A 42384-nucleotide genomic window follows, 5' to 3' on the forward strand; every position below is an offset into this window, starting at 1 on the left:
CGGTGGCGGGGATGGTCTGCTGCCCGGTCTGCTCGGCCTGCTGCCGGCGCAGGAGGTCGATCGCCTCCTCGAAGTCCCGCAGGCCGTCGAAGGCCTGGTAGACGCTGGCGAAGCGCAGGTACGCCACGACGTCCAGCCGGCGGAGCGGGGCCAGGATCGCGAGCCCCACCTCGTGCGCCTCGATCTCCGCGGCGCCCAGCGCCCGGATCGTCTCCTCGACCTCCTGGGCGAGCATCGCGAGGTCGTCCTCGCTCACCGGCCGCCCCTGGCAGGCCTTGCGCACCCCGTTGACGATCTTCTGCCGGTCGAAGGGCTCGGTGACGCCCGAGCGCTTGATGACCGAGATGGTCGTGGTCTCGAGCGTGGTGAAGCGCCGGCCGCACTCGGAGCACTGGCGGCGGCGGCGGATCGCCGTCCCGTCGTCCGTGGTGCGGCTGTCGACGACGCGGGAGTCGGTGTGACGGCAGAACGGGCAGTGCACGGTCGGATCAGCTCCCGGTGCGGATCGTGATGGCCCGGCCGTGCGCGGGCAGGTCCTCGGAGCGCGCGACGGCCACGATGTCCTCCCCGATCACGGCGAGCGCGTCCTGGGTGTACTCGACGATCTGCACCGCCTTCATGAAGGCGGTGGTGGACAGGCCCTGGGCGTGCACCGCCGTCCCGCCCGTGGGCAGCACGTGGTTCGAGCCCGCCGCGTAGTCGCCGAGCGGGACGGGGCTGTAGGGCCCCAGGAAGATCGCCCCCGCGTTGCGCACCCGGGCGGCCACCTCCTGCGGGTCGGCGGTGTGGATCTCGAGGTGCTCGGCGGCGTAGGCGTCGGCCACGGCGATCGAGGAGTCGAGGTCGTCGGTGAGCACGATCCCGGACTGCGGCCCGGACAGGGCGGTGGTGATCCGCTCCCGGTGCTTCGCCTCGGGGACCTGGACGGCGAGCTCCGCGGCGACCCGCTCGGCGAGCTCGGGCGAGTGGGTGATCAGCACCGCGCCGGCGGCGGGGTCGTGCTCGGCCTGGGAGATGAGGTCGGCGGCCACGTAGGCCGGCACGGCGGTGTCGTCGGCCAGCACGGCGATCTCGGTGGTCCCCGCCTCGGCGTCCACGCCGACCACGGAGCGGAGCAGGCGCTTGGCGGTGGCGACGTAGACGTTGCCCGGACCGGTCACGGTGTCGACCGGCTCGAGGACGTCGTCGCCGTCCGTGACCCCGTGGGCCATGGCGGCCAGCGACTGGGCGCCGCCGATGGCCCAGACCTCGTCCACCCCGAGCAGCCCCGCGGCCGCGAGGATCGTGGGGTGCGGCAGGCCCCCGAACTCCTTCTGCGGCGGGCTGCACAGCACCACGGAGCCGACCCCGGCCGCCTGGGCCGGGACGACGTTCATGACCACGGACGAGGGGTAGACGGCCAGCCCGCCGGGCACGTAGAGCCCCGCCCGGCGCAGGGGCGTCCACCGGTGCACGAGCACGGCGCCGGGCGCGACCTCGACGCGGGCGTCGGCCGGGCGCTGCGCCTGCGCGAAGGCCCGGGTGCGCTCGATGGCGGTCTCCAGGCCCCGGCGCACGGCCGGGTCCAGCTCGTCGACCGCCCGCCGGATCTCCGCCGGGTCGACGCGCAGCCGGTCCTGGGCCACGCCGTCGAAGCGCTGCGCGTAGCGGCGCAGGGCGACGGCGCCCTCGGTGCGGACCGCGGCGATGATCTCCTCCACGGCCTGCTGCGCCGAGGCGAGCGACGTGGAGCTCTGCCGGGGCACTGCCGCCCGCAGCTCGGACCAGGACAGGTGCCGGCCGCGCAGGTCGATCGTTCGCAGGACGGGAGTCGTGGTCGTCTCAGCAGTAGTCACGCTCTCCATGGTATTCCACCGCGGCGCCCGGCCGGGTGCCGGGCCTTGCGCTCAGCCGCCCGGTGGGCTACACCTCCAGGCAGGTCGGGCCGAGCAGCACCTTGAGGTCCCCGAACAGCGCCGGTGAGGGGTTCACCCGCAGATCGGGGCCCAGACGCAGGACCTGCACCTTCTGGCGGGTCTCGAGGTGGATGCGCACCTCGGAGTCCCCGCGGTGGTTGCGCAGCACCGCGCCGATCTCCTTGACCGTCTCCTCCGTGGCGCGGAACTCGGGCAGGGCGATCAGCACGGGGCCGCTGTGCCCGTCCGCCGAGAGCTCCGGCACGGTGAGCTCCTGCGCGGAGATCGTCACCGACCCGTCGTCCCGGCGCTGCAGCCGGCCCTTGATCACGCAGATGAGGTCCTCCGCGAGCACGCCCGCGATAGGGGCGTAGGCCTTGCCGAAGAACATGATCTCGATCGAACCCGTCCGGTCCTCCAGCTCCACCCGCGCGTAGGCGTTGCCCGAGGTCTTGGCGATCCGCCGGGACAGGGAGGTGATCATGCCCGCCACGGTCACCACGGCGCCGTCGGGCCGGCCGTCCTCGCCGAGCAGCGGCTGGATCGAGGTGTCGGCGTACTGCCCGAGCGCCTCGTCGAGGCCGCGCAGCGGGTGGTCGGAGACGTACAGGCCGAGCATCTCGCGCTCGAAGGCCAGCAGGTCCTTGCGCTCCCACTCGGGCACGTCCGGCACCGCGACGGTCAGCGACGTCGAGGGGTCCTCGTCGTCCAGCCCCATGCCCCCGAAGAGGTCGAACTGCCCGGCCGCCTCCTGGCGCTTGACGGCGACCGTGGCGTCCACGGCCTCCTCGTGGCAGAGCACGAGTCCGCGCCGGGTGTGGCCCAGCCGGTCGAAGGCGCCCGCCTTGACCAGGGACTCGATAGTGCGCTTGTTGCACACCACGGCGGGGACCTTCGCGAGGAAGTCGTTGAAGGAGGTGAAGGCGCCGTGCTCCTCCCGGGCCTCGACCATCGCGCTGACCACGTTGGCGCCCACGTTGCGCACCGCGCCCATCCCGAAGCGGATGTCGGTGCCCACCGGGGTGAAGTTCAGCGCGGACTCGTTGACGTCCGGGGGCAGCACGGTGATGCCCATCCGGCGGCACTCGGTGAGGTACAGGGCGAGCTTGTCCTTGTCGTCGCCCACCGAGGTGAGCAGCGCGGCCATGTACTCGGCCGGGTAGTGCGCCTTGAGATAGGCCGTCCAGTAGGAGACGAGGCCGTAGGCGGCGGAGTGGGCCTTGTTGAACGCGTAGTCCGAGAAGGGCAGGAGGATGTCCCACAGGGCCTTGATCGCGGCCTCGGAGTAGCCGCGCTCCACCATGCCGCCGTGGAAGCCCTCGTACTGCTTGTCCAGCTCCGACTTCTTCTTCTTGCCCATGGCGCGGCGGAGGATGTCCGCCTGGCCGAGCGTGAACCCCGCGACCTTCTGGGCGATCGCCATGACCTGCTCCTGGTAGACGATCAGGCCGTAGGTCGTGTTGAGGATCTCCGCGAGCGGCTCCTCGAGCTCGGGGTGGATCGGGGTGATCTCCTGCTGGCCGGTCTTGCGCAGCGCGTAGTTCGTGTGCGAGTTCGCGCCCATGGGACCCGGGCGGTACAGGGCGATGACCGCGGAGATGTCCTCGAAGTTGTCGGGGCGCATGAGCTTGAGCAGCTGGCGCATGGGCCCGCCGTCGAGCTGGAACACCCCGAGGGTGTCGCCGCGGGCCAGCAGCTCGTAGGACTCGGCGTCGTCGAGCAGGAGGTTCTCCAGGTCGAGGACGAACCCGTCCTGGTTCAGCGTGATGTTCTCGATCGCGTCGGAGATGATCGTGAGGTTGCGCAGCCCCAGGAAGTCCATCTTGATCAGCCCGAGCCCCTCGGAGGTGGGGTAGTCGAACTGGGTGATGACCTGCCCGTCCTGCTCGCGGCGCATGATCGGGATGATGTCGATCAGCGGGTCCGAGGACATGATGACGCCCGCCGCGTGCACCCCCCACTGCCGCTTGAGCCCCTCGAGGCCCTCGGCGGTGTCGAAGATCTTCTTCGCCTCCGGGTCCTGGGCGAGGATCTCGCGCAGCTCGTCGGCCTCCCCGTAGCGCTTGGCGCTCTCGTCGTAGACGTCCTTGAGGGAGATGCCCTTGCCCATGACGTCCGGCGGCATGGCCTTGGTGAGCTTCTCCCCCATCGAGAAGGGATAGCCGAGCACGCGCGAGGAGTCCTTGAGCGCCTGCTTGGCCTTGATGGTGCCGTAGGTGACGATCATGGCCACGCGCTCGTCGCCGTACTTCTCGGTGACGTAGTGGATCACCTCGGAGCGGCGGCGGTCGTCGAAGTCGACGTCGAAGTCGGGCATGGAGACGCGGTCCGGGTTGAGGAAGCGCTCGAAGATCAGGCCGTGCTCCAGCGGGTTCAGCTCGGTGATGCGCATGGCGTACGCGACCATCGAGCCGGCCCCGGAGCCGCGGCCCGGGCCCACCCGGATCCCGTTGTTCTTGGCCCAGTTGATGAAGTCGGCCACCACCAGGAAGTACCCGGGGAAGCCCATCTGCAGGATGATGCCCTTCTCGTAGTCCGCCTGCCGCTGCACGTCCTCGGGGATCCCGCCGGGGAAGCGGTGGTGCAGGCCCCGCTGCACCTCCTCGACGAACCAGGACTCCTCGTCGTGGCCCTCGGGGGTCGGGAAGCGGGGCATGTAGTTCGCGGAGGTGTCGAACTCGACGTTGCACCGCTCCGCGATCTCCAGGGTGTTGTCGCACGCCTCGGGGAAGTCCCGGAACAGCTCCCGCATCTCCGCCGGGGACTTCAGGTAGAACTCGTCGGCGTCGAACTTGAACCGCTTCGGGTCCGCCAGCGTCGAGCCGGACTGCACGCACAGCAGGGCGGCGTGGGACTTCGCGTCCTCGGCGTGGGTGTAGTGCAGGTCGTTGGTGGCCACGAGCGGCAGCTGCAGGTCCTTGGCGAGCTTGAGCAGGTCGCCGGTGACCCGCTTCTCGATCCCCAGGCCGTGGTCCATGAGCTCGCAGTAGTAGTTCTCGGCGCCGAAGATGTCGCGGAACTCCGCCGCGGCCTGCCGCGCCTCCTGGTACTGGCCCAGGCGCAGGCGGGTCTGCACCTCGCCGGAGGGGCAGCCGGTGGTGGCGATGAGGCCCTTGCCGTAGGTGTTCAGCAGCTCGCGGTCCATGCGCGGCTTGTACAGCTGGCCCTCCAGGGACGCCAGGGACGAGGCGCGGAACAGGTTCTGCATGCCCTGGGTGGTCTCCGCGAGCAGCGTCATGTGCGTGTAGGCGCCGCCGCCCGAGACGTCGTCCCGGCCGCCGTCGGCGAACTTCACGCGGGTGCGGTCGGAGCGGGCGGTGCCCGGCGTCAGGTAGGCCTCCACGCCGATGATGGGCTTGATCCCCGCGTTGCGGGCCTTGTTCCAGAAGTCGAAGGCCCCGAAGACGAAGCCGTGGTCGGTCGTCGCCAGGGAGGACATCCCCAGTTCGTGGCAGGCCTCGAAGAGGTCGTCGAGGCGTGCCGCACCGTCGAGCATCGAGTACTCGGTGTGCACGTGGAGGTGGGTGAAGCTGTTCTTGCCGGTCGCCGTCGTCACCCGACCAGTGTAGTGGTCCGCACCGACCGCTCCGCCCCGCCGGGGCCGTCCCGCGGCGGCCGGCTCCCCCGGCCGGGGCCGCTCCGCCGGGTCAGGCGGGACCGCCGTCGCGCAGCGTCTCGAGGGCGAAGGAGAGGTCCGGCGGGTACGGGCTCTCGTACTCGACGGGCTCCCCCGTACCGGGGTGCTCGAAGCCCAGGCGCTTGGCGTGCAGCCACTGCCGGGTGAGCCCGAGGCCGGCCGACAGCGCGGGGTCCGCGCCGTAGGTGAGGTCCCCGCAGCACGGGTGGCGCAGCGCGGAGAAGTGCACGCGGATCTGGTGGGTGCGGCCGGTCTCCAGGTGCACCTCCACGAGCGCCGCCCGGCCGAAGGCCTCCAGGACCTCGTAGTGGGTGATCGACGCGCGGCCGCCGTCGACCACGGCGAAGCGCCAGTCGTAGCCGGGGTGGCGCCCGATCGGCGCGTCGATCGTCCCGCGCAGCGGGTCCGGGAGGCCCTGCACCACCGTGTGGTAGACCTTCGTGACCGTCCGGTCCTTGAAGGCGCGCTTGAGCGCGGTGTACGCGCGCTCGGTGCGGGCCACGACCATCAGCCCGGACGTGCCGACGTCGAGCCGGTGCACCACACCGGCCCGTTCGGGGGCGCCGGAGGTGCTCACGGTGACGCCCGCGCCCGCCAGGGCCCCGACCACGGTCGGTCCCTTCCAGCCCGGCGAGGGGTGCGCGGCGACGCCGGGCGGCTTGTCGATCACCACGATGTCGTCGTCCAGGTGCACCACGCGGAAGTCCTCGACCAGCTGGGGCACGATCCGGGCCGGGTCCTCGGGGACGGGCACGTGCACGGTGAGGGTCTGCGAGGCCTCGACCCGGAAGGACTTGGCGACGGGCCGGTCGCGGTGCAGCACGCGGCCCTCGGCGCAGAGCACGGCGGCCGCGGAGCGGGAGAGCCCGGTGAGGGCGGCCACGGCGGCGTCCGCGCGCTGGCCCTCGAGCTCGGGCGGCACGGTGAAGCGCTCCTGCACGTGCTCCTCGGGCTCAGCCACGGGTGCCCTCCTCCTCCGGCGAGGCCTCGACCCGCTGCGCGTCCGGGGCGCCCGCGCCCGTGCGGGTGCCGTCGAGCTCCCGGCCGAGCAGCGTCAGGAGCACCACGAGACAGACCCCCACGACCACCCCGCAGTCGGCGATGTTGAAGATCGCGAAGCGCGGCACGGCGATGAAGTCCACCACGTGGCCCATCCCCGAGCCGGGCTCCCGCAGGAGCCGGTCGGTCAGGTTGCCGAGGGCGCCGCCGAGGACGAGCCCCAGGGCCAGGGCCCACGCGGCCGAGCGGACGCGGCGGAGGGTGAGCACGATGAGGACGGAGACGACCACCATGACCAGGGTGAAGACCCAGGTGATGTTCTCCCCCAGGGAGAACGCGGCGCCGGGGTTGCGGATGAACTGCCACCACAGCAGTCCCTCGACCACCGGCGTCCGCTGGCCGAGCTCCATGGTCGCGACGACCCACCACTTGGTGAGCTGGTCCGCGGCGTACACCAGCAGCGCGGCGGCCGCGGCGAGGAGGAGGACGCCCCGCGGGGTCCGGCGGTCGGGTGCTCCGGCGGGGACTTCGGGGGACTCGCTCATGCTCTCCTCGGGTGGCGGGGCGGGGATCGGGCCCGCCCCGGGGGCGGGGCGGCGGGGACGTCGGCCCCGTTCCATGGTGCCACGTCCGCCCGGGAGCCATCCGCCCCGGGGGCGCCCCTCCAGGGGCGGCCCGGGGCGGACGACGACGGAGGGACCGGCACGTGGCCGGTCCCTCCGCGGGGTGCGCGTCGCGGTGCGGCGGCTAGGCCTGCTCGGACCGGACCGGGGCGGCGGCGCCGTCCGCGGCCGGTGCGGGCTCGAGGGACGGGGTGGTGTCCAGGTCCTGCAGCTGGTCCTGGATGTACGCCTTGAGGTTGGTGCGGTAGTCCTGCTCGAAGGCGCGCAGCCCCGAGACGCGGGCCTGCAGCTCGGCCTGCTCCTCCTGGAGGGCCGTGAGGGTCTCCTCGCGCGTGCGCTGGGCGTCCGTGACGAGCTCCTCGGCCCGCTCGCGGGCCTCGCCGACGATCCGGTCCCGCTCGGCGGTGCCCTCGGCGACGTACTCGTCGTGCAGCTTCTGGGCCATCGCCAGGACTCCGGCCGCGGACTGCGCCGCGCCGGAGGTGGGCGCGGTCTCCGCGGGGACGGTCTCGGCGGCTCCGGTGCCGGCCGCGGCGGGCGAGGTCAGCTCCACCGCCTCCTGCGGCGCGCCGCCGGCGACCGGGGCGGGGGCCTCGACGGTCTCCCCAGCGGTCTCTCCGGCGGTGTCCTCGGCGACCGGCAGGCCGGGCTCGGAGACGGGCGACGGCGCGGAGTCCTTGGGCGCGACGGGCTGCCCGGCGGCCTCGAGCTGCTGCTTGAGGTCGGTGTTCTCCTGGTTCAGGCGGCGCAGCTCCACGACGATCTCGTCGAGGAAGTCGTCGACCTCGTCCTGGTCGTAGCCCTCCCGGAACTTGGTGGGCTGGAACCGCTTGTTGATGACGTCTTCGGGCGTCAGAGCCATGGGTGCATTCCTTCGTGGGCGGAGCGCGGGCACGGCCCGCGGCGGGGGATCCGTCCGACCGGGGCCGGGGCGGCGCGGTGGCCGGCGCCCGGTGGTCGTGCGGTTACAGCGTACAGGCCGGTCCCCGGCGGGCCGGGTCGGACCGGCACAGGATCAGACCAGCACTGCGTCAGACCAGCATCGAGCCGATGATGCCCTGGACGATGCTGACGGCGAAGATGAGGATGAGGAACCCGAGGTCCAGCGACACCCCGCCGAAGCGCAGGGGCGGCACGATCCGCCGGAGCCACCGCATCGGCGGATCGGTGACGGTGTACACGGCGGAGGCCCCGACGAGGGCGGCTCCCCGGGGCCGCCAGTTGCGGGCGAACATCTGCACCCAGTCGAGCACGAGGCGCGCAAGCAGCGCGACGTACACGAGGTGCAGTGCCAGGTACAGCACGGAGAGCAACAGGTCCATCGGTCCGCCTCAGTCCTCCTGGTGGTCGTCGGTCTCGTCCTCGCCGCCGGCGGGGTGCCCGACGACCTCCACGTAGGACGGGGTGAGCAGGAAGACCTTGCCGGTCACCCGTTCGATGGAGCCGTGCAGGGCGAAGACCAGGCCGGCGGAGAAGTCCACCAGGCGCTTGGCCTCGGCGTCGCCCATGTCGCTGACGTTCATGATGACGGGCGTGCCCTCGCGGAAGGCCTCGCCGATGGACTTCGCGTCGTTGTAGGAGCGGGGGTGGACCGTGGTGATCGTGCGCAAGGTCGAGCTGTCCTCTCGAGAGCTGGAGGGGGCGCGTTTGATGGGGGTGACCGGCGCCCGGTACTCGGCCGACCGGCGCGGCACGGCCACTGCGGTGGACTCGTGGGCGCGGGCCTCGCGCGGCTCCTCGCGGACCGCGGCGGTGGGCTGGTGCTCCTGGCGGGACGGCGTCGGCTCGTCGTAGTCCTCGTCCGTCTCGGCGAGGCCGAGATAGATCATGGTGCGGCGCAACGCTCCGGCCATGGTGCTCTCCTTGACTGTCTGTGCGGATATCGGCGGTGGGGGGAGTTCCGGGATCCTCGGACCGCCCTGCGCCCGTGGTGCTGCCCGGAACGCGGTACGGCCCTGGCCCCGCGGGGCCGTCCTCCAAGCTATCCTACGGGCGCCCGGGGCCCGAGGATATCGGAGCCGACGCGCACGTGCGTGGCTCCCCGGGCGACCGCCTCCTCGAGGTCCTGGCTCATCCCCGCGGACACGGCCGCGGCCTCCGGGAGGGACCGCCGCAGCCGCTGCGAGAGCTCTTGGAGGCGGTCGAAGGCGGGCCCCGGGGGCGCCCCCAGCGGGGCGACGGCCATGAGGCCCCCAGCCCGCAGGCCCTCGGTGCCGGCGATCTGCTCGGCGAGCCCGACGACGTCCTCGGGGCGGGCGCCGCCGCGGCGCTCCTCGGCGTCCAGGGACACCTGGACGAGGCACGTCAGGTCCTGCTCGGCGCACGGCCCGGGGGCCGCGTCCCCGGCCGCCACGGCCTCCCGGTGCCGCTGCACCGCCTTGCCGAGGGCCGTGACCAGGGAGGCCCGGTCCACGGAGTGCACCCACCCCGCGTAGCGCACCACCGACTTCGCCTTGTTGGACTGGAGCTGGCCCACGAAGTGCCAGGTGAGGGGTCCGTCCACGAGCCCGGCCACCTCCCGCGCCTTGGCGGCGGCCTCCTGATCCCGGTTCTCCCCCACGTCCCGGACGCCGAGCCGGTGCAGCCGGGCCACGTCCGCGGCCGGGAAGAACTTCGTCACGGCGACCAGCACGGGTTCCTCGGCCGCCCCGCTCCCCCGCGCCGCGGCCGCGATCCGGGCACGCACCCGGTCGAGGGACCGGGCGAGCTCCAGGGTCCGCGGATCGTCGCCGCCGGGGGCGGCGGCCGGGTCGGCGCTCACGCGGCGTCCTCCCCGCGGGGACCCGAGCGCCAGACGAGGCCGACGATGCGGCCGGAGCCGGGGTCCCTGCGGTGCGAGGACAGCCGCTCGTTCTCGAGGGTGCAGGAGGGGCCGGCCCCCGACGGCTCGACGACGCCGACCCCGAGGGCGGTCAGCCGCTCCCGGGCCCCGGCGCGCAGGTCGAGGGCAGGGGTGCCCCAGGACGTCGTGGCGGCCACCGCGGGGATCCGCTCCGCGGACTCCTCGCGCATGGCGGCCGGCACTTCGTAGCAGCTGCCGCAGATCGAGGGGCCGAGCCAGGCCGACAGCCCGCTCGCGCCCCGGGCCCGCAGCTGCTCGACGGCGCGCTCGAGCACGCCCTCGAGCAGGCCGCGGCGCCCGGCGTGCGCCACGCCCGTGAGCGGGCCGCGGGGCCCCTCCCCGACCAGCACGACGGGCACGCAGTCGGCGACCATCACGGCCAGCGGCACGCCCGTCGCCGTGACCGCGGCGTCCGCGGTCGGCACGGCCGGCCGGTCGTGCCGGTCCGCGTCGGCCACGTCGGTGCCGTGCACCTGGTCGAGGAACACCAGGGAGCCCCCGGGCACGCCGATCGACCGCTCGAGCGCGGCCCGGCGGGCCCGCACCGCGTCCGGGTCGTCGCCCGTGTGCAGGGCGAGGTTGCCCGCGCCGCGGTCCGTGAACGCCACCCGGACGCCCTGCCCGACGTCGTCCTGCCACCAGAGCACCGGGTCCTCCTGTCGTTGCTCGTCGTGTCTCGTCGTGCCGCCGGAGGAACCGGCGGCGGGGCTTAACGCGCCCTGGGGGCGGACGCGGGTCCACCGCGTCCGCCCCCAGGGGGCCGGACTCACTTCAGGAAGTCGGGGAAGTCCAGGGAGTCCTTGCGCCCGGAGCCCGCCCCGGCGCCGGCCTCCGCCTCGGCGGGCAGGTCGACGTCGAAGCCGGCGTCGTCGGGCACGTCGTCGTTCTGCACCGGCTGCGCCCACCGCTGCGAGGTGGAGGGCTGGGCGAAGGACGGGGCCCCGCCACGCTGCGGGGCACGGCCCACGCCGGCGGGCTGACCGGCGCCGGACCCGAAGGCCGCGCGCGTGGTCGCCGCCTGCTGGGCGGCCGCGTTGGTGTTGTTCGCGTTGGTCTCCGGGCTCACCGAGTCGAAGCCCGCGGCGATGACCGTGACGCGGGCCTGGTCACCCAGGGCGTCGTCGATGACCGCGCCGAAGATGATGTTCGCCTCGGGGTGGGCGACCTCCTGGACCAGGCGGGCGGCCTCGTTGATCTCGAACAGCCCGAGGTCGGAGCCGCCCTGGATGGACAGGAGCACGCCGTGGGCACCGTCGATCGAGGCCTCGAGCAACGGCGACGCGATCGCGAGCTCGGCCGCCTTCACGGCACGGTCCTCGCCCTGCGCGGCGCCGATGCCCATGAGCGCCGAGCCGGCGCCCTGCATCACGGACTTCACGTCGGCGAAGTCGAGGTTGATCAGGCCCGGGGTGGTGATCAGGTCCGTGATGCCCTGCACGCCGGAGAGCAGCACCTGGTCCGCGGACTTGAAGGCGTCCAGCATGGACACGTTGCGGTCGGAGATGGACAGCAGCCGGTCGTTGGGGATCACGATGAGGGTGTCGACCTCGTCGCGCAGCGTCTCGATCCCGTTCTCCGCCTGGTTGGACCGGCGGCGGCCCTCGAAGGTGAACGGGCGGGTGACGACACCGATGGTCAGGGCGCCCAGGGAGCGGGCGATGCGGGCGACCACGGGGGCGCCGCCGGTGCCGGTGCCGCCGCCCTCGCCGGCGGTCACGAAGACCATGTCGGCCCCCTTGAGGACCTCCTCGATCTCCTCGTGGTGGTCCTCCGCCGCCTGGCGGCCGACATCGGGGTTGGCGCCGGCGCCCAGGCCGCGCGTGAGCTCGCGCCCGACGTCGAGCTTGACGTCGGCGTCGCTCATCAGCAGGGCCTGCGCGTCCGTGTTGATCGCGATGAACTCGACGCCGCGCAGCCCCTCCTCGATCATCCGGTTGACGGCGTTGACGCCGCCGCCGCCGATTCCGACGACCTTGATGACGGCCAAGTAGTTCTGGGGGGTGGAGGAGTCCATGGGTACCTAACTGGAGATGGTTCGGGTCGGGGATGGCGAGCCGTTTCTCAACCTTCTATCGAAGGTCGAATCTCATGCCGTCAGCTGCTCCCCCGGCGGGTTCGATGTCGGGGTCAAGCCTAACAACGACGGGGACCACCTGCACGACAAGCCATACCGCTTTCGACACTTTTCGCCAAAACCGCAGGTCGTGCTGCGTTTCGGCCACACTCTCGACCTCTGGTGGAACGTGAGGCCCGGTGTCGCCCCTCAGCGCACCACGGGGCGGGTCGGGCTCGACACGTCGTAGGTCTCGACGCCGCTGCCGGCGCCGCGCGCCTCGACGAGCTCCCGGAGGACCTGCGACTTGAGCTCGCTGTCCTCGGCGGTGCCCCAGACGACCGTGCGGCCGTCGGTGAAGGCCAGCTCCACCGAGGACAGCGACTCGGCCGAGGCGGTGCGCAGCTGGGCGAGGACGGACTCCGGGAGGGCGGCCAGCACGTCCGCGATGGCCTCGAACCGTTCGCCCTCGAGCACGTCGCGCCCGCCCGTGACGACGGGGACGCCCGCCTCCTCCGCGGAGCCGGCGGTCATCAGCTCCACCCCTTCCGAGTCGACGACCACGAACTCCCCGTCGTCCTCGATCGCGGCCACGGGCACGCGCTCGCGCAGCGCGACCACGAGGTGGTGCGGGGGCTCGAGCAGGACCTCGATGGAGCGGACCTGCGGGATCCGCCCCACCCGCTCCCGCACCTCGTCCTTGGAGATCCGCGTCAGCGGGACGCCCCGGTAGGCGTCGAGCGCGGACTCGACGCGAGCCGGGTCCGTCAGCTCCGCGCCGCGCACCGTGATGTCCCGCACGGCCAGCGCCGGGGAGAGGAACAGGACGCCGGCGAGCACCGCGAGGGCGGCGAGCACCCCGAGGACCGCGCCGATCCGCCGGCGCCGGCGCCGCGCCCCCGGTGAGGCGGGAAAGGCCACCACCGTGGCTCCCACGGCTGTGGCCCCCACGGCCGTGGAACCGGCCCGCGGGGGCTCCTCCACCGGGGGGAGCCGGGAGGCGGTGAGCGTGCGGGTGGCGGCGCGCTCCTGCCGGTGCCGCCGCCAGGCGCTGAAGCGCCCGCCGGCGGCCGGGACCTCCTCGAGGTCGTCCTCGTCGGCCAGGGGCGTGACCTTGGTCCCGTCGTTCACGCGCACGCGCACGCGCCCGCCCTCCGGCGCGGCCGCGCCGGAGGCGGTGCTCCCGGACCGCGGCGGGCCCCCGGGGCCGGCCGGCGATCCGGGGTCGCGCTCGGGGGCGGCGCCCCGCTCGGGCGCGGGGCCCGCGGTGGTCTCCGGCACGGGCCCGCCGGCGGGCCCGGGAACGCCGGAGTCCCCGGCGGAGTCCCCGGCCGGGTCCCCGAAGCGGGGCTGGTGCGGGCGGCCGTGCCGGCTCATCAGCGGGCCCCGAGGCGGTCCACGAGCCGGGGCCCGAGGGCGGTGACGTCCCCGGCGCCCACCGTGAGCACCAGGTCCCCGGGGCGTGCGGCCGCCGCGGCCTCTGCGACCGCGTCGGCGCCGTCCGGCACGTAGCGGACGTGGGCGGGGGCGCGGTCGGTGACGATCCGGCTCGTGAGGCCGTCGACGGGCTGCTCCCGCGCGGCGAAGATGTCGATGACGAGGGCCTCGTCGGCCAGCGCCAGGGCGTCGGCGAACTCGGCCGCGAACTCGCGCGTGCGGGAGAACAGGTGCGGCTGGAAGATCGCGATCACCCGGTGCCCGGACGCGACCTCCCGCGCGGCCGTGAGCGCCGCGACCACCTCGGTCGGGTGGTGGGCGTAGTCGTCGAAGACCCGGACCCCGTCCACCTCGCCCCGCAGGTCGAAGCGCCGGGCGGAGCCGTGGAAGCCGGCCAGCCCGCGCACCGCGTCCGCGGGCGGGACGCCGGCCTCGACGGCCACGCAGAAGGCGGCGGTCGCGTTGAGGACGTTGTGCCGGCCCGGCACCACGAGCTCGAGCCGCTCCTCGCGGCGGTCGGCGCCCTCGCCCAGGAGCAGGGTGCTGGTGGTGCGCAGCCCGTCGGCCTCCCCGGGGAGCACCCGGACGTCGGAGCCCGGTTCCGTGCCGTAGCTGACCACCCGTCCGCCGGCGGACCGGTGGCGCTCCGCGAGCGCCCGGGAGCCGGGGTCGTCCTGGCAGGCCACGAGCAGCCCGTCCGCGGGCAGGGTCGCGGCGAACTCGTCGAAGGCCCGGTAGAAGGCCTCGCGGGAGGCGTAGTAGTCGAGGTGGTCGGGCTCGATGTTCGTGACCACGGCGATCCGCGGACCGTACGCGAGGAAGGAGCCGTCCGACTCGTCGGCCTCGGCCACGAACCACGGACCCGTGCCGAGGGCCGCGTTGGAGCCGAGGTCGGCCACGTGCGCGCCGATGGCCCAGGAGGGCTCCAGCCCGGCGGTGTGCAGCGCGAGCGCGGCCATGGCGCTCGTGGTCGTCTTGCCGTGCGTGCCGGCCACCGCCACGACCGCGCGGCCGTGCATCGCGGCCGCGAGGGCCTCGGAGCGGTGCAGCACGCGCAGCCCCGCGGCCCGGGCGGCGGAGTACTCGGGGTCCTCGGGCGGGATCGCGGTGGACACGACCACGGTCTGCGCCCCGTCCACGTGCTCGGCGCGCTGGCCCACGTGCACGGTGGCGCCCAGGTCCTGGAGCTGGCGCAGCGCCGGGGAGTCCTGGCGGTCGGAGCCGCTGACCGGGACCCCGCGGGCGAGCATCAGCTTGGCGACGGCGGACATCCCCGCGCCGCCCATCCCGATGAAGTGGACCCGGCCCAGCAGGGCGGGGTCGGTCTCGTGCTCAGCGCTCACCGGGGACCTCCTCGAGGATCATCCGTGCCAGCACGGTGTCGGCGTCGCGCACGCCGTGGGCGCGGCTCGCGGCGGCCATCGCGGCGAGGCGGCCGGGGTCGGCCAGCAGGGGGTGCACGTTCCGGCGGTACCAGTCGGGGGTGAACGCGTCGTCGGCGACGAGCTGCGCCGCGCCGGCCGCCACCAGGGAGGCGGCGTTGAGCGCCTGCTCGCCGTTGCCGACGGGCAGCGGGACGAACACGGCGGGCAGGCCGACGGCGGCGACCTCCGAGACGGTCGCGGCGCCGGCGCGGGCCACGAGCAGGTCCGCGGCGGCGTAGACGCGCTCCATGCCGTCCACGTACTCGACCTGCACGTAGCCGGGGGCGCTCAGCGGCGCGCCGTCGTCCCGGGTGAGCTGCTTGCCCCGGCCGGTGACGTGGAGGAGCTGGTAGCCGCGCGCGGCGACCTCCCCGACGACGCCGGCCACGGTGCGGTTCATGGCGAGGGCGCCCGAGGAGCCGCCGGTGACCACGACGGTGGGCAGGTCGGGGTCGAGCCCGAAGGACCGGCGGGCCTCGGCGCGCAGCGCCTCCCGGTCCAGGTGGGAGATCTCCCGGCGCATGGGCATGCCGACGGTGACGGCTCCGCGCAGCGGGGTGCCGGGGAACGCGGCGGCCACGGTCCTGGCCCAGCGCGCGCCGACCCGGTTGGCCAGACCGGGGCGGGCGTTGGCCTCGTGCACCACGATGGGCAGCCCGCGCCGGGCGGCGGCGAGGTAGACGGGGGTGCAGACGTAGCCCCCGACGCCCAGCACCACGTCCGGCCGGACGCGGTCGAGGATCTCCCCGGCCTGCCGCACGGCGCCGAGGAGCCGTCCGGGCAGCCGGACGAGGTCCACGGAGGGCCGGCGGGGCAGCGGGACCCGGTCGACGAGCTCGAGCTCGAGCCCGGCCTGCGGGACGAGCCGGGTCTCCATCCCGGACGCGGTGCCCACCGCCGTGAGGCGGGCCGCCGGGGCCTGCTCCCGCAGCGCGGCCGCCACGGCCAGGAGGGGGCTGACGTGCCCGGCGGTGCCCCCGCCGGCCAGCAGGACCGACGGCGCGGGGCCTCCGGTGGTGGGTTCGGACGGTGTCATGCGCGATCCTCGTTCGGGGTGCGGGGGCGGGGGGTGCGGGTGGGGACCTGGATCCGGCGCGGCAGCCGGGTGAAGGACATCACGACGCCGACGGCCGCGAGGCTCATCAGCAGCGACGACCCACCGTAGCTGATGAACGGGAGGGGGACGCCGATCACGGGCAGCACCCCCGTGACCATGCCGATGTTGATGAACGCCTGGCCGACCAGCCAGGTCACGATGCAGGCGGTGGCGATCCGGACGAAGCCGCTGCGGGCGCGCAGGATGACCCGGGCCATCGCCAGGGCCATGACCGCGAAGAGGGCGAGGATCAGCACCGTGCCCAGCAGGCCCAGCTCCTCGCCGATGATCGAGAAGATGTAGTCGTTATGCGCCTCGGGGACGTAGTTGTACTTGAGCCGGGACTGGCCCAGCCCCACGCCCCACCAGCCGCCCGAGGCGAGGGCGTTGAGCCCCTGCTGGGACTGGTAGCAGGCGTCGGTGGCGCCGCACTCGCCGAACAGCCAGCCGGTGATCCGGTCCACGCGGTGGGGCGCGGTGACCACGGCCAGCGTGCCGACCAGCGCGGCCCCGGCGGCCGCGATCGCGAACAGCCGCAGCGGCGCCCCGGCGAAGAACAGGGCGGCCCCGTAGATCAGCACGAAGACGAGGGCCGTGCCGACGTCGTCGCCCAGCACGATCATCGCGGCGGGGATCCCGATGCCCAGCCCGGACGGCCACAGGGCCTGGCGCCAGTCGCGCACGGCGTCGCCCTGCCGGGCCAGGACCATGGCCAGCCAGATCGCCACGGCGAGCTTGGCGGCCTCGGAGGGCTGGAAGGTCTGCCCGCCCACCACGATCCAGTTCCGGTTGCCGTTGATCTCCTGTCCGAGCGGGGTGAAGACGAGCATGAGCAGCAGCACGGCGAGGACCAGCAGTCCGGTGGCGCCCCGGCGGTACCAGGCGGTGGGCACGAAGGACAGCGCGAACATCAGGACCACGCCGATCCCCCCGAAGGTGGCCTGCTTGACGAAGTACGAGTACGCGGACTCCTGCGCCGAGATCGACTCGACCGCCGAGGCGGAGAGGACCATCATGATGCCGATGGCCGTGAGCAGCAGCACGGAGCCGGCCAGCGCGTAGTAGGAGTGGATGAGGGGGCCGTCCACGAGGGCACGCCAGAAGCGGCGCGCCCCGCCCAGGGAGCCGCGGGCCGTCTCCGCGAGCCCCGCCCGGTCCTGCAGCTGCGTCACGAGAGCCGTCCCACGAGGTCCGCGACCTCCCGGACGAACGCGTCACCGCGGTGGGCGTAGGAGCTGAACTGGTCCATCGAGGCGGACGCCGGGGCCATCAGCACCGTGTCGCCCTTCCGGGCGACCTCGTGGGCGAGCCGCACCGCCTCGCCCATCACGGCGTCGCCCGCCGCGGGGCCGGGACGCTCGGCGGTCCGCAGGACGGGGACCTCGGGGGCGTGCGCGGCGAGCGCGGCCAGCAGCGAGTCGTTGTCCGTGCCGATGAGCACCACGGTGCGCAGCCGGCCGGCGTGCCGGGCGACGAGCCGGTCGTAGGAGACGCCCTTGGACAGGCCGCCGGCGATCCACACCACGGAGTCGAACGCGGCCAGGGCGGCGTCGGCCGCGTGCGGGTTGGTGGCCTTGGAGTCGTTGATCCACAGCACCCCGTGGGTCGTGGCGACGGCCTGGATCCGGTGGTCGCCGGGCTCCCAGGCGCGCAGCCCCTCCCGCACGGCCTCCGGCGGGGCGCCGGCCGCCCGGGCCAGCGCCGCGGCGGCCAGCGCGTTGGCCACGCCGTGGGGCGTGGGGAGGGGGCCGGTGTCGGTGATGGAGGCGAGCTCGAGGGCGGAGCCCCGGCGGTCGTCGAGGAAGGCGCGGTCCACGAGCAGGTCCTCCACGACGCCGAGCATGCTGACGTCCGGGGTCTCGAGGGTGAAGCCCACGGCGCGGCAGCCCTCCACGACGTCGGCCTCCTCGACCATGCGCACGGTCTCGGCCTGCTGGGCGTTGTAGACGCACGCCACCCGGGTGTGCTCGTAGATGCGGGACTTGTCCGCCACGTAGTTCTCGTAGCCGCCGTGCCAGTCCACGTGGTCCTCGGCCACGTTGAGCACCACGGACGCCAGCGGCGACATCGAGGACGTCCAGTGCAGCTGGAAGCTGGAGAGCTCCACGGCGAGGACGTCGTGCTCGACCGGCTCGCGCAGCGCGTCCAGGATGGGGGTGCCCACGTTGCCGACGGCGGCCGCGGTGAGCCCGGCGGCCTGCAGCATCGACGCGGTCATCCCGACCGTGGTGGTCTTGCCGTTGGTCCCGGTGATGCACACCCACTCGGCGGTCCTGCGCCCGGCGCGCTCGCGCACCCGCCAGGCGAGCTCCACGTCGCCCCAGATCTGGACGCCCTCGGCGGCCGCGGCGACGAGCAGGGGGTGGTCGGGCCGCAGCCCCGGGGACGTGACGACCAGGTCGGGGCGCTCGCCCTCGACGTCGGGCACGGCCCCCTGGGCCGCCTCCCCCAGCAGGACGTCGGCGGCGCCCACGATCCGCAGGGTGTCGGCCTTCGCCCGGTTCTCCGGGGTGTCCGCCCCGTCGACGACGACGACGCGGGCGCCGAGCTCGATCAGGGTGTCCGCGGCGGCGAAGCCCGACAGACCGATGCCGGCGACGACCACGCGCAGCCCGGCCCAGTCGGCGTCCCACGTGGTGAGCCCGGCCAGGCGCGGCCGGTCCAGGACGGGGTTGTCGTTGCTCGCGTGGATCATTGGATCATTCCTCCGTGGGAGAGCAGCCAGTCGCCGTAGAAGACGCCGAGCGCGGCCGCGACGAACAGCCCGGCGATGATCCAGAAGCGGACCACGATGGTCACCTCGTTCCAGCCCTTGAGCTCGAAGTGGTGCTGCAGCGGCGCCATCTTGAAGATGCGCTTGCCGCCGGAGAGCTTGAAGTAGCCGACCTGCAGGATGACGGAGACCGTGATGATCACGAACAGCCCGGCGATGAGCACCAGCAGCAGCTCGGTGCGGGTGAGCACCGCGAACGCGGCGAGCGCGCCGCCGAGGCCCAGCGATCCCGTGTCGCCCATGAAGATCTTCGCCGGGGAGGTGTTCCACCACAGGAAGCCCACCAGGGCCCCGACCAGCGCGGCGGCGGTGAGGGCGAGGTCGGCGGCGTCGCGGACCTCGTAGCAGACCCCCTCGGCCACGGCTCCGCACAGGTGGGTGTTCTGCCACATGGCGATCAGCAGGTAGCCGCTGAACACGAGGATGGACGCCCCGGTGGCGAGGCCGTCGAGGCCGTCGGTGAGGTTCACGGCGTTGGTCGTGGCGGTGGCGATCAGGTTCACCCAGATCACGAAGAGGACGGCCCCGACCGCGGTGCCGGCGAAGGCGAGGTCGAGAGCGGTGTCCCGGGTGATGGAGATCGCCGAGGACGCGGGGGTCGTGCCCTGCGGACCGGGCACGAGCAGCACGAGCAGGGCGAAGGCGGTGCCGATGAGGCCCTGCAGGACGATCTTGCCCACGGGGCTGAGCCCGAGGTTCTGCTTCTTGGCGATCTTCTTGTAGTCGTCGATGAACCCGACGAAGCCCATGCCGAGCATCAGCAGCAGCGCGGAGAGCCCGGAGAGGGTGACGCCCCCGTAGGAGGGCCACAGCACCCCGGAGATCAGGTGCGTGAGCGCGTAGGCGACCACCACGGAGCCGAGGATCGCCACGCCGCCCATGGTGGGCGTCCCGCGCTTCGTGTGGTGGCTGGTGGGCCCGTCGTCCCGGATGAACTGGCCGTAGCCGCGCCGGGCGAGGAACTTGATGAAGGCCGGGGTGCCGAAGAGGGACAGGACCAGGGCGAAGCAGGCCGCCATGAGGATCTGGATCATGCCGGCTCGTTCCCGTCCGCGGAGGGGCCCGGGGTGGTGGGCCTCCCGCTCGGGTCGAGGGAGGCGTTGACGAAGGGACCGGCCGAGCGCCAGTGGTCGCCGCGCGCCGGGGCGTCGTTGCCTGGGGCGGGCCCGCCGGCGCCGTCCCCGGCGTCGGCCGCGACCCGGTCCCCCAGCACCCGGAGACCGGCGGCGTTGGAGGACTTGAAGAGCACGATGTCACCGGGAGCGAGCTCCTGGCGCAGGATCTCCTCGGCGTCCTCCGCGGTCGCCGCCCAGGTGGCCTCGTTGCCCCACGAGCCCTCGAGCTGGGCGGCGTCGTAGACCGGGCGGGCGAGGTCGCCCACGGCGATCAGCTTGGAGATGTTGAGCCGGACCACCATGCGGCCCAGGGCGTCGTGCTCCTCGATCGTGCTGTCGCCGAGCTCGAGCATGCCCCCGAGCACCGCCCAGGTGCGGCGGGGCGCGGACCCGGCGGAGCCGCGGCCCAGCTGGGCCAGGGTCTGCAGCGCGGCGCGCATCGACTGCGGGTTGGCGTTGTAGGCGTCGTTGACCACCGTGACGCCGTCGGCCCGCTCGGTGCGCTCCATCCGCCACCGGCTCGCGGCGCCCTGGGCGTTGAGCGAGGCCGCGATCCGCTCCGGGGCGACCCCGGCCACGAAGGCCGCGGAGGCGGCCGCGAGCAGGTTGGAGACGTGGTGCTCCCCGATGAGCCGGGAGACGATCCGGTGCGCGGAGCCGTCCGGGAGGTGCAGGAGGAACTCCGGGCTGCCGCCGGGCCCGAGGCGGATCTCGGAGGCGTGCACCCGGGCGGCCGGGACGTCGGGCAGCGCGTTCGCCGGGGACTCCCCGAAGAACAGCACGGGCGCGGCGGTGCGACGGTGCATCTGGCGGACCAGGGGGTCGTCGTCGTTGAGGACCGCCACGCCGTCGGCCCGCAGGGACTCGACGAGCTCGCCCTTGGCGCGGGCGATGTTGGCGACCCCGCCGAACTCGCCGGCGTGGGCGGAGCCCACGCACAGCACCACCCCGATGTCGGGGCGGACCATCCGGCACAGGTAGTCGATGTTGCCGATCCGGGTGGCGCCCATCTCGATGATGAGGAACCGGGTGTCCGGCTCGGCCTCGAAGACGGTCAGCGGCACGCCGACCTCCCCGTTGTACGAACCGCGGGGCGCGACCGTGGGACCCTCCGCGGCGAAGATGCCCCGCAGGAGGTCCTTGGTGGTCGTCTTGCCGACGGATCCGGTGACGGCGATGACCTTCACCTCGTGGTCGGCGCGCAGCTGGGCCACGACCCAGGCGGCCAGCCGGCCCATCGCCTCCACCACGTCGGGGACCAGCACGCCCGGGTAGGTGACCCCCGCGGCGTCGGAGACCTCGTGCTCGACGAGGGCGAGGACGGCGCCGGCGGCGAAGGCCGCGCCCACGTACTCGTGGCCGTCGGTGACCTCCCCCGGTTTGGCGACGAACAGCGTGCCGGGACGCGCCTCGCGGGAGTCGGTCGCGACGTGGCGGACGACGGGCGCCGCGGCGGCGGCGCCGACGGCGCGCCCGCCGGTGATCTGCGCGAGCTGTGCGGCGGTGAGGTCGATCATCGGTTCTCCCAACGGTCCTGCTGCCCGTCGGCCAGCGCGGCCCGCAGCTCTTCCCTGTCGTCCAGCGGGTGGTCCACGCCCCGGATCTCCTGGACCGTCTCGTGCCCGCGGCCGGCCACGAGCACGGAGTCGGTGCGCCCCGCCATGGCCACCGCGGCGCGGATGGCCACGGTGCGGGGCTCGAGCACGAGCACCTCCTGGGCCCGGGCGCCGGCGTCGCGGGCCGCGAACGCCCCGGCCGCGACCTCGGCGCGGATCGCGCCGGCGTCCTCGTCGTGCGGGTCGTCGTCCGTGATGATCACCACGTCCGCGTGGCGGGCGGCGATCTCCCCCATGACCGGGCGCTTGGAGCGGTCCCGCTCCCCCGTGGCGCCGAAGACCACGATCACGCGGCCCTCCTCGTCCGGCGGTTCGACGGCGGCGAGCGCGCGGCGCAGGGCGTCCGGGTTGTGCGCGAAGTCGACGACGGCGGTGGGCTGCGTGCCGATGAGCTGCATCCGCCCCGGCACGTCCGTGGTGAGGGGGTCCGCCTCGTCGAGGACGCGCTGCACGTCGGCGACGTCGACCCCGGAGGCCACGACCATGACCACGGCGAGCGCGGCGTTGGCCACGTTGAAGTCGCCCGGCAGGCCCGTGGACACGCGCAGTGTGCGGCCGTCCCGGTGCCGCAGCGCGAAGGAGTGCCCGATCCCGCGGCGGGTCAGGCTGGTCAGCGTCCAGTCCGCGCCGTGCCGGCCCGGTCCGGCGTCCCGGTCCCCCGGCACGCCGCCGCGCAGGGCGATCGTGTCGACGAGGTCCGGGCCGAGCCGCTCCCGCGCGTGCTCGGCCATCCGCAGGCCCCAGACGTCGTCCTCGTCCTGGACCACGACGACGGCCCGGCGGGTCCGCTCCGGGGTGAGCAGCTGGGCCTTGACCGCGAAGTACTCGTCCATCGACCCGTGCAGGTCGAGGTGGTCCTGGGTCAGGTTGGTGAACCCGGCGACGTCGAAGCGGACGCCGTCCACCCGGTGGAACTGCAGGGCGTGGGAGGAGACCTCCATGGACGCCGCCGTGATGCCGCGCTCGCGCATGAGCGCCAGCAGCGCGTGCACGTGCGGGGCCTCCGGGGTGGTGAGCCGGGAGGGGATCGACTCGTCGCCGGCGAGGATCTCGATGGTCCCGATCAGGCCCGTGCGCCGGCCCAGGGCGCGGAGCACCGAGTTGGTGAAGTAGGTCGTGGTCGTCTTGCCGTTGGTGCCGGTCACCGCGAACAGGGCCGGGGCGGTCCCGTCCTCCGGCCGGGAGCCGTAGACGCGTGCGGCGATCGCCCCCACGGACCGGCGGGGGTCCGGGGCCTCGACCACGGGCAGCCCGATGCCGGCGTCCCGGAGGATCGCGGCGCCCTCGGCGTCGGTGAGCACCGCGGCGGCGCCGGAGCGCTGGGCGGCCGCGCCGAAGCGGGCGCCGTGGGTGCGGGCGCCGGGCAGCGCCGCATAGAGGTCCCCGGGGCGCAGCTCCCGGGAGTCCAGGGCGATGCCGGTGACCTCCACCGCGCGGGACGGCGCCGTCCCGCCCGCGAGCCGGGCGGTCTCCGCGAGGCTCAGCGGCCGGGGGCGGGCGGGGCGCATCGTCTGCGCGTCGTGTCCCTGCTGGGCTGTCGCGTCCATCAACGTCCTTCGTGGTCTGGGCGGCGGGTGGGTGGTCCGCCGGGAGCGGGGGGCGGGCCCGGGGGGTGGCCGGGCACGGCGATATGGAAGTCTAGTCGCCCTCGTCGGCCCGCCGGGACGCCTCCGGGGCGGTCCCGCCGGTCCCGGCGGCCCCGGTCCCGGCCGCGGCGTCGGCCCCTGAACCGGCCTCGGTGCCGGCGGCGGGCCCCTCCTCGGCGTCGGCCGGGGCGTCCGCCCCGGTGCTGCCGTCCTCGGGTGCCTCGACGCCCGGCGGGGTGTCCACCGGCGCCGTCTGCTCGCTCTCGTCCTCCTCCGGATCGTCCGTGCGCAGCGGGATCCGCACGGGCTCGGTGGTGGAGGGCGGGACGTCGTAGTGGCGCAGCACCTGGCCCATGATCTTGCTGAAGGTGGGGGTGGTGCCGATCGCGCGGACGTCACCCTGGGGGCGCTGGAGCGTGACCGCCACGAGGTACTGGGGGTCCTCGACGGGGGCGACGCCCACGAAGGAGGTGGTGTACCCGTCGTAGCCGCCCTCCGGGCTGGGGGCCTCGGCGGTGCCGGTCTTGCCGCCCACCCGGTAGCCCTCCACGGCGGCCTCCTTGGCGCCGCCCTGGGTGACGGTGACCTCCATCATGTCGAGCACCTGCTCGGCCGTCTCCTCGGAGACGACCCGCTCGCCCTCGGGCCGCTCGACCGGGGTGCTGGTGCCGTCGGGGGCGACGACGGACTCGACGACCCGGGGCTCCACCTGGACCCCGCCGTTGCCGATGGCCTGGAAGATCGTCGCCGTGCGCAGCGGGGTCTGGGCGACGCCCTGGCCGAAGAGCACGGTGTACTGCTGGCGCACGTCCCACTGGTCCGCGCTCGTGAGGATGCCGGGCGACTCACCGGGCAGCTCGATGCCCGTGGTCTCGCCGACGCCGAAGCGCTGCATCCACTCGTGGCGCTGCTCCGGGGCGAGCTTGCCGCCGACCAGGACGGTGCCGGTGTTCATCGAGTCGGCGATGATCCCGGTGAACGTGCGCCGCTGCTCGCCGTGGTCGAAGGCGTCGGTGATCTTCTGCCCGTCGATCTCCAGGAACGGGGGCACAGTGATCTCCGTGCGGGGCGTGGCCACGCCCTCCTCCACGGCGGCCGCCGCGGTGAGGATCTTCTGGGTGGAGCCGGGTTCCACGGCCTGGGTGACGGCCCGCGCCCCCAGGTCCTCCGCCTCGGCGGAGCCGATGTCGTTGGGGTCCACGGTCGAGGAGTCGGCCAGCGCGAGCACCGCACCGTCCTCGATCCGCATGACCACGGCCGTGCCCCACTCGGCGTCCAGCTCCTCGGCGCGCTCGGTGACGGCCTGCTGGGCGAAGAACTGGACGTCGCTGTCGATCGACAGCTGCACCGAGGAGCCGTCCTCCACCGGGCTCTCCTCCTGGGGCGCCACCGGGATCCGCACGCCGTCGGCGCTGATCTCGAAGGTCCGGCTCCCGTCGGTGCCGCGCAGCAGCTCGTCCTGGGTCTGCTCGATCCCGCCGAGCGCCTCGTCGTCCCCGCCCATGAAGCCGACCACGCTGCCGCCCACCGGGCCGTTGGGGTAGATGCGGTCGGAGGACGGCTGCCCGTACACGTAGGGCAGGCCGAGCTCGCGCACGGTGTTCCACTGCTCGGGCGTGACCCCGCGGGCCACGTACTCGAACTGCTTGTCGCCGTCGAGGGCGTCCTTGACCTCGGTGTCCTCGAGCTCGAGGGCGTCGGCGAGCTGGTACACCGCCTGCGTGGGGGTCACGGTCTCGGTGGTGCCGTCGGCCAGGGGACGCTCGAACTCGCGCACCAGGGACTGGTCGACCGTGACGTCGTAGCGCTGGAGCGTGCGGGCCAGGACGTTGCCGTGGGTGTCGCGGATCTCACCGCGCAGCGCGGGCACCACCTCCGTTCGGGACCGCTCGCCGGCGGCGGCCTCGGCCCGGCCGGCGACGTCGAAGCCCTGCACCCACACGAGCCGGATCCCGAGAACCACGAGCAGGCCGAGCACGAGGACCACTCCGATGTGGCTGCGTCCGATGCCGCGGGCGCGGGGGGCGTCGGACGTCGAGCGTGCGCGTGCCACGTGTCTGCCTCGTTCCTGGTTGCGACTGGGAGATGTCCGGGGGGCTGCTGCCGGCGGGGGCGGGGGCCGGTGGCCCGGTCACTCCCCGGGCGTGCGCTGCGGCGGGGCCGCGAGGGAGCCGCCCTCCGCGTCCGCGGCGCCGGCCGGCGCGGCGTCCTCGCGGGCGCTGCGCTCGGCGTCCTCCCGCTCCTGCGCCGCCTTCTCCCGCTCGCGGTCCTCGGCGCGCTGGGCGGCACGGTCCGCGGCCTCGGAGCCGGTCTGGTGGGCGTGGTCGACCAGGATCTCGTGGTTCTCCTGGGGCTGCGCGGGCATGGGGTCGCCCTCGACGGTCCCGTTCGTGACGTCGACCGTGCCCGAGTCCTGCGCGGGGACCATGCCGAGGTCCGTCGCCATCACCGCAAGGTTCTGCGGGGCGTTGTAGAACTCGAGGTCCTGGGTGAGCGCCTCGTTCTGCTGGCTGAGGGCCTGCTCCTGGGCGCGCAGCTCCACGAGCCGGTACTGGCCCCCGGAGATCTGGATGTTCAGCACCAGGATCGAGGCCAGCGCCACCACGAGCGCCACCAGGCTGAGCACCACGGTGGAGAACCGCTGCCGGCGTGCCCGGCCCGGGACCACGGACAGCGGGGCCCGGGTCGACCCGGCCCGCTCCTCGGCGGGCGGCGCCGGGTCGCTCAGCTGGCGGGCGGAGGTGCCCTCCACCGGCGGACGCTGCCCGCGCCGCCCGGCCCAGGCGCCGATGCCCGTGCGCTGGGAGGTCGGGCGGACGGGGCGTCGCTGGAGTCCGGTTCCGCTCATGCCGTGTACCTCTGCGCGTTCTGTGCTGTGGGGGGGACGTGCTCTCGGATGCGCTCCACCGCGCGCAGGCGCGCGGAGGCGGCACGGGGGTTCTCGTCGATCTCCCGGGGGGTGGGGGTCTCCGTCCCGCGGGTCAGGACCCGCAGGGTGGGCTTGTGCTGGTCGAGCTCCACGGGGAAGCCCTTCGGCGCCGTCGAGGCGGCTCCGCGGGCGAAGGCCTGCTTGACGATCCGGTCCTCGAGGGAGTGGTAGCTCATGGCCACCACGCGCCCGCCCACGGGCACTGCGTCCAGTGCGGCGGGGATCGCCCGGCGCAGCACGTCGAGCTCCTCGTTGACCTCGATCCGCAGCGCCTGGAAGGTCTGCTTCGCGGGGTGGCCCTTGCGGTGCTGGGCACCCTGCGGCACGGCCCCGCGGACGACCTCGACGAGCTCGCCCGTGGTCCGCAGCGGGGTCCTGGCCCGCTGCGCCACGATCGCGCGGGCGATCCGACCGGCGAAGCGCTCCTCGCCCCAGTCCCGCAGGATCCGGCGCAGGTCCTCTTCGCTGTAGTCGTTGACCACGTCCTGGGCCGTGACGGGCGCGGTGGAGTCCATGCGCATATCCAGGGGCGCGTCGTAGGAGTAGGCGAAGCCGCGCTCGCGCTCGTCGAGCTGCAACGAGGAGACCCCGAGGTCGAAGAGCACCGCGTCCGCGTGGTCGAACCCGTGCCGGCCGAGGGCCTCCGGGATCCGGTCGTAGGTCGTGTGCACGGGGTGGAACCGGTCGCCGAACGGGGCGAGCCGCGCGCCGGCCAGTGCGTGGGCCTGCGGGTCCCGGTCGATCGCCACCAGCTGCAGGCCGGGGAAGCGCCGCAGCAGCGCCTCGGAGTGACCGCCCATGCCCATCGTCGCGTCCACCGCCACGGCGCCGTCCTCGCCGAGCGCGGGAGCCATCAGGTCCAGGCACCGTTCGAGCAGCACGGGAACGTGGAGCTGCTCGGCTGGGCGTTGCGCCATGGGCCCTCTCTTCGGCGGTCGACGGTGGATCGGTCTTCGGTGGCCGGCGCCGGGTCGACGCCGTGGTGCGGCGGCGGGCCTTCCAGGATCAGAACCCCATCCGCTGGCCGTCCCTCGAATCCGGCCTGGCTCAGGGGAAGGTGAGTCAGGACGGTGACGGCTGTGCGGCTGGAGATCTCATCCGGGAAGCGGCTCCGCGTGCTCCGCGGTGGTCTCGGCGGCCCTGCGCTCAGAAGAGCCCGGGCACCACTTCCTCCTCGGTCTCGGAGAAGACGGCCTCCTTCTCGTTCAGGTAGTCGTTCCACGCCTGGGCGTCCCAGATCTCCGCCCGGGTGCCCGCGCCGATGACGGCGAGCTCCCGGCCCAGCCCGGCGTAGTCCCGCAACGGCGGCGGTATGGTGACTCGGCCCTGCTTGTCCGGGACCTCGTCCGAGGCGCCCGAGAGAAAGACCCGGATGTAGTCCCTGGCCTGCTTCGAGGACAGCGGTGCCGCCCTCAGCTGCTCGTGGACCCGCTCGAACTCGCGGACGCTGAACACGTAGAGGCACCGTTCCTGACCGCGGGTCAGCACGAGTCCCTCCGCCAGTTCCTCCCGGTACTTCGCCGGCAGGATCAGGCGGCCCTTCTCGTCGAGACGGGGTGAGTACGTTCCGAGAAACATGCTCACCGCCTCTCCAGCCCGAGAGTTCTCCCAGATCCATCTCTTCGCCCCACTTTACTCCACTTCACTCCCCGGTCAACGAACGCAGGGCCCGGGCGCCGCGGCGTGGCGCGGCGCCCGGGCGCCGCGACGGGCGTCGCCCCAGGTGGGCACGATGGCGCCGCGGCGGCCGGCGGCGGGGAGGAGCGTGGAGGACACCCCGGGCCCGCGGTGCGGGGCGCCGGCACCGGGCGTCGGGGAGCGCGGTGGAGGACGCCGCGGCCCGCGGCACCGGGCGCCGGCGGAGGGGTGCGGGGAGGAGAGTGGAGGACGCCGCGGTGCGGGCTGCGGGGAGGACGGTGGAGGAACGCTCCCCGGACGTTCCCGGGGTGCGGCCGGGGTGCGGCCGCGGCACCTCCAGGGCATGAAAAAGCTCCCCGGCGGTGCACCGGGGAGCTGATCGGACCCTGCAGACCGCCGTGCGGCAGCAGGGTGGGGGGAGGTGGAGGGGCCGGTCGGGTCGGTCCGAGCGGGCGGCGCCCTGCGGTCGGCTCCGGGTCCGGGCGGGGCCGGTCAGGTGGACGGGCCCCCGGAGTTGCGCTGGTCCCAGCGCTCCTCGAGGTTCTGCAGGAAGGGCGACGAGCGGCGGGGCGGGCCGCCCTTGCCGGGCTCCCCGCCGGGGCGCGGCTTGCCGGAGCGCAGCGTGGCGACGTAGACACCCGCGCCCATCACGACGAAGCCCAGGACCCCGACCAGGATGGAGTCGATGACGACCCCGCCCAGGAGGACGAGCAGGCCGACGACGGCGATCACGATCCCGAGGACGATGTTGCGGGTGGAAGCACCCCTGACGGCGCGGGACCCCATGTTCGTCACGAACCTCGGGTCGTCCGCGTGGAGCTGCTTCTCGAGCTGCGCCAGGAGCTGTTGCTCGTGCTCGGACAGTGGCACGGTATGCCTCCTCATCCTTCGGGTGCGGATTCCCCGGCTGTTCCGGCGCCGCCTGCTACCAGGATAGACCGTCGGGTGCTGATTTGGCACCGCGCACACGGCTGTCAACAGCCTCCGAGTTGCCCTCCGGACTCCGGGGTGCGGGAGGCAGGAGACGGGCGGGGCCGAGGCGCTCGGCGCCGAAGCGGGCGTGCACCCGGTCCATGGCCTGCTCGGCGGCCCCCCACTCCTCCTCGCGGCCGTCCAGGCTCAGCTGCAGGGCGTCCGTGGCGGGCTCCAGCCGCTCGGCGCGGATGCCGATGAGCCGGACCGGCTGGGGCCGGTCCCCGAGCTCCTCGAGCAGGCCCACGCCGTGCTCGAGGAGGTCGTGGGCGGACGTGAAGGGATGCTGCAGGGTCCGCGACCGGGTGATGGTCGTGAAGTCCGCCCAGCGCACCTTGAGCCCCACCCGGCGGGCGCGCAGACCCTGCCGGCGCAGCCGCGAGGCGGTCCGGTGGCTGAGCCGCAGGAGGGTCTCGTGCAGCACGCGGTCGTCCGCGACGTCCCGGGGGAAGGTCTCCTCCGCGCCCACGCTCTTCTCCTCGCGGACCGGTTCGACGGGGCGGGGGTCCCGTCCGTTGGCGAGCTCGTGCAAGTGGTGGCCGGCCGCCCGTCCGACCAGGCGGGTCAGCATCGGCACGGGGGCGGCCGCGAGGTCCCCCACGCTCCTGAGCCCCGCGCCGGTGAGCGTCTCGGCCGTGCGCCCGCCGACGCCCCACAGCGCCGAGACCGGCAGCTCCGCCAGGAACGCGACGGTGTCCTCGGGCTGGACGAGCAGCAGGCCGTCCGGCTTGGAGCGGGTGGAGGCGATCTTCGCGACGGTCTTGTTGGCGCCGATCCCCACGGAGGCGGTCAGTCCCAGCTCGTCCCGCACACGGGCCCGCAGGCCGCGGGCGATGCCCACGGGCGGGCCGAGCCGCCGGACCGCTCCGGCGACGTCGAGGAAGGCCTCGTCCACGCTGATCTGCTCGACACGGTCGGTGATCTCCCGGAACATGGCCATGACCCGGCGGGAGTAGGCGTCGTAGGCGTCCCGGTGGGGCTCGAGCAGGACGGCCCGGGGGCACATCGCCCGGGCCCTTGCCAGGGGCATGCCGGAGCGGACGCCGAACGCCCGGGCCTCGTAGGACGCGGAGAGGACGACGGAGCGTCCGCCCGACCCGGCCACGATGACGGGCCTGCCGCGCAGCCCAGGGGCCGCGAGCAGCTCCACGCCGACGTAGAACATGTCCATGTCGACGTGCAGCACGGCGCACTGCCGCCAGCGCTCCAGCCGGTCCCTCGGCGTCTCGGTCACCGCGTCCTCCTCCCGGGTCCGGCACAGCTTAGCCCTCGGCGCGGACATCCCGGCCGCGGTGCGGGCCCCGGCCCGGGCGGAGCGCCCCGGTCCGCTCACCGGGCCTTCGATAGGCTGGGGCGGACATCGCGGACGACCGGCAGAGGGCGTCCGCCGCCGCCCCGAGTCCGAGGTCGATCCGCCCATGACGTGCCCGCCCCTCCCGCACCACCCCGACGCCCCCGCCGGCACCGCGCCGCAGGCCCGGCCCGAGGACGCCTTCCGCGCCGAGGACGAGCGGTTCGTGGCGCGGCTGCACGCGGAGCTGGAGGAGTTCTTCGGCCGGCAGCGAGCGGTCCTGGGCGGCATCTCGGCGGACGCCCTCCCGCTGCTGGACGCCGTCGTCGCGCTCTCCGCCGGCGGCAAGCGGCTGCGGGCGCGGCTGTGCTACTGGGGCTGGCGGGCGGCGGGCGGCGACCCGGAGGACCCGGCCGTGGTCCGGGCCGGGGCGGCGCTCGAGCTCTTCCAGTCCGCCGCGCTCATCCACGACGACGTCATCGACCGCTCCGACACCCGCCGCGGCGCCCCCAGCGTGCACCGCCGCTTCGAGTCCGTGCACGCGGACCGGGGCTGGGCCCTGGACGGTCCGGCCTTCGGCGTGGCCGCCGCGATCCTCTCGGGCGACCTGTGCCTGTCCTGGAGCGAGCAGTCGTTCGCCGCGGCCACCACCACGGCGCCCGGCGGCCACCGCGCACGGGCGGTCTTCGACCTCATGCGCTCCGAGGTGATGGCCGGGCAGTACCTCGACGTGCAGGGCGAGGTCGCCGGCGGGGGCCAGGACCGCGACGGCGCGGTGCAGCGGGCCCTGGACGTCATCCGGTACAAGTCGGCGAAGTACTCGGTGGAGCACCCCGTGGTGCTCGGCGCCGCCCTGGCCGGGGCGCCGGAGCCGGTCCTGGAGCGCTGCTCCGCGTTCGCGCTGCCCCTGGGCGAGGCGTTCCAGCTGCGCGACGACGTCCTGGGCGTGTTCGGCGATCCCGCGGCCACGGGCAAGCCCGCCGGCGACGACCTGCGCGAGGGCAAGCGGACGGTGCTCGTCGGCTACGTCCGCACGCTCGGCAGCGAGGCGCAGATCGCGCGGCTCGAGGACGCCCTGGGCCGGCCGGAGCTGACGGAGGAGGACGTCGAGGAGCTCCGCTCGCTCATCACGGCGTGCGGCGCCCTGGGCTCCACGGAGGAGCTCATCGAACGGCTCAGCGGGGAGGCGTTCACCGCGCTGGACCGGCTCGGGGCCGACGCCGTGCCGATGGCCGCGCTGCGCGGCCTCGCGACGGCTGCGGTCCGCCGCTCGTCCTGAGTCCGGCGCGCCGGTCAGGAGCGGGTCACCAGGCCAGGGCCTGCGCCCGGCGGCGGATCTCCGTCTTGCGCCCGTCCCGCAGCGCGTCGACGGGACGGCCCGGCAGGGACTCGTCCTCGGTGAACAGCCACGTGATCGCCTCGACGTCGGTGAAGCCGGAGTCCCGCAGGACCGCCACCGTGCCCTTCAGCGAGTCGACCACGGCGCCGTCCAGCAGGAAGGCGGCCGGCACCCGGCGGATGCTGTCGTGCGGGTTGCGGACGGCGAGGAGCGTCCCGTCGTCGACGAGGCCGTGGACGCGGGTGACCACGAGGCCGAGCTGCTCGGCGACGTCGGGCAGGGGCAACCACTCCTGGACGAGACCGTCCAGGCGGTCGAACTCCTCGGTGCTGATTCCGGATGTGTTCTTCACGCCCCCAGAGTGCCACGTCCGCCGGTGCCCGTGCCACGCGGGCCCGCCACGGTATGCTCGACCCGCGGAGCCGGCTGAGACCTCCGCACCTTCCCCGATCAGCGTCAGAGAGTTACTTCATGCCGTATCCCCCCGACAGCGACACGACCGACCCGAACGACGCACCGCGCTCCACCACCGCCGAGACCACTGCCGAGACCTCCGCCGAGGCCTCCGGGCGGCAGGACGACCGCTCCGCCGGCTGGGCGCGCCGCGCCCGGACGGGGTCGGCGGTCACCGCCGTCGCCGCCCTCGCCGCCCTGGGCGGGGGCACCGTGGCCCACGCCGCCCCCGCCCAGACGGCCCAGGTGGCCTCGGCGCCCCTGCTCGCCGGCCAGAAGACGACGAAGACCCCCGTGCACACCGTGTCCCCCGGGGACTCCCTGTGGGCGGTCGCCCAGCGCCACGGCGTGGCCGTGGACGAGCTCATGCGGTGGAACGACCTCTCCGGCGCGGCGCTGCTGCTGCCCGGGCAGGAGCTGCGCCTCTCCGGCGGGGCGGCCCCGGCGGCCGAGCCTTCGAAGAAGCCGGCCCCGCCCGCGGCGGAGCCGCCCCGGACGGAGCACGTGGTGCGCTCGGGCGACTCGCTGTGGAGCATCTCGCAGACGCGCGGGGTGTCGGTCCAGTCGCTCCTCGACGGCAACGACCTCACGGTGAACTCGCTGCTGCGCCCGGGCCAGCGGCTGTCGGTCTCGGAGCCGGCCCCCGAGACCGTGCGGACCGCCCAGGCCCCTGCCCCCGAGCGGGCCGAGCAGCCCCGGCCGGCGCCCGCGCGCGCCGTCGGCGACACCTTCCTGGGCCGCACGTACGAGGACGGGGTGGTGGACTCCGCCAACCGCCACCACGAGCAGCTCGCCGCCCGCCCCGCGCCCTCGCGCGAGGAGATGCGCCGGCTCGTCCACGACACCGCCGTGCGGATGGGCGTGGACCCGGCGCTCGCCCTGGCGCACGCCCACCAGGAGTCGGGCTTCGACCACCGGGCCGTGTCCCCCGCGGACGCCGTGGGCACCATGCAGGTCATCCCGGACGCCGGGGACTGGGCCTCGGGACTCGTGGGCCGGGAGCTCGACCTGCTCGACCCGCAGGACAACGTCACCGCCGGCGTGGCCATCATCCGGCAGCTGGGCCGCGCCGCGCCCAGCACCGACGTGGCCATCGCCGCGTACTACCAGGGCCTGCACGGGGTGAAGAAGTACGGGATGTACGACGACACCAAGCAGTACGTCAAGAGCGTCAAGACGCACCGCAAGCGGTTCGGACCGTGACCTGCGACCCAGCCTGCGCACAGCGCCCCGCCCTAGGCTGATCCCGTGCAGCACGCGCTCCCCGACCACCTGACCGGGACCGTCCTCGAGGGCCGCTACGAGCTGGGTCCGCGGATCGCCCGTGGTGGCACCGCCACCGTGTACCGGGCGGTGGACACCCGCCTGCAGCGCGTCGTGGCGGTCAAGCTCATGCACGCCCACCTGGCCGAGGACCCGGCCGCGGCGGACCGGTTCGTGCGGGAGGCCCGGTCGGCGGCGCGGCTGTCCCATCCCCACGTGGTCTCCGTGCTCGACCAGGGCCACGCCCCGGACGGGGTGCCGTACCTGGTCATGGAGCACGTGGCGGGCTCGACGCTGCGGGACCTCCTGCGCCGGCGCGGCGCCCTGCCCCCGGGCGAGGCGCTCGGGCTGCTGGAACCGGTCCTCGACGGGCTGGCGGCGGCCCACCGCGAGGGCCTGGTGCACCGCGACGTGAAGCCGGAGAACGTGCTGATCTCCGCCGCCGGCCGGGTGACCGTCGCGGACTTCGGTCTCACCCGCGCCGTCGACCAGCACACGGCGACCGGAACGGTGCTGGGCACGGTCGGCTACGCCTCGCCGGAGCTCGTCACGGGGCAGCGGGTCGACACCCGCGCGGACGTGTACTCGGCCGGGATCCTGCTCTTCGAGCTCCTGGCCGGCCGCCGTCCCTTCGAGGGCGGTCCGCTGGCCGTGGCCCGCGCCCACGCGGACGGCGCCGTCCCGGACCTGCGCACCCTCGATCCCGGTCTCCCGGCCGGTGTGGCGCGGCTGGTCGCCCGGGCCACGGCACGGGAGCCGGAGCGGCGTCCGCCCGACGCCGGCAGCTTCCTCGACGAGCTCCGGTCGGTCCGGGCGGGTCTGCGGCCCGCGGAGCTCGACCGCCCCCCGGGACCCGGCGCCGCCCGCGGCACCCCGGCCGTGCCGGCTCCGGACGCCGCGGCCACGGCGGCCCTGGACCCCGCGGTCGGACCCACCGCGGCCCTCGGGGCGGGCGCCCCCACGGAAGCCCTCGGCCGAACCGCTCCCACGGAAGCCCTCGGCCGAACCGCTCCCACGGAGGCCCTCGGTTCGAGCGGCACCACGGAGACCATCGGCCGGGACGCCCCCACCGAGACCCTCGGCCGGGACGCTCCCACGGAGGCGTTCGGCCCGGCGGCCGGCCGGACCGGGGTGCCGGGTCCGCACGCCGCGACCCTGGGAGCGGCTGGGGCCGGGGCCCCGGCGGTCTCCGGCCGGCCGCTGCCGGCGCGGACCTCGAGCGGCTCCTCCGACCCCTGGCGGCCCGAGGTCGAGCTGCGGCCCACCCGGCCCCTGCACGCGGCGGGGACGCTGGCCCTGGTCGCGCTCGCGGTGGCCGGGGCGGCATTCCTGGGCTGGCTCCTGGGCTCCGGTCCGGGCGGGACCGTGAGCGTGCCGGACGTGCGGGGAGCGGGTCCGGAGCTCGCCGAGCAGTACCTGGCCGGGGCCGGTCTGGGCAACGTCGCCGTGCACGAGACCGCGGACCCGGTGGCCCCCGCCGGCACCGTGCTCGGCACCGACCCGGAGGCCGGGGCCACGGTGCGCTCCGCGGAGCAGGTCGTCCTGCTGGTCTCGACCGGTCCCGTGCGGACCACCGCGCCCGACGTCACCGGGATGTCGGAGGAGGACGCCCGGGCGCGCCTCGAGGACGCCGGGCTGGCGGCCGGCACCCGGAGCCCGGTCGCCGACGACGCCGCCGCCGGGACGGTCGTGGGCCAGCACCCGGAGGCGGGCGAGGCGGTGGCCGAGGGGTCGGCCGTGGACCTCGCCGTCTCCCTCGGGGCCCGCGCCGACTCCGCGCCCGGGGTGCTGGGCAGGCCCGTGGACGAGGCGGTCCGGCTCCTCGCGGAGGCGGGGTTCGCGGCGCGGGTCGAGGAGAGCCTCGGCGCCCCCTTCGGCTACGTGGTGGCCCAGACGACGGACGGGGCCGAGGTCGTCCTCACCGTCGTCTGAGCGGACGGCAGGAACGGCCCCGGCCCCGTCGGCCGGTCCCGCGCTCAGCGGCGGGAGAGGTAGCCCGCCACGAGGAACGCGATCTCCAGGGACTGCATGTGGTTCAGGCGCGGGTCGCACAGCGACTCGTAGCGGTCCTGGAAGGAGGACTCGTCGACGGGGTCGGCGCCGCCGAGGCACTCCGCGACGTCGTCGCCCGTCATCTCCACGTGGATGCCGCCGGGGAAGGAGCCGATCGCCTCGTGCACCTCGAAGAAGCCGCGGACCTCGTCCACGACGTCGTCGAAGTTTCGGGTCTTGTACCCGGACGGCAGGGACACGGTGTTGCCGTGCATGGGGTCGGTGACCCACACGACCTTGGCGCCGGAGCGCTCCACGGCCTCGACGAGCGGGGGCAGCTTCTCCCGGATGTTCTTCGCGCCCATGCGGGTGATGAAGGTGAGCCGTCCGGGCTCGCGCTCCGGGTCGAGCTTGTCGATGAGCGCCAGCGCGTCGTCCCCGGTCGTCTTGGGGCCGAGCTTCACGCCGATCGGGTTGCGCAGCCGGGAGAGCAGGTCCACGTGGGCGCCGTCGAGCTCCCGGGTGCGCTCGCCGATCCACAGGAAGTGCCCGGACGTGCCGTACGGGAGGTGGGTGCGGGAGTCGATGCGGCTCAGCGCGCGCTCGTAGTCCAGCAGCAGGGCCTCGTGGCCGGCGTAGAACTCCGTGGTGCGCAGGGCGTCGAAGTCCGCGCCGCACGCGTCCATGAACTTCACGGCCCGGTCGATCTCGCGGGCGAGCGACTCGTACCGGGCGTGGGCCGGGTTCGTGGTGAAGCCCATGTTCCAGGCGTGCACGAGGCGCAGGTCCGCGAACCCGCCCGTGGTGAAGGCCCGGATGAGGTTCAGGGTCGAGGCCGAGGTGTGGTAGCCGCGCACCATCCGCCGCGGGTCGTGGACCCGGGACTCCTCGGTGAAGTCGAAGCCGTTGACCATCTCGCCGCGGAACGTCGGCAGCGTCGTGCCGTCGCGGGTCTCGTCGTTGGACGAGCGGGGCTTCGAGAACTGCCCGGCCATCCGGCCCATCTTCACCACGGGCATGGACGCGCCGTAGGTGAGCACCACGGCCATCTGCAGCAGCGTCTTGACCCGGGCGCTGATCCGGTCGGCGGTGGCGCCCTCGAAGGTCTCGGCGCAGTCCCCGCCCTGCAGGAAGAACGCCCGGCCGTTGGCGACCTCGGCCAGACGGTCGCGCAGCTTGTCCACCTCCCCCGCGAAGACGAGGGGCGGGACCGCGTTGAGCTCGGCGATCGAGGCGGCGAAGTCGGGGTGGTCGCGCCAGGTCGGCTGCTGGTCGGCGGCCAGCTCGCGCCAGTCGTCCAGCCCCGGGTAGTCGGCCGCAGAGGGCACCGGGGAGGCGAGGTTGCGGAGGCTGTCGGGAACGGTGAAGTCGAGCATCATGTCTTCCTATGTCTCGTCCGGGGCGGGGCCGGGCGCGGGATCAGGGTGCGGTGGGCCGCGGGGTGTCGTCGTCAGCGGCGCCGGGACGGTCGCGGTGGGCGATGGAGTCCGCGGTCCGGCGGGCGGTGTGGGCGGCGCTGCGCGCCTTGTCCTTGGCGTTGCCCACGAGCTCCGCCGCGGCCTGCTTGGTCTCCTGGCGCTTCTGCTCGGCGAGCCGCTTCTTGTGCTCCGAGGCGTAGACGTCCACGTAGACCTGGCCGGAGAGGGCCTGGATCGCGTGCATGATCTCGTCGGTGACCTCGCGGAGCAGGGCGTGCTCACCCTGCCGGCCCCGGTAGCGGGAGAAGTCGAGGGGCTCGCCGAAGATCGTGGTGACCCGGGCGCTGCGGCGGGGCAGCGGGAGCCTGGTCCCGATCGGCTGGACCTTGTCGGTGCCGACCATGGCGATCGGGACGACCGGGGCCCCCGTCTCGAGCGCGAGCCGGGCCACCCCGATCTTGCCCTTGTACATGCGGCCGTCCGGGGAGCGGGTGCCCTCCGGATAGATCCCGAGCAGCTCGCCCTCCAGCAGCTTGCGGCCGCCGTTGCTCAGGGACTTCGCGCTGGCCCGGCCCCCGGAGCGGTCCATGGGGATCTGGTTGATGGCGCGGAAGAACGCGGCCATCACCCTGCCCTTGACGCCGGGGCTGTTGAAGTAGTCGGACTTCGCCAGGAAGTACACCTGCCGGGGCACGGCCACGGGCATGAACACCGAGTCGGAGACGGAGAGGTGGTTGCTCGCGAGGATGGCCGGGCCCTCCTCGGGCACGTGCTCCAGGCCGCGCACCTCGGGACGGAAGGCGACGTTGATCAGGGGGCCGACGACGTAGCGCTTCAGAAACATGTAGACCATGTGGGAGGGGACTCCTTCGTGCTGATCGGGATGTCGCGAGGGTCCGTGCCGCTCGGACCGGGTCCGGCCTCCGGTATTCTCTCACGTCCGCACGGGCACCCGCGCCGGTCCGCCCGCCGACGGCGCCCGCCCTGACATCATGGACGCATGACGCCACCCGTCGAGGACCAGCACCTGCCCGCCCCCTCCGCGACCGTCGGGCCCGCCGCCGCGGACGATCCCGGCGCGCCCTTCCACCATCCGGCCGACGGGCCCGCGGGCGCGCTCGTGCTGCACGGCTTCACCGGCGTCCCGTTCAGCGTCCGCCCCTGGGGCCGGGCGCTGCACGCGGCGGGCGCCGACGTCGTCGGGCCCGTGCTGCCCGGCCACGGCACCCGCTGGGAGGACCTCGCCGGCGTCCGCTGGGAGCAGTGGCGCGACCACGCGGCCGAGCACGTGCAGCGGCTGCGGGCCCGGCACGACGTGGTGGTGGTGTGCGGGCTGTCCATGGGCGGGGCGCTCGCCCTGCACCTCGCCGCGACCCTGCCCGTCGACGGGGTCGTGGCCCTGAACCCGGCGCTGTCCCTCGTCAGCCGCACGGCCAGGCTCGCCCCGGCCCTGCACCGCGCGGTGCCGTCCGTGCCGGGCGTGGGGGACGACATCAGCCTCCCGGGCGTCACCGAGCACGCCTACCCGCGCACGCCCGTGGCGGGCGTCGCCGAGCTGGGCCGGTTCATGACCCGGACCCGGAGGATGCTGCCCGCGGTCACCGCCCCGGTCCTGGTGCTGCGCTCGCTGCACGACCACGTGGTGTCGGACGCCTCGCACCTGCACGTGCTGCGCCGGGCCGGCGGGGACGTGGAGCTGGTGCGGCTGGCGGAGAGCTTCCACGTGGCCACCCTGGACCGGGAGGCGGACGTGGTCGCGGCGCGGTCCGTGCGCTTCCTGGAGGACCTGCTGGCGGGCCGCAGCCCGGTCACCGCGAGACCGTTGCGCCCCGCCTCCCGGGGGGACCGGCGATGAGTGCGGGCCCGGGGACGCCGGGCGGCGCCGGGCACGGCCCCGAGGACGAGTGGAGCCGGATCGTGTCGGACCTCGAGGACGTGCGCCGGGCCGGGGACCGGCACCTCGCCGGGCCCCGGGACTGGTCCCCCGAGGACGCCGGAGCAGAGGCTGCCGGGGCAGAGGGCGCCGGGGAGCCGGAGGACGCGGGGGACGACGACGCGCCCTACTCCCCCGACCCCGGGCCGGTCACGCAGGGACTCAGCGGCGGGGCACTGCTGTCCTGGACCGTGCTGGTCGGGGTGCCCGTGCTGCTGGTGGTGCTCTCCCTCCTGCCCGGCTCCCTGCCGTGGTGGGCCATCGTGGGCGGCCTGGTCGCCGTGGTCGGGGCCATCGGCCACCTGCTGCGGTCCCTGCCCGACGACCGCGACGAGCTGGACGACGGCGCCCGCGTCTGACGGGGTTTGCGTGAGCCAATTCACTAGACTGGAGCGGACGGCCCACCGACCCCGATCCGAGGAGAACCCCATGCGCCACGTCGCGACCGACGCCCTCGTGGACCCACCGGCCCACAGCCGCATCACCGACTTCCTGCTCATGCAGGCGGGCCAGGACGAGGATCCGCACCTGTACACCGTCCTGGGGCCGGAGGGGGCCGCCCGCGAGGTGCGCGCCCGGGAGTTCCTCGCCGCCGTGCAGGGTGTGGCCAAGGGTCTCGTGGCCGCGGGGATCGAGCCCGGGGACCGGGTGGGCATCCTCAGCCGGACGCGCTACGAGTGGACCCTCGCAGACCTCGCGATCTGGTACGCCGGCGCCGTGCCCGTCCCCGTCTACGACTCGTCCTCGGCGCAGCAGATCGCCTGGATCATGGGCGACTCCGACGCCAAGGCCGTGTTCGTCGAGACGCAGGCCCTCGAGGACTCCGTGCTCGCCGCCTCGCGGGAGACGCCGTTCCGCGCCGCGGAGAACGTCTGGCGCCTGGACGGCACCGGCACGGGCCTCGACGAGCTCGCGCGCGCCGGCGCGGACGTGCCGGACGAGGAGCTCGAGGCCCGCCGCACGTCGCGCGGGCTCGAGGACGTCGCCACGATCATCTACACCTCGGGGACCACCGGACCGCCCAAGGGGTGCGAGCTGACGCACGGGAACTTCGTGCGGCTGTGCGAGAACACGACCCTGGTCGTCGAGGACATCATCCACCCGGGCGCCCGGACGCTCCTGTTCCTGCCGCTGGCCCACGTCTTCGCCCGCTTCGTGGAGGTGATCGCCCTCTACTCCGGGACCGTCCTGGCCCACACCCCGGACGTGAAGAACCTGATGGCGGACCTCGGGGCCTTCCGGCCCACGTTCATCCTGGCCGTCCCGCGCGTGTTCGAGAAGATCTACCAGAGCGCCCGCCTCAAGGCCGAGAAGGCCGGCGGGGCGAAGTCCCTGATCTTCGAGCGCGCGGTGACCACGGCCGTCGCGTACTCGAAGGCCGGTCAGGACGGGCGGGTCCCGCCGCTCCTGCGCGCGCGCCACGCCCTCTACGACCGGCTCGTGTACTCGAAGCTGCGGGACGCGATGGGCGGGGAGGTCACGCACGCCGTCTCGGGCGGCGCCGCCCTCGGCACCCGGCTGGGCCACTTCTTCAACGGGATCGGCGTGTACGTCGTGGAGGGCTACGGGCTCACGGAGACCACGGCCCCGATCGCCGTCAACACCCCGGAGATCGGCAAGATCGGCACCGTGGGACTGCCGCTGCCGGGCAACGAGGTGCGGATCGGCGAGGACGGGGAGGTCCTGGTCCGGGGCACCCACGTCATGCGCGGCTACCACGGGCGGGAGGACCTCACCGCCGAGGCCTTCGAGGACGGGTGGTTCCGCACCGGCGACCTCGGCTCGCTCGACGAGGACGGCGCCCTCACCCTCACCGGCCGGAAGAAGGAGATCATCGTCACCGCCGGCGGCAAGAACGTGGTCCCCAACGTGCTGGAGGACCCCATCCGCGCCTCGGCCCTGGTCTCCCAGGTCATGGTGGTCGGGGACAACCGGCCGTTCGTGGCCGCCCTCGTGACCCTCGACCAGGACGTGCTCCCCGCCCGCCTGGAGCTGATGGGCCTGGACCCCGCGATGCCGGTGGCGGAGGCCGCCCGGCACCCGAAGGTCGTCGAGCACGTCCAGGACATCGTCACCCGGGCGAACCAGGCGGTCTCCCGCGCGGAGAGCATCCGGGCCTTCGAGATCCTCGACGTCGACTGGACGGAGGCCTCCGGGCACCTGACCCCGTCCATGAAGATCAAGCGGGCCAGGATCGCCCAGGACTTCGCGGACCGGATCGAGGAGATCTACTCGCGCCCCGCCCCCGATCCGGCCGCGGCCCCCGTCACCCCGGCGGAGCGGATCAAGGAGAAGCTCTCCCACGCGCACCTGCCGGGCCGCGGCTGACCCCGGGCCGGCCGGCGGCCGGTGGGATCACCGGCCGCCGACGAGGGCCCCCGGGGACAGCGGTGAGTGCTCGGGGACGTCGAGGCCCAGCAGGGCGTTCTCGACGACCTCGCTCAGGGCGGGGTGGATCCAGTACTGGCCGCGCGCCATCGTGTGCGCGTCGAGGCCGAAGGACATGGCCTGCACCAGCGGCTGGATGAGCAGGGAGGCCTCCTCCCCGATCAGGTGCGCGCCCAGGAGGCGACCGGTGCCCTTCTCCGCAATCAGCTTGCACAGCCCCGTGCGATCCTCCATGGCCCACCCGTAGGCCGTGGCCCCGTAGTCCTGCACCTTGACGGTGATCTCGCTGCCCTGCTCGACCGCCCACTGCTCGGCCTCCTGCTGCGTCATGCCGACGGAGGCGATCTGCGGGCTGGTGAACACGGCGGAGGGCACGAACCGGTGGTCGGTGGCCCGGAGGTCGCCGGGGTGCAGGAGGTTGTGCTGCACCGTGCGGGCCTCGGCGTTGGCCACGTGCTTGAGCTGGTAGGGCGAGCTGATGTCGCCCAGCGCCCACACGCCCTCGACGGGGCGGCCCCCGGAGAGGGCGCGCTGGTGCTCGTCGACGGCCAGCAGCCCGTCCGGCCGCACGTCCAGCCCGCCCGCCCGGGCGTCGAGCACGTCGGTGTTCGGCTGCCGGCCCGTGGCCACCAGCACCACGTCCGCGGGCAGGCGCATGACGAGCTCCGGGTCCTGCGGGTCGCGGAAGGTGACCATCACGGCGCACTCGTCGCCGTCCCACTCCTCGACCTCGCTCAGCGACCAGCCCGTCTCCAGCTTCCACTGCCGGGAGGCCTCGCGGGCGAACCGCTCGGCGATCTCCGGGTCGTGGTAGCGCAGGATCCGGTGCGAGCGGTTGACCTGGGTGACGCGCGCGCCGAGGCTGGAGAAGACGTGGGCGAACTCGGCGCCGATGTAGCCGCCGCCGACCACCACCACGCGGCGGGGCATCTCCTCGATGCGCATCACCGTGTCCGAGGTGTGCACCTGGGGCAGGTCGATCCCGGGGATCTCCGGCCGCACCGGGCGCGAGCCGGAGACCACCACGATCTGGTCGGCCGTGAGGTCCTCCCCCGAGGCGGTGCGCAGGGTCCGCGGGGCGGTGAAGCGCACGTGCTCCTCGTAGACCGTCACGTGCGGCAGCGTCCGGCGGTACTCGAGCCCGCCGTGGGAGATCGCGTCGATCCGCCCGAAGATCCGGTCCCGCATCTCCCGCCAGCGCACGTCCTCCACCGAGACGTGGAGGCCGAGCCGGTCCGCCTCCTGGGCGCGGCGGGCCACGCTCGCCGGATACGCGTACATCTTCGTCGGGATGCAGCCGACGTTGAGGCAGGTGCCGCCGAAGGTCCCGCCGTCGATGATGGCGACGTCCAGGCCCTCGTAGTCCTCGGTGAGGATCGAGTTGCCCGAGCCGGAGCCGATGATGATGAGGTCGAATTTCCGCATGCGACCCATCCTATGCGCGCCCGCCGGGCGGCCCCCGCCGGCACCGCGGCCCTCCCGGGGGCCGCGGTGCCGGCGCGGGCGTGCCGGGTCAGCCGGCGGTGTCGAGCGCCAGCAGGAGGTCGCCGCCGGAGACCTGGGTGACGCCCTTGAGGGCCACCCGGGCGACCGTGCCGCCCGTGGGGGCGGTGATGGAGGCCTCCATCTTCATGGCCTCGATGGTGGCCACCTGGCCGCCCGCCTCCACGGT

At 74.3% G+C, this 42384-nt stretch carries 36 protein-coding genes (1 of these 36 running past the window's edge); 6 read left to right on the forward strand and 30 right to left on the reverse strand.

Features of this window, described 5'->3' with window-relative positions; genetic code table 11:
- The 25 genes from nrdR to dinB form a co-directional block, all read right to left on the reverse strand.
- A protein-coding gene (gene nrdR / locus RF640_RS12080; protein WP_368827959.1) for a transcriptional regulator NrdR crosses the window boundary here: on the reverse strand, positions 1-481 show its 5' portion. The gene continues 89 nt to the left of window position 1, outside the view; only the first 481 of its 570 coding nucleotides appear in the window; it begins with the start codon at positions 479-481; its stop codon lies off the left edge, out of view.
- 7 nt (positions 482-488) lie between these two features.
- On the reverse strand, positions 489-1835 hold the full coding sequence (hisD, locus tag RF640_RS12085) for a histidinol dehydrogenase (RefSeq protein WP_229587778.1): 1347 nt from the start codon (positions 1833-1835) through the stop codon (positions 489-491).
- Between the two features lie 67 nt (positions 1836-1902).
- Complete coding sequence (dnaE, locus tag RF640_RS12090) at positions 1903-5451, reverse strand: DNA polymerase III subunit alpha (RefSeq protein ID WP_017833675.1); 3549 nt, start codon at positions 5449-5451, stop codon at positions 1903-1905.
- A 91-nt stretch (positions 5452-5542) separates the two neighbouring features.
- The gene (locus RF640_RS12095) at positions 5543-6472 is read right to left on the reverse strand and encodes an RluA family pseudouridine synthase (RefSeq protein WP_031283109.1); all 930 of its coding nucleotides are present in this window, start codon (positions 6470-6472) and stop codon (positions 5543-5545) included.
- Positions 6473-6485: 13 nt separating this feature from the next.
- Positions 6486-7076: a signal peptidase II gene (lspA, locus tag RF640_RS12100; RefSeq protein WP_229587780.1), complete on the reverse strand. Its 591-nt coding sequence runs from the start codon at positions 7074-7076 to the stop codon at positions 6486-6488.
- Positions 7077-7278: 202 nt separating this feature from the next.
- Entirely contained in the window at positions 7279-8016 is a 738-nt protein-coding gene (locus RF640_RS12105; RefSeq protein WP_095651553.1) for a DivIVA domain-containing protein, read from the reverse strand.
- Between the two features lie 169 nt (positions 8017-8185).
- Positions 8186-8476: a YggT family protein gene (locus RF640_RS12110; protein ID WP_017833679.1), complete on the reverse strand. Its 291-nt coding sequence runs from the start codon at positions 8474-8476 to the stop codon at positions 8186-8188.
- Positions 8477-8485: 9 nt separating this feature from the next.
- Positions 8486-9007: a cell division protein SepF gene (locus tag RF640_RS12115; protein WP_017833680.1), complete on the reverse strand. Its 522-nt coding sequence runs from the start codon at positions 9005-9007 to the stop codon at positions 8486-8488.
- Positions 9008-9135: 128 nt separating this feature from the next.
- The gene (locus RF640_RS12120; protein WP_017833681.1) at positions 9136-9915 is read right to left on the reverse strand and encodes a YggS family pyridoxal phosphate-dependent enzyme; all 780 of its coding nucleotides are present in this window, start codon (positions 9913-9915) and stop codon (positions 9136-9138) included.
- Positions 9912-10643 (reverse strand): polyphenol oxidase family protein, encoded by a 732-nt coding sequence (locus RF640_RS12125; protein ID WP_109222579.1) that lies wholly within the window; start codon positions 10641-10643, stop codon positions 9912-9914. Before RF640_RS12125 ends, RF640_RS12120 begins: the two co-directional genes overlap by 4 nt.
- 119 nt (positions 10644-10762) lie before the next feature.
- The gene (gene ftsZ / locus RF640_RS12130) at positions 10763-12010 is read right to left on the reverse strand and encodes a cell division protein FtsZ (RefSeq protein WP_109243793.1); all 1248 of its coding nucleotides are present in this window, start codon (positions 12008-12010) and stop codon (positions 10763-10765) included.
- 249 nt (positions 12011-12259) lie between these two features.
- A complete protein-coding gene (locus tag RF640_RS12135; protein WP_095651550.1) occupies positions 12260-13426 on the reverse strand; it encodes a cell division protein FtsQ/DivIB in 1167 nt (388 codons plus the stop codon).
- Positions 13426-14829 carry a UDP-N-acetylmuramate--L-alanine ligase gene (gene murC, locus RF640_RS12140; protein ID WP_336649334.1) on the reverse strand — a complete coding sequence of 468 codons (1404 nt, stop codon included), beginning with the start codon at positions 14827-14829 and terminating at the stop codon, positions 13426-13428. Before murC ends, RF640_RS12135 begins: the two co-directional genes overlap by 1 nt.
- Positions 14819-15946, reverse strand: a complete 1128-nt coding sequence (gene murG, locus RF640_RS12145; RefSeq protein ID WP_336649333.1) for an undecaprenyldiphospho-muramoylpentapeptide beta-N-acetylglucosaminyltransferase — start codon at positions 15944-15946, stop codon at positions 14819-14821. Before murG ends, murC begins: the two co-directional genes overlap by 11 nt.
- Positions 15943-17178, reverse strand: coding sequence for a putative lipid II flippase FtsW (gene ftsW, locus RF640_RS12150; protein ID WP_017833687.1), 1236 nt, complete (start codon positions 17176-17178; stop codon positions 15943-15945). The genes murG and ftsW overlap by 4 nt, the downstream gene beginning before the upstream one ends.
- Complete coding sequence (murD, locus tag RF640_RS12155; protein WP_368827965.1) at positions 17175-18701, reverse strand: UDP-N-acetylmuramoyl-L-alanine--D-glutamate ligase; 1527 nt, start codon at positions 18699-18701, stop codon at positions 17175-17177. Before murD ends, ftsW begins: the two co-directional genes overlap by 4 nt.
- The gene (gene mraY, locus RF640_RS12160) at positions 18698-19813 is read right to left on the reverse strand and encodes a phospho-N-acetylmuramoyl-pentapeptide-transferase (protein ID WP_017833689.1); all 1116 of its coding nucleotides are present in this window, start codon (positions 19811-19813) and stop codon (positions 18698-18700) included. Before mraY ends, murD begins: the two co-directional genes overlap by 4 nt.
- Entirely contained in the window at positions 19810-21411 is a 1602-nt protein-coding gene (gene murF, locus RF640_RS12165) for a UDP-N-acetylmuramoyl-tripeptide--D-alanyl-D-alanine ligase (RefSeq protein WP_035924055.1), read from the reverse strand. The genes mraY and murF overlap by 4 nt, the downstream gene beginning before the upstream one ends.
- Positions 21408-23057: a UDP-N-acetylmuramoyl-L-alanyl-D-glutamate--2,6-diaminopimelate ligase gene (locus RF640_RS12170; protein ID WP_144836554.1), complete on the reverse strand. Its 1650-nt coding sequence runs from the start codon at positions 23055-23057 to the stop codon at positions 21408-21410. The genes murF and RF640_RS12170 overlap by 4 nt, the downstream gene beginning before the upstream one ends.
- Before the next feature lie 91 nt (positions 23058-23148).
- Positions 23149-25149, reverse strand: coding sequence for a penicillin-binding protein 2 (locus tag RF640_RS12175; RefSeq protein WP_109243789.1), 2001 nt, complete (start codon positions 25147-25149; stop codon positions 23149-23151).
- Between the two features lie 78 nt (positions 25150-25227).
- A complete protein-coding gene (locus RF640_RS12180; protein ID WP_241482804.1) occupies positions 25228-25944 on the reverse strand; it encodes a hypothetical protein in 717 nt (238 codons plus the stop codon).
- Positions 25941-26942, reverse strand: a complete 1002-nt coding sequence (gene rsmH / locus RF640_RS12185) for a 16S rRNA (cytosine(1402)-N(4))-methyltransferase RsmH (RefSeq protein ID WP_035924058.1) — start codon at positions 26940-26942, stop codon at positions 25941-25943. Before rsmH ends, RF640_RS12180 begins: the two co-directional genes overlap by 4 nt.
- 229 nt (positions 26943-27171) lie before the next feature.
- On the reverse strand, positions 27172-27603 hold the full coding sequence (gene mraZ / locus RF640_RS12190) for a division/cell wall cluster transcriptional repressor MraZ (RefSeq protein ID WP_031283112.1): 432 nt from the start codon (positions 27601-27603) through the stop codon (positions 27172-27174).
- 552 nt (positions 27604-28155) lie between these two features.
- Entirely contained in the window at positions 28156-28533 is a 378-nt protein-coding gene (locus RF640_RS12195; protein ID WP_017833696.1) for a DUF3040 domain-containing protein, read from the reverse strand.
- 55 nt (positions 28534-28588) lie between these two features.
- Positions 28589-29869 carry a DNA polymerase IV gene (dinB, locus tag RF640_RS12200; protein WP_095651545.1) on the reverse strand — a complete coding sequence of 427 codons (1281 nt, stop codon included), beginning with the start codon at positions 29867-29869 and terminating at the stop codon, positions 28589-28591.
- A 184-nt stretch (positions 29870-30053) separates the two neighbouring features.
- Here dinB and RF640_RS12205 point away from each other — a divergent pair, with 184 nt between their 5' ends.
- The gene (locus RF640_RS12205; RefSeq protein ID WP_109243788.1) at positions 30054-31205 is read left to right on the forward strand and encodes a polyprenyl synthetase family protein; all 1152 of its coding nucleotides are present in this window, start codon (positions 30054-30056) and stop codon (positions 31203-31205) included.
- Positions 31206-31230: 25 nt separating this feature from the next.
- Here the strand turns inward: RF640_RS12205 and RF640_RS12210 are convergent, their stop codons facing one another.
- Positions 31231-31617 carry an Rv2175c family DNA-binding protein gene (locus RF640_RS12210; RefSeq protein ID WP_017833699.1) on the reverse strand — a complete coding sequence of 129 codons (387 nt, stop codon included), beginning with the start codon at positions 31615-31617 and terminating at the stop codon, positions 31231-31233.
- Positions 31618-31736: 119 nt separating this feature from the next.
- Between RF640_RS12210 and RF640_RS12215 the strand changes: the two genes are divergently transcribed.
- Positions 31737-32921, forward strand: a complete 1185-nt coding sequence (locus RF640_RS12215) for a LysM peptidoglycan-binding domain-containing protein (protein ID WP_095651543.1) — start codon at positions 31737-31739, stop codon at positions 32919-32921.
- Between the two features lie 45 nt (positions 32922-32966).
- Positions 32967-34913, forward strand: coding sequence for a PASTA domain-containing protein (locus RF640_RS12220; protein WP_095651542.1), 1947 nt, complete (start codon positions 32967-32969; stop codon positions 34911-34913).
- 44 nt (positions 34914-34957) lie between these two features.
- Here RF640_RS12220 and RF640_RS12225 read toward each other — a convergent pair whose 3' ends face one another.
- Positions 34958-36349: a class II 3-deoxy-7-phosphoheptulonate synthase gene (locus RF640_RS12225; protein ID WP_031283120.1), complete on the reverse strand. Its 1392-nt coding sequence runs from the start codon at positions 36347-36349 to the stop codon at positions 34958-34960.
- Between the two features lie 43 nt (positions 36350-36392).
- Positions 36393-37244, reverse strand: coding sequence for a 1-acyl-sn-glycerol-3-phosphate acyltransferase (locus RF640_RS12230; RefSeq protein ID WP_017833703.1), 852 nt, complete (start codon positions 37242-37244; stop codon positions 36393-36395).
- A 147-nt stretch (positions 37245-37391) separates the two neighbouring features.
- On the opposite strand from RF640_RS12230, the gene RF640_RS12235 reads away from it, so the two are divergent.
- The 3 genes from RF640_RS12235 (at position 37392) to RF640_RS12245 (ending at position 40652) form a co-directional block, all read left to right on the forward strand.
- Positions 37392-38246 (forward strand): carboxylesterase, encoded by an 855-nt coding sequence (locus tag RF640_RS12235; RefSeq protein WP_109243785.1) that lies wholly within the window; start codon positions 37392-37394, stop codon positions 38244-38246.
- Complete coding sequence (locus tag RF640_RS12240; RefSeq protein WP_109243784.1) at positions 38243-38683, forward strand: hypothetical protein; 441 nt, start codon at positions 38243-38245, stop codon at positions 38681-38683. The genes RF640_RS12235 and RF640_RS12240 overlap by 4 nt, the downstream gene beginning before the upstream one ends.
- A gap of 70 nt (positions 38684-38753) precedes the next feature.
- Positions 38754-40652 carry a long-chain fatty acid--CoA ligase gene (locus tag RF640_RS12245; RefSeq protein ID WP_126346392.1) on the forward strand — a complete coding sequence of 633 codons (1899 nt, stop codon included), beginning with the start codon at positions 38754-38756 and terminating at the stop codon, positions 40650-40652.
- A gap of 27 nt (positions 40653-40679) precedes the next feature.
- Here RF640_RS12245 and RF640_RS12250 read toward each other — a convergent pair whose 3' ends face one another.
- Positions 40680-42137 (reverse strand): mycothione reductase, encoded by a 1458-nt coding sequence (locus tag RF640_RS12250; protein ID WP_368827972.1) that lies wholly within the window; start codon positions 42135-42137, stop codon positions 40680-40682.
- Positions 42138-42225: 88 nt separating this feature from the next.
- The gene (locus RF640_RS12255) at positions 42226-42381 is read right to left on the reverse strand and encodes a biotin/lipoyl-containing protein (protein ID WP_368827979.1); all 156 of its coding nucleotides are present in this window, start codon (positions 42379-42381) and stop codon (positions 42226-42228) included.
- Positions 42382-42384 lie beyond the last annotated feature (3 nt).

Source organism: Kocuria sp. CPCC 205231 (genome assembly GCF_040980965.1).
Taxonomy (GTDB): Bacteria; Actinomycetota; Actinomycetes; order Actinomycetales; family Micrococcaceae; genus Kocuria; species Kocuria rosea.

What these genes read in the sequence shown, in the direction of transcription:
- rsmH (WP_035924058.1), bottom strand. Translation starts at nt 26,942, where the DNA reads ATGGCGCAACGCCCAGCCGAGCAGCTCCACGTTCCCGTGCTGCTCGAA.
- RF640_RS12230 (WP_017833703.1), bottom strand. Translation starts at nt 37,244, where the DNA reads ATGGTCTACATGTTTCTGAAGCGCTACGTCGTCGGCCCCCTGATCAAC.
- RF640_RS12115 (WP_017833680.1), bottom strand. Translation starts at nt 9,007, where the DNA reads ATGGCCGGAGCGTTGCGCCGCACCATGATCTATCTCGGCCTCGCCGAG.
- RF640_RS12135 (WP_095651550.1), bottom strand. Translation starts at nt 13,426, where the DNA reads ATGAGCCGGCACGGCCGCCCGCACCAGCCCCGCTTCGGGGACCCGGCC.
- murF (WP_035924055.1), bottom strand. Translation starts at nt 21,411, where the DNA reads ATGATCGACCTCACCGCCGCACAGCTCGCGCAGATCACCGGCGGGCGC.
- murG (WP_336649333.1), bottom strand. Translation starts at nt 15,946, where the DNA reads ATGACACCGTCCGAACCCACCACCGGAGGCCCCGCGCCGTCGGTCCTG.
- mraY (WP_017833689.1), bottom strand. Translation starts at nt 19,813, where the DNA reads ATGATCCAGATCCTCATGGCGGCCTGCTTCGCCCTGGTCCTGTCCCTC.
- RF640_RS12205 (WP_109243788.1), top strand. Translation starts at nt 30,054, where the DNA reads ATGACGTGCCCGCCCCTCCCGCACCACCCCGACGCCCCCGCCGGCACC.
- lspA (WP_229587780.1), bottom strand. Translation starts at nt 7,076, where the DNA reads ATGAGCGAGTCCCCCGAAGTCCCCGCCGGAGCACCCGACCGCCGGACC.
- ftsZ (WP_109243793.1), bottom strand. Translation starts at nt 12,010, where the DNA reads ATGGACTCCTCCACCCCCCAGAACTACTTGGCCGTCATCAAGGTCGTC.
- mraZ (WP_031283112.1), bottom strand. Translation starts at nt 27,603, where the DNA reads ATGTTTCTCGGAACGTACTCACCCCGTCTCGACGAGAAGGGCCGCCTG.
- RF640_RS12180 (WP_241482804.1), bottom strand. Translation starts at nt 25,944, where the DNA reads ATGAGCGGAACCGGACTCCAGCGACGCCCCGTCCGCCCGACCTCCCAG.
- RF640_RS12250 (WP_368827972.1), bottom strand. Translation starts at nt 42,137, where the DNA reads ATGCGGAAATTCGACCTCATCATCATCGGCTCCGGCTCGGGCAACTCG.
- murD (WP_368827965.1), bottom strand. Translation starts at nt 18,701, where the DNA reads ATGATCCACGCGAGCAACGACAACCCCGTCCTGGACCGGCCGCGCCTG.
- RF640_RS12235 (WP_109243785.1), top strand. Translation starts at nt 37,392, where the DNA reads ATGACGCCACCCGTCGAGGACCAGCACCTGCCCGCCCCCTCCGCGACC.
- RF640_RS12240 (WP_109243784.1), top strand. Translation starts at nt 38,243, where the DNA reads ATGAGTGCGGGCCCGGGGACGCCGGGCGGCGCCGGGCACGGCCCCGAG.
- RF640_RS12110 (WP_017833679.1), bottom strand. Translation starts at nt 8,476, where the DNA reads ATGGACCTGTTGCTCTCCGTGCTGTACCTGGCACTGCACCTCGTGTAC.
- RF640_RS12105 (WP_095651553.1), bottom strand. Translation starts at nt 8,016, where the DNA reads ATGGCTCTGACGCCCGAAGACGTCATCAACAAGCGGTTCCAGCCCACC.
- RF640_RS12225 (WP_031283120.1), bottom strand. Translation starts at nt 36,349, where the DNA reads ATGCTCGACTTCACCGTTCCCGACAGCCTCCGCAACCTCGCCTCCCCG.
- RF640_RS12170 (WP_144836554.1), bottom strand. Translation starts at nt 23,057, where the DNA reads ATGGACGCGACAGCCCAGCAGGGACACGACGCGCAGACGATGCGCCCC.
- RF640_RS12245 (WP_126346392.1), top strand. Translation starts at nt 38,754, where the DNA reads ATGCGCCACGTCGCGACCGACGCCCTCGTGGACCCACCGGCCCACAGC.
- RF640_RS12215 (WP_095651543.1), top strand. Translation starts at nt 31,737, where the DNA reads ATGCCGTATCCCCCCGACAGCGACACGACCGACCCGAACGACGCACCG.